The 57,671-nt window shown below is 35.8% G+C and carries 56 protein-coding genes, 1 pseudogene, 1 riboswitch and 2 other annotated features (2 of these 60 running past the window's edge); of the genes and pseudogenes, 5 read left to right on the forward strand and 52 right to left on the reverse strand.

Annotated features, from left to right (window positions below):
- From rpoC to ACWV26_RS19480, 26 genes are all read right to left on the reverse strand, one after another.
- Nucleotides 1–123, reverse strand: partial view of a DNA-directed RNA polymerase subunit beta' gene (rpoC, locus tag ACWV26_RS19355; RefSeq protein WP_455896283.1) — the start only. The gene continues 3,480 nt to the left of window position 1, outside the view; 123 of the gene's 3,603 nt are visible here — the first part of the coding sequence; it begins with the start codon at nt 121–123; its stop codon lies off the left edge, out of view.
- Nucleotides 124–256: 133 nt separating this feature from the next.
- Nucleotides 257–3,820, reverse strand: coding sequence for a DNA-directed RNA polymerase subunit beta (gene rpoB / locus ACWV26_RS19360; protein ID WP_455896284.1), 3,564 nt, complete (start codon nt 3,818–3,820; stop codon nt 257–259).
- A 236-nt stretch (nt 3,821–4,056) separates the two neighbouring features.
- A complete protein-coding gene (locus tag ACWV26_RS19365) occupies nt 4,057–4,656 on the reverse strand; it encodes a class I SAM-dependent methyltransferase (protein ID WP_455896285.1) in 600 nt (199 codons plus the stop codon).
- Nucleotides 4,657–4,736: 80 nt separating this feature from the next.
- A complete protein-coding gene (gene rplL / locus ACWV26_RS19370; protein WP_455896286.1) occupies nt 4,737–5,096 on the reverse strand; it encodes a 50S ribosomal protein L7/L12 in 360 nt (119 codons plus the stop codon).
- A gap of 75 nt (nt 5,097–5,171) precedes the next feature.
- A complete protein-coding gene (rplJ, locus tag ACWV26_RS19375) occupies nt 5,172–5,672 on the reverse strand; it encodes a 50S ribosomal protein L10 (protein WP_455896287.1) in 501 nt (166 codons plus the stop codon).
- A gap of 32 nt (nt 5,673–5,704) precedes the next feature.
- Nucleotides 5,705–5,849 (reverse strand) — a sequence feature (ribosomal protein L10 leader region).
- Between the two features lie 45 nt (nt 5,850–5,894).
- Nucleotides 5,895–6,590, reverse strand: coding sequence for a 50S ribosomal protein L1 (rplA, locus tag ACWV26_RS19380; RefSeq protein ID WP_455896288.1), 696 nt, complete (start codon nt 6,588–6,590; stop codon nt 5,895–5,897).
- Nucleotides 6,591–6,717: 127 nt separating this feature from the next.
- Nucleotides 6,718–7,143 (reverse strand): 50S ribosomal protein L11, encoded by a 426-nt coding sequence (gene rplK / locus ACWV26_RS19385; RefSeq protein ID WP_146013888.1) that lies wholly within the window; start codon nt 7,141–7,143, stop codon nt 6,718–6,720.
- Nucleotides 7,144–7,320: 177 nt separating this feature from the next.
- On the reverse strand, nt 7,321–7,854 hold the full coding sequence (gene nusG / locus ACWV26_RS19390) for a transcription termination/antitermination protein NusG (RefSeq protein WP_455896289.1): 534 nt from the start codon (nt 7,852–7,854) through the stop codon (nt 7,321–7,323).
- Nucleotides 7,855–7,952: 98 nt separating this feature from the next.
- Nucleotides 7,953–8,138: a preprotein translocase subunit SecE gene (secE, locus tag ACWV26_RS19395; RefSeq protein ID WP_455896290.1), complete on the reverse strand. Its 186-nt coding sequence runs from the start codon at nt 8,136–8,138 to the stop codon at nt 7,953–7,955.
- 45 nt (nt 8,139–8,183) lie between these two features.
- Nucleotides 8,184–8,330, reverse strand: a complete 147-nt coding sequence (gene rpmG / locus ACWV26_RS19400) for a 50S ribosomal protein L33 (protein ID WP_455896291.1) — start codon at nt 8,328–8,330, stop codon at nt 8,184–8,186.
- Between the two features lie 72 nt (nt 8,331–8,402).
- Nucleotides 8,403–9,044: an RNA polymerase sporulation sigma factor SigH gene (gene sigH / locus ACWV26_RS19405; RefSeq protein WP_455896292.1), complete on the reverse strand. Its 642-nt coding sequence runs from the start codon at nt 9,042–9,044 to the stop codon at nt 8,403–8,405.
- A gap of 62 nt (nt 9,045–9,106) precedes the next feature.
- Nucleotides 9,107–9,625 carry an NYN domain-containing protein gene (locus tag ACWV26_RS19410; RefSeq protein ID WP_455896293.1) on the reverse strand — a complete coding sequence of 173 codons (519 nt, stop codon included), beginning with the start codon at nt 9,623–9,625 and terminating at the stop codon, nt 9,107–9,109.
- Nucleotides 9,626–9,636: 11 nt separating this feature from the next.
- On the reverse strand, nt 9,637–10,383 hold the full coding sequence (gene rlmB / locus ACWV26_RS19415; protein WP_455896294.1) for a 23S rRNA (guanosine(2251)-2'-O)-methyltransferase RlmB: 747 nt from the start codon (nt 10,381–10,383) through the stop codon (nt 9,637–9,639).
- Nucleotides 10,380–10,802 carry a Mini-ribonuclease 3 gene (locus ACWV26_RS19420; RefSeq protein ID WP_455896295.1) on the reverse strand — a complete coding sequence of 141 codons (423 nt, stop codon included), beginning with the start codon at nt 10,800–10,802 and terminating at the stop codon, nt 10,380–10,382. Before ACWV26_RS19420 ends, rlmB begins: the two co-directional genes overlap by 4 nt.
- A 4-nt stretch (nt 10,803–10,806) precedes the next feature.
- Complete coding sequence (gene cysS, locus ACWV26_RS19425; protein WP_455896296.1) at nt 10,807–12,207, reverse strand: cysteine--tRNA ligase; 1,401 nt, start codon at nt 12,205–12,207, stop codon at nt 10,807–10,809.
- A 6-nt stretch (nt 12,208–12,213) separates the two neighbouring features.
- Entirely contained in the window at nt 12,214–12,864 is a 651-nt protein-coding gene (gene cysE, locus ACWV26_RS19430) for a serine O-acetyltransferase (RefSeq protein ID WP_455896297.1), read from the reverse strand.
- A 182-nt stretch (nt 12,865–13,046) separates the two neighbouring features.
- Nucleotides 13,047–13,301: a binding site (T-box leader), on the reverse strand.
- A 50-nt stretch (nt 13,302–13,351) separates the two neighbouring features.
- Nucleotides 13,352–14,812: a glutamate--tRNA ligase gene (gene gltX / locus ACWV26_RS19435; protein ID WP_455896298.1), complete on the reverse strand. Its 1,461-nt coding sequence runs from the start codon at nt 14,810–14,812 to the stop codon at nt 13,352–13,354.
- A gap of 79 nt (nt 14,813–14,891) precedes the next feature.
- Nucleotides 14,892–15,368, reverse strand: coding sequence for a 2-C-methyl-D-erythritol 2,4-cyclodiphosphate synthase (gene ispF / locus ACWV26_RS19440; protein WP_455896299.1), 477 nt, complete (start codon nt 15,366–15,368; stop codon nt 14,892–14,894).
- 2 nt (nt 15,369–15,370) lie between these two features.
- Complete coding sequence (gene ispD / locus ACWV26_RS19445; RefSeq protein ID WP_455896300.1) at nt 15,371–16,057, reverse strand: 2-C-methyl-D-erythritol 4-phosphate cytidylyltransferase; 687 nt, start codon at nt 16,055–16,057, stop codon at nt 15,371–15,373.
- 70 nt (nt 16,058–16,127) lie between these two features.
- Nucleotides 16,128–17,225 carry a PIN domain-containing protein gene (locus ACWV26_RS19450; RefSeq protein ID WP_455896301.1) on the reverse strand — a complete coding sequence of 366 codons (1,098 nt, stop codon included), beginning with the start codon at nt 17,223–17,225 and terminating at the stop codon, nt 16,128–16,130.
- A 132-nt stretch (nt 17,226–17,357) separates the two neighbouring features.
- Nucleotides 17,358–18,734 (reverse strand): DNA repair protein RadA, encoded by a 1,377-nt coding sequence (gene radA / locus ACWV26_RS19455; RefSeq protein WP_455896302.1) that lies wholly within the window; start codon nt 18,732–18,734, stop codon nt 17,358–17,360.
- A gap of 110 nt (nt 18,735–18,844) precedes the next feature.
- Nucleotides 18,845–21,283, reverse strand: a complete 2,439-nt coding sequence (locus ACWV26_RS19460) for an ATP-dependent Clp protease ATP-binding subunit (protein ID WP_455896303.1) — start codon at nt 21,281–21,283, stop codon at nt 18,845–18,847.
- 27 nt (nt 21,284–21,310) lie between these two features.
- Complete coding sequence (locus ACWV26_RS19465; RefSeq protein WP_455896304.1) at nt 21,311–22,390, reverse strand: protein arginine kinase; 1,080 nt, start codon at nt 22,388–22,390, stop codon at nt 21,311–21,313.
- 3 nt (nt 22,391–22,393) lie between these two features.
- The gene (locus tag ACWV26_RS19470; RefSeq protein ID WP_455896305.1) at nt 22,394–22,822 is read right to left on the reverse strand and encodes a UvrB/UvrC motif-containing protein; all 429 of its coding nucleotides are present in this window, start codon (nt 22,820–22,822) and stop codon (nt 22,394–22,396) included.
- A 132-nt stretch (nt 22,823–22,954) separates the two neighbouring features.
- Entirely contained in the window at nt 22,955–23,425 is a 471-nt protein-coding gene (locus ACWV26_RS19475) for a CtsR family transcriptional regulator (protein WP_455896306.1), read from the reverse strand.
- Nucleotides 23,426–23,634: 209 nt separating this feature from the next.
- Nucleotides 23,635–23,952, reverse strand: coding sequence for a DUF4870 domain-containing protein (locus ACWV26_RS19480; RefSeq protein ID WP_455896307.1), 318 nt, complete (start codon nt 23,950–23,952; stop codon nt 23,635–23,637).
- A 576-nt stretch (nt 23,953–24,528) separates the two neighbouring features.
- On the opposite strand from ACWV26_RS19480, the gene corA reads away from it, so the two are divergent.
- The 3 genes and pseudogenes from corA to ACWV26_RS19495 all read left to right on the forward strand — a co-directional run bounded on the left by corA (nt 24,529) and on the right by ACWV26_RS19495 (nt 27,123).
- Nucleotides 24,529–25,491: a magnesium/cobalt transporter CorA gene (corA, locus tag ACWV26_RS19485; RefSeq protein ID WP_455896308.1), complete on the forward strand. Its 963-nt coding sequence runs from the start codon at nt 24,529–24,531 to the stop codon at nt 25,489–25,491.
- Nucleotides 25,492–25,818: 327 nt separating this feature from the next.
- Nucleotides 25,819–26,358, forward strand: a pseudogene (locus tag ACWV26_RS19490) (protoglobin family protein); the annotation flags it as partial.
- Nucleotides 26,359–26,601: 243 nt separating this feature from the next.
- On the forward strand, nt 26,602–27,123 hold the full coding sequence (locus tag ACWV26_RS19495; RefSeq protein WP_455898306.1) for a methyl-accepting chemotaxis protein: 522 nt from the start codon (nt 26,602–26,604) through the stop codon (nt 27,121–27,123).
- A 115-nt stretch (nt 27,124–27,238) separates the two neighbouring features.
- Here ACWV26_RS19495 and ACWV26_RS19500 read toward each other — a convergent pair whose 3' ends face one another.
- The 12 genes from ACWV26_RS19500 to ACWV26_RS19555 all read right to left on the reverse strand — a co-directional run bounded on the left by ACWV26_RS19500 (nt 27,239) and on the right by ACWV26_RS19555 (nt 40,659).
- Nucleotides 27,239–27,730 carry an acyl-CoA thioesterase gene (locus ACWV26_RS19500; RefSeq protein WP_455896309.1) on the reverse strand — a complete coding sequence of 164 codons (492 nt, stop codon included), beginning with the start codon at nt 27,728–27,730 and terminating at the stop codon, nt 27,239–27,241.
- Nucleotides 27,731–27,848: 118 nt separating this feature from the next.
- A complete protein-coding gene (locus ACWV26_RS19505) occupies nt 27,849–29,276 on the reverse strand; it encodes an aldehyde dehydrogenase family protein (RefSeq protein ID WP_455896310.1) in 1,428 nt (475 codons plus the stop codon).
- 244 nt (nt 29,277–29,520) lie between these two features.
- Nucleotides 29,521–29,883, reverse strand: coding sequence for a DUF779 domain-containing protein (locus ACWV26_RS19510; protein WP_455896311.1), 363 nt, complete (start codon nt 29,881–29,883; stop codon nt 29,521–29,523).
- A gap of 21 nt (nt 29,884–29,904) precedes the next feature.
- The gene (exaC, locus tag ACWV26_RS19515; RefSeq protein WP_455896312.1) at nt 29,905–31,422 is read right to left on the reverse strand and encodes an acetaldehyde dehydrogenase ExaC; all 1,518 of its coding nucleotides are present in this window, start codon (nt 31,420–31,422) and stop codon (nt 29,905–29,907) included.
- Nucleotides 31,423–31,666: 244 nt separating this feature from the next.
- Nucleotides 31,667–32,392: a YveK family protein gene (locus tag ACWV26_RS19520; RefSeq protein ID WP_455896313.1), complete on the reverse strand. Its 726-nt coding sequence runs from the start codon at nt 32,390–32,392 to the stop codon at nt 31,667–31,669.
- Between the two features lie 232 nt (nt 32,393–32,624).
- Entirely contained in the window at nt 32,625–33,389 is a 765-nt protein-coding gene (locus tag ACWV26_RS19525) for a tyrosine-protein phosphatase (protein ID WP_455896314.1), read from the reverse strand.
- A 129-nt stretch (nt 33,390–33,518) separates the two neighbouring features.
- Nucleotides 33,519–34,226 (reverse strand): ABC transporter ATP-binding protein, encoded by a 708-nt coding sequence (locus tag ACWV26_RS19530; protein WP_455896315.1) that lies wholly within the window; start codon nt 34,224–34,226, stop codon nt 33,519–33,521.
- 1 nt (nt 34,227) lies between these two features.
- Nucleotides 34,228–35,004, reverse strand: coding sequence for an ABC transporter ATP-binding protein (locus ACWV26_RS19535; RefSeq protein WP_455896316.1), 777 nt, complete (start codon nt 35,002–35,004; stop codon nt 34,228–34,230).
- Entirely contained in the window at nt 35,005–35,943 is a 939-nt protein-coding gene (locus ACWV26_RS19540; protein WP_455896317.1) for a branched-chain amino acid ABC transporter permease, read from the reverse strand.
- Nucleotides 35,944–35,956: 13 nt separating this feature from the next.
- Nucleotides 35,957–36,832 (reverse strand): branched-chain amino acid ABC transporter permease, encoded by an 876-nt coding sequence (locus ACWV26_RS19545; protein ID WP_455896318.1) that lies wholly within the window; start codon nt 36,830–36,832, stop codon nt 35,957–35,959.
- Between the two features lie 84 nt (nt 36,833–36,916).
- Complete coding sequence (locus ACWV26_RS19550; RefSeq protein WP_455896319.1) at nt 36,917–38,119, reverse strand: ABC transporter substrate-binding protein; 1,203 nt, start codon at nt 38,117–38,119, stop codon at nt 36,917–36,919.
- A gap of 326 nt (nt 38,120–38,445) precedes the next feature.
- On the reverse strand, nt 38,446–40,659 hold the full coding sequence (locus ACWV26_RS19555; RefSeq protein ID WP_455896320.1) for an MMPL family transporter: 2,214 nt from the start codon (nt 40,657–40,659) through the stop codon (nt 38,446–38,448).
- A 121-nt stretch (nt 40,660–40,780) separates the two neighbouring features.
- On the opposite strand from ACWV26_RS19555, the gene ACWV26_RS19560 reads away from it, so the two are divergent.
- Nucleotides 40,781–41,398: a TetR/AcrR family transcriptional regulator gene (locus ACWV26_RS19560; protein ID WP_455896321.1), complete on the forward strand. Its 618-nt coding sequence runs from the start codon at nt 40,781–40,783 to the stop codon at nt 41,396–41,398.
- A gap of 150 nt (nt 41,399–41,548) precedes the next feature.
- Here the strand turns inward: ACWV26_RS19560 and ACWV26_RS19565 are convergent, their stop codons facing one another.
- The 9 genes from ACWV26_RS19565 to ACWV26_RS19605 form a co-directional block, all read right to left on the reverse strand.
- The gene (locus tag ACWV26_RS19565) at nt 41,549–41,971 is read right to left on the reverse strand and encodes a MarR family winged helix-turn-helix transcriptional regulator (protein WP_455896322.1); all 423 of its coding nucleotides are present in this window, start codon (nt 41,969–41,971) and stop codon (nt 41,549–41,551) included.
- A 177-nt stretch (nt 41,972–42,148) separates the two neighbouring features.
- Entirely contained in the window at nt 42,149–42,763 is a 615-nt protein-coding gene (locus ACWV26_RS19570) for an SAM-dependent methyltransferase (RefSeq protein ID WP_455896323.1), read from the reverse strand.
- A 290-nt stretch (nt 42,764–43,053) separates the two neighbouring features.
- Nucleotides 43,054–44,001, reverse strand: coding sequence for a peptidylprolyl isomerase (locus ACWV26_RS19575; RefSeq protein WP_455896324.1), 948 nt, complete (start codon nt 43,999–44,001; stop codon nt 43,054–43,056).
- Between the two features lie 198 nt (nt 44,002–44,199).
- Entirely contained in the window at nt 44,200–45,636 is a 1,437-nt protein-coding gene (locus tag ACWV26_RS19580; RefSeq protein WP_455896325.1) for a HAMP domain-containing sensor histidine kinase, read from the reverse strand.
- Nucleotides 45,626–46,300, reverse strand: a complete 675-nt coding sequence (locus tag ACWV26_RS19585; RefSeq protein ID WP_455896326.1) for a response regulator transcription factor — start codon at nt 46,298–46,300, stop codon at nt 45,626–45,628. Before ACWV26_RS19585 ends, ACWV26_RS19580 begins: the two co-directional genes overlap by 11 nt.
- A 130-nt stretch (nt 46,301–46,430) precedes the next feature.
- On the reverse strand, nt 46,431–47,702 hold the full coding sequence (locus tag ACWV26_RS19590) for a cation:dicarboxylate symporter family transporter (RefSeq protein WP_455896327.1): 1,272 nt from the start codon (nt 47,700–47,702) through the stop codon (nt 46,431–46,433).
- A gap of 209 nt (nt 47,703–47,911) precedes the next feature.
- Nucleotides 47,912–48,808: a response regulator gene (locus tag ACWV26_RS19595; RefSeq protein WP_455896328.1), complete on the reverse strand. Its 897-nt coding sequence runs from the start codon at nt 48,806–48,808 to the stop codon at nt 47,912–47,914.
- A gap of 2 nt (nt 48,809–48,810) precedes the next feature.
- Nucleotides 48,811–50,085, reverse strand: coding sequence for an ATP-binding protein (locus ACWV26_RS19600; protein ID WP_455896329.1), 1,275 nt, complete (start codon nt 50,083–50,085; stop codon nt 48,811–48,813).
- Between the two features lie 168 nt (nt 50,086–50,253).
- Nucleotides 50,254–51,303, reverse strand: coding sequence for an NAD(P)/FAD-dependent oxidoreductase (locus tag ACWV26_RS19605; RefSeq protein ID WP_455896330.1), 1,050 nt, complete (start codon nt 51,301–51,303; stop codon nt 50,254–50,256).
- A 278-nt stretch (nt 51,304–51,581) separates the two neighbouring features.
- On the opposite strand from ACWV26_RS19605, the gene ACWV26_RS19610 reads away from it, so the two are divergent.
- Nucleotides 51,582–52,283: a pirin family protein gene (locus tag ACWV26_RS19610; protein ID WP_455896331.1), complete on the forward strand. Its 702-nt coding sequence runs from the start codon at nt 51,582–51,584 to the stop codon at nt 52,281–52,283.
- 79 nt (nt 52,284–52,362) lie between these two features.
- Here the strand turns inward: ACWV26_RS19610 and ACWV26_RS19615 are convergent, their stop codons facing one another.
- From ACWV26_RS19615 to ldmS, 5 genes are all read right to left on the reverse strand, one after another.
- Nucleotides 52,363–53,097, reverse strand: coding sequence for an amino acid ABC transporter ATP-binding protein (locus ACWV26_RS19615; RefSeq protein WP_455896332.1), 735 nt, complete (start codon nt 53,095–53,097; stop codon nt 52,363–52,365).
- On the reverse strand, nt 53,097–53,864 hold the full coding sequence (locus tag ACWV26_RS19620; protein WP_455896333.1) for an amino acid ABC transporter permease: 768 nt from the start codon (nt 53,862–53,864) through the stop codon (nt 53,097–53,099). Before ACWV26_RS19620 ends, ACWV26_RS19615 begins: the two co-directional genes overlap by 1 nt.
- A gap of 74 nt (nt 53,865–53,938) precedes the next feature.
- Nucleotides 53,939–54,793, reverse strand: coding sequence for a transporter substrate-binding domain-containing protein (locus tag ACWV26_RS19625; RefSeq protein WP_455896334.1), 855 nt, complete (start codon nt 54,791–54,793; stop codon nt 53,939–53,941).
- Between the two features lie 133 nt (nt 54,794–54,926).
- A riboswitch (Lysine riboswitch) is annotated at nt 54,927–55,112 on the reverse strand.
- A gap of 124 nt (nt 55,113–55,236) precedes the next feature.
- The gene (locus ACWV26_RS19630; protein ID WP_455896335.1) at nt 55,237–56,706 is read right to left on the reverse strand and encodes a hypothetical protein; all 1,470 of its coding nucleotides are present in this window, start codon (nt 56,704–56,706) and stop codon (nt 55,237–55,239) included.
- A 297-nt stretch (nt 56,707–57,003) separates the two neighbouring features.
- On the reverse strand, nt 57,004–57,671 hold the 3' portion of the coding sequence (ldmS, locus tag ACWV26_RS19635) for an L-aspartate--L-methionine ligase LdmS (RefSeq protein ID WP_455896336.1). The gene runs 511 nt beyond the window's last position; the window shows 668 of its 1,179 coding nt (coding positions 512–1,179); the start codon falls outside the window, past its right edge; the stop codon is at nt 57,004–57,006.

Raw genomic sequence — 57,671 nt, forward strand, 5'->3', positions numbered from 1 at the left:
TGGTTTAAGTGTACGATAGTTAATAGTTTCTGGTTTTTTGACTTCTCCATAAGACCATGAGCGAATTTTATCAGGTGAAGCTAAACCAATTTTCATGTACTCAAAATTATTAACGTCTATCAAGGAGCCTACCTCCCTTTATTGTGAAGTCTTAAATGACTTTTCATTAGCTCGACGATTGATTTATTGATAAAAGGGATAAGGACAAGCCCAAAGCATTGGTCCTGCCCAACATCCCAAAATATTGTTTTAAAAATTATTCAGGAGATCCTACTGATGCTTCTTCTTCATTGTTTGAAGTGATATTGAAGGAATCGTTTGGTTGAAGATCATCTTCATCTTCACTGTCACGTAATTCAATTTCTTCATCATTGATTGTTAGCATCTTGACATCTAACCCTAAAGATTGAAGTTCTTTAATTAATACTTTGAAAGATTCAGGGACGCCTGGTTCAGGAACACTTTCACCTTTTACGATAGCTTCGTAAGTTTTCACACGACCTACAACGTCATCAGATTTAACAGTTAAGATTTCTTGAAGTGTATATGCAGAACCATATGCTTCAAGAGCCCAAACTTCCATTTCACCAAAACGTTGTCCACCAAATTGTGCTTTACCACCAAGAGGTTGTTGTGTAACTAATGAATAAGGTCCTGTTGAACGAGCGTGAAGTTTATCATCAACCATGTGTGCAAGTTTGATCATATACATAACACCAACTGATACACGGTTATCAAAAGGTTCACCTGTACGTCCATCATAAAGGATTGTTTTACCGTCACGATTCATGCCGGCTTCCTCCATTGTTTTCCATACATCTTCATCAGTAGCACCATCAAAAACAGGAGTTGCCATATGGACACCTAAGTAACGGGCAGCCATACCTAAGTGCAATTCAAGCACTTGTCCAATATTCATACGAGACGGTACACCTAATGGATTTAACATGATATCTACTGGAGTACCATCAGGAAGGAACGGCATATCTTCTTCAGGTAAGATACGAGAGATTACCCCTTTGTTACCATGACGGCCGGCCATTTTATCCCCAACGCGAATTTTACGTTTTTGAACAATGTAGACACGTACCATTTGGTTAACGCCTGGTGATAATTCATCGCCATCTTCACGGTTGAAGACTTTGACATCTAGAACGATACCGCCAGCACCGTGAGGAACACGTAATGAAGTATCACGAACTTCACGTGCTTTTTCTCCGAAGATAGCATGCAATAAACGTTCTTCTGCTGTTAGTTCTGTTACACCTTTAGGCGTTACTTTACCAACTAAGATATCGCCATCATTTACTTCTGCACCGATTCGGATAATACCACGTTCATCAAGATTACGTAATGCTTCTTCACCGACATTTGGAATATCACGAGTGATTTCTTCAGGTCCGAGTTTCGTATCACGTGCTTCTGATTCGTATTCTTCAATATGAACAGAAGTATAAACATCATTTTTCACAAGACGTTCATTCATGATTACAGCATCTTCATAGTTATAACCATTCCAAGTCATGAATGCCACGACTACGTTACGACCTAGCGCTAATTCTCCGCATTCCATTGAAGGACCATCAGCAAGAATATCACGAGGTTTAACACGTTCGCCAACTTTCACTAATGGACGTTGGTTGTAACTTGTACCTTGGTTAGAACGTACAAATTTTTGTAGTTTATATTTTGTTAAATCACCTTTAACTTCTTTACCATCGATTTCTTCGATACGACGTACGTGGATTGAACGTGCTTCAACATGTTCAACAATACCTGCATATTTTGCAACTACTGCTGCACCAGAGTCACGAGCATCAACGTGTTCCATACCAGTACCAACGAAAGGAGCCTCTGGGTTTAGCAAAGGAACAGCTTGACGTTGCATGTTAGCACCCATTAGAGCACGGTTTGAGTCATCGTTTTCTAAGAATGGAATACATGCTGTCGCTGCTGATACTACTTGTTTTGGAGATACGTCCATGTAGTCAACAGTGTCACGTTTGAATGTTGAGTTATCACCACGGAAACGGCCATAAACTTCGTCTTCCGTAAATGTACCATCTGGATTCAATATTGAGTTTGCTTGAGCTACAACGTAATTATCCTCTTCATCAGCAGTTAAATAATCAATTCGCTCAGTAACGCTACCTGTTTCAGGATCCACACGACGATAAGGTGTTTCAATGAATCCGAATTTGTTTACTTTAGCATAACTTGAAAGTGAGTTAATCAAACCAATGTTTGGACCTTCAGGTGTTTCGATTGGACACATGCGGCCATAGTGAGAATAGTGAACGTCACGTACTTCGAAACCAGCACGTTCACGTGTTAAACCACCAGGTCCTAGAGCTGATAGACGACGTTTGTGAGTCAATTCAGCTAATGGGTTCGTTTGGTCCATGAATTGTGATAATTGAGAGCTACCAAAGAATTCTTTAATAGCCGCAATTACTGGACGGATGTTAATCAATTGTTGTGGCACGATGGACGCTGTGTCGTTAATAGACATACGTTCACGTACGACACGTTCCATACGAGATAAACCAATGCGGAATTGGTTTTGTAGAAGTTCACCTACAGAACGTAGACGACGGTTACCTAAGTGGTCGATATCGTCTGTATCGCCTACACCGTATAGCAAGTTAAAGAAATAAGATACTGAAGCTATAACATCAGCAGGAGTGATATGTTTCACTTCTTCTTCAATATAAGCATTACTTATTACTTTAATTTCTTTTTGTGATTCATCATTTGGAGCATAGATTTTAATCTCTTGAATTTGGATGTCGCCTTCTAATACGCCACCGACTTTAGAAACAGTTTTGAAGCCAACACCGTTTTCTAAATAAGGGATTAAACGATCTAATACGCGGCGGTCAATCAATGTACCAGCTTCAACTAAAATTTCGCCTGTTTCAGGATCTGCTAAAGTTTCGGCAATAGTTTGATTGAATAGACGGTTTTTAATGTGAAGCTTTTTGTTCATTTTGTATCGACCAACGCTTGCTAAATCATAACGTTTTGGATCAAAGAAACGTGAATATAACAGGTTTTTTGCACTTTCTACTGTTGGCGGTTCACCAGGACGTAGACGTTCATAAATTTCTAATAGTGCTTTTTCTGTACTATCAGTATTATCCTTTTCCAATGTGTTACGTAAATACTCATTATCACCGACTAGTTCGATGATTTCTTGGTCTGATGCGAAGCCAAGTGCACGTAAAAGTACAGTTATTGGTAGTTTACGTGTACGGTCAATACGAACATAGACAACATCTTTTGCGTCTGTTTCGTATTCTAGCCAAGCACCACGGTTAGGAATGACTGTAGCGCCAAAACCTTTTTTACCGTTTTTATCTGTTTTATCGTGATAGTATACACTTGGTGATCTTACTAATTGTGAAACAATAACACGTTCCGCGCCGTTGATAATGAAAGTACCAGTTTCAGTCATAAGTGGGAAGTCACCCATGAATACTTCTTGTTCTTTCACTTCTTCTGTTTCTTTGTTAAGCAGACGTACTTTCACACGTAATGGTGCTGCATAAGTTACGTCACGTTGTTTACATTCATCGACATCATATTTCGGTTCTCCGAGACTGTAGTCGACAAATTCAAGTGATAGATTTCCTGTGAAGTCTTCAATTGGCGAAATGTCACGGAACATTTCACGCAAGCCTTCTTCTAGAAACCATTCGTTAGATGCAGTTTGAATCTCAATTAGATTTGGAAGTTCAAGCACCTCTTTAATACGCGCAAAACTTCTACGCTGGCGGTGTTGTCCGTATTGAACTAGTTGACCTGTCAACTTATTCACCCCTCAATAAAGCGATAATAGGTCTTTCAGAAACCATACAAATGTTGTATGATAACGAAAGACAAAAAGAAAACGAGTTCGTTTTTGAGCTCATTTTCGGTTAACCAAAGTTAAACCCAAAAGCCCCTGCTATTTACATTTTCAGTCAATAGGCAAACGCCTTCAGATTAATATTTTTGCATTTTATTATATTATCACAGCGTTTTTGTCAAGTCAATCTATAAGTTTTGACAAACTTATTTTTTTGCTTTGATAATCCAATACCCTTTTTTCTTTTCTACAACTTTCACTTCAGAAAATGCCTCTTCTAAATGCGCTACTGTTGATGGTGCACCTTGTTTTTTTTGAATTACAACCCACAATTCACCTGAAACCACTAGTTTTTTGTAAGCTTCGTCATAGAATCTGAAAATAGTATCCTTTCCTGCACGAATGGGTGGATTTGTCAAAACAACAGCGACTTGTTCTTCTTGAACGGCTGAAAGTGCATCACTCTCATAAATCTGCACATTTTGGACCCCGTTCAATTGAGCGTTTTTCTTAGCTAAATTAATTGCTCTCTCATTGACATCCATCATATGAATTATACGATCTGGATAACTTTTTGCAATTGACAATCCAATCGGTCCATATCCACAACCTACATCTAGAATACAACCTTCAATAGCTGGCATCTCAAAACTATCAATTAGTACACGGGAACCAAAATCTACTTCGCTTTTACTAAAGACTCCTGCATCTGTTTCAAAAACAAATGAAAATCCTCGAAGATTAAAATTCCATCTACGTGGGCTACTTTCTACTTGAGGCTTGTTTGAATAATAGTGTTCTGACAAGAGTAAAGCCCTCCATCATCTATAGATAAAGAAAAAGCCCGTCAAGAATTGACGAGCTTTTTAGAATCAATCAGTAGAAATTATTTAACTTCTACAGATGCGCCAACTTCTTCAAGTTTAGCTTTGATTTCTTCAGCTTCTTCTTTAGAAGCACCTTCTTTAAGAGCTTTAGGAGCGTTATCTACAACTTCTTTAGCTTCTTTAAGACCTAAACCAGTGATTTCACGAACCACTTTGATTACTTTAATTTTTTGATCGCCAGCAGAATTTAAAACAACATCAAATTCTGTTTTTTCTTCTGCAGCTGCAGCAGCGCCACCAGCAACTGCTACAGGAGCAGCAGCAGTAACACCGAATTCTTCTTCGATTGCTTTTACTAAATCATTTAATTCAAGAACTGTCATAGCTTTTACAGCTTCTAAGATTTGCTCATTGTTCATTATATTTTCCTCCTATACGGAATGTAAGTTTTTTAGTTTGGCATTTTAGCCAGGAAGTTTAGGCTACCCTAAATTTTAGGCACCTTGTTCTTCTTTTTGTTCTGCAACAGCTTTTGTTACAAGAGCTAAATTGCGCATTGGAGCTTGAAGTACAGATAATAGCATAGATAGTAAACCTTCGCGAGAAGGAAGTTCTGCCAATGCTTTAACTTCTTCAACGCTAGCATAAGCGCCTTCGATAAGACCAGCTTTAATTTCAAGTTGTTCATTTGCTTTTGCGAAGTCATTGATAATTCTTGCAGGAGCAACTACATCTTCGTTTGAAAATGCGATTGCGTTTGGACCAGTAAGAATTTCGTTAAGTTCTTCATGACCAGCTTCTACAGTAGCGCGGCGAACTAAAGTATTTTTGAATACTTTGAATTCTACACCAGCTTCACGTAATTGTTTACGTAGTTCAGTAACTTGAGCTACTGTTAGGCCACGGTAGTCAACTACAACTACAGATGCTGCACTTTTAAACTTGTCAGCAATTTCTTGAACAACAGCTTGTTTAGCTTCAACTGCTTTGTTCATCTTGACACCTCCTATAAGAATGGGTCATTTATACCGACAAAAGAAAAGCCTCTTGCCACAGTAGACAAGAGGCGGAATTTCATCATCTTAAGTAAGAGTCTGAGTTCCTTTGCCCTAGGTAGGATGATTAAGCGAATATGTCGCCCCTACGGTCTACGGTACAAATGGATGATTCACAACGGTATTAATAATATCAAATTATTATCACAGTGTCAATCAAAATTATTTTGCTGCAGAAAGTGGATCAACTTTGATAGATGGTCCCATTGTAGTAGTTACATGTAATGATTTAATGTAAGTACCTTTTGCTGCTGCAGGTTTTGCTTTAACGATTACATCAACAATTGTTGCAAAGTTTTCAGCTAATTTGTCAGCTTCGAATGAAACTTTACCAATTGGAGCGTGAACGATACCAGCTTTGTCAGCGCGGTATTCAACTTTACCTGCTTTGATTTCGTTTACTGCTTTAGTTACATCGAAAGTAACTGTACCAGTTTTAGGGTTTGGCATTAAACCTTTAGGTCCTAATACACGACCAAGTTTACCAACTTCACCCATCATATCTGGAGTTGCAACGATTACATCAAAGTCAAACCAACCTTGTTGGATTTTTTGGATATATTCTGCATCGCCTACGTAATCAGCGCCAGCTGCTTCAGCTTCTTTAATTTTTTCGCCTTTAGCGAAAACTAAAACGCGTTGAGTTTTACCAGTACCGTTTGGAAGTACAACTGCTCCACGGATTTGTTGGTCATTTTTACGAGTATCGATGTTTAAGTTAAATGCTATTTCAACTGTTGCGTCAAAGTTAACAGTGCTTGTTTTTTTAGCAAGTTCAGTTGCTTCAGCGATTGTGTATTGATGGTCACGATCAACTAATTTAGCAGCTTCTTGCAATTTTTTACCTTTTTTAGCCATTATATATTTCCTCCTTGATTGTGGTTGTAACGGATTAAACCTCCCACGAATAAAGGCTGCGAGTTTCAAATATCGCTATAAGAAACAAACGCAACCTCCAAAAACAATACTTTATCAAGTAATGGGATTAGTCTTCGATCACAATACCCATGCTACGCGCAGTACCTTCTACCATTGACATAGCAGCTTCTACTGATGCTGCATTTAAGTCTGGCATTTTAGTTTCAGCGATTTCACGTACTTTATCACGTTTCACTGTAGCTACTTTTTTACGGTTTGGTTCACCAGAACCTGATTTAATACCAGCTGCTACTTTAAGTAACACTGCTGCCGGTGGAGTTTTTGTAATGAAAGTGAATGAACGATCTTCAAATACAGAAATCTCAACTGGAATAATTAAACCTGCTTGGTCCGCAGTACGAGCGTTGAATTCTTTACAGAATCCCATGATGTTAACACCTGCTTGACCCAATGCAGGACCTACTGGTGGCGCTGGATTTGCTTTACCAGCTGGGATTTGAAGTTTTACAACTTTAACAACTTTTTTAGCCACGAGACACACCTCCTTAAGTCCGTGATGTGGTAAATGGGTTTCCCCTCCCACTCAATATCTGTCTGTCGGCTTAATCCGATAACATTAAAAATTACTATGTCATAATAAGGGTAAATCACCACAGTATGACCTATGAAATGATAACACTTTTTAAATTACAAGGCAAGTATCTTATGATTAAACTTTTAAAACTTGATCAAAATCTAGTTCCATTTTTGTTTCACGACCAAACATATCAACTGTTACATTGATTTTGCCTTTATCAGAGATAATTTCGTTAACAATCCCTTGGAAATGAGCAAAAGGTCCTTCAAGCACTTCAACTAAGTCACCTTCACTAAAGTCTAAGTCAACATTTTCTTCATTTCCACCCATTTGTTGTAGAATTGCTTCTACTTCTTCTGGTAATAATGGCGTTGGTTTAACCCCACCACCTGAAGAACCGATGAATCCAGTAACACCTGGTGTGTTACGAACAACATACCAAGCATCATCTGTCATTATTAGTTCTACTAGAACATAGCCAGGGAATGTTTTACGCATATATGTCTTTTTCTTACCATCTTTAATTTCAGTTTCTTGTTCTTCCGGAATGATGACACGGAAGATTTTATCTTGCATGCCCATTGTTTCAACACGTTTTTCTAGGTTTGCTTTTACTTTGTTTTCATAACCTGAATAAGTATGAACAACATACCAATTTTTCTCCATATTAGATAGGACTGTTTGTCCTTCCCTCCCTTTCTAAAGGCAAAATGAAAAAACCCGTTACATTACACGGGCAATTTCAACATATTAACATTATTAAATCATAACTCTAAGTACCAGCGCAATAATTTAGAAACGCCTAAATCGACTACCATGAAAAACGCTGCCATAATTACTAGCGTTGAAATAACAATTACTGTGTATTTTGTTAATTCTTTTCGCTTCGGCCAACTAGTTTTTCTCATTTCTGATAGAACGCCGCGGAAAAATTCGCCTAACTTACCCATCCAACCAAACCTCCGAAAATAATTATATATACATAACGAATTGTATTATTTAGTTTGTTTATGTAATGTATGTTCATTACAATGCGAACAATATTTTCTAAATTCCATTCTCTTTGAACTGTTCTTAGTTGCGGGTACATGATAATTTCTAGCTCCGCATTTCTCACAGCTTAGTGCGACTTTTTGTGTCATTATATCACCTATTCTAAAGCCTAACACCTATTAATAGCACTGTCAACTAACCATTCTAGTACTATCAAACTGTTATTCTACTTCTAGATGACGTTCTAATTTCCGTTTTATTCGTTGTAATGCGTTATCAATTGATTTCACATGCCGATCTAACCTTGCAGAAATTTCTTGATAAGAACATCCTTCTAAATAAAGTGCCAATACTTGACGCTCTAAATCACTTAATACTTCACCGATTTTTTCTTCTAGATGATTAAATTCTTCACGATGTATCATTAGTTTTTCGGGATCATCGATTGTTTCACCTGTTAGCATATCCATTAAAGTTTTTGCAGATTCTTCTTCAAATACAGGTTTATCTAATGAAATATATGAGTTGAGCGGAATATGTTTTTGCCTAGTTGCTGTTTTGATAGCCGTAATAATTTGACGTTTAATGCAAAGTTCTGCAAATGCTTTGAAAGAAGCTAATTTATCACCTTTAAAATCTCGAATAGCTTTATATAATCCAATCATACCTTCTTGCACAATATCTTCTTTATCCGCACCAATTAAAAAATACGATTTTACTTTTAAGCGAACAAATGGCTTGTATTTGCTAATTAGAAAATCCAATGCATCTGTATCAGCATTTCGGGCCATTTCAACTAATTGTTCATCTGTAAAATCTTCAAATTGATGCTGTTTTACTTGTAAATGATCACTTGTTAACAAAGTAGTCACCCCGATTGCGCTAGCCTATTTAGAAACAGTATAACTGAATTGGAAAATACCAGTCAATCCGTCATTTTATTTCCTCTGCGCATTTGTTCGAATTTTTCCAATATTTCATCTGGTAATTGAATCTTAGAACTGGGTTTTTGAACTTGGATATTCTTCACATTTTGAGAAATCTGATTGCGCACATTTTGCATTTCAATTTCAAATTCACGCGCTGATTTTCGCAAAGCCCCATTTCCAAATATGACACTTTGCTCTGCCATATCTGAAGTAGCTACGTATATTTTGTTTCGCTTTGTTGTCAGTTCGGCTGTTAGCTTTTCTATTCGATCATCAGCAGTTTCTTTTGCCCTTGTATAGATGATTTCAACATCATGTTGTTTCACCTTATGTTCAATGCCTGGAACGAGATACGCATCAAAAACAACGATGACGCGCATTCCCGAATAGGCTTGATAGTCCGCCAATAACTCTATCAGTCGATCTCTCGCATCTATTAGCTTATGTTCTTTTAAAACTTGTAGTTCTTTCCATGCACCAATAATGTTGTAACCATCAACCAAGAGTATATTCATAAGCGGTCACCTTAGACTTCTTGGCGTTTACGGAACACTTCATACATCAATAACGATGCGGCCACTGAAGCATTTAACGAGGTAACATGACCAACCATTGGCAGATTGTAAAGGAAGTCGCATTTTTCTTTAAGAATACGGCTCATTCCTCGACCCTCACTACCAATAATAACCGCTATTGGTAAAGTTGCATCCATTTTGCGATAATCGACTGAACCCAAAGCATCTGTACCTGCAATCCAAACGCCATGTTCTTTTAACTCATCAACTGTTTGTGATAAATTATTTACTCTTACTGTTGGAATGTATTCAATAGCTCCTGTGGAGGCTTTTGCCACCACGGCCGTTAAACTAACTGAACGACGTTTAGGAATAATAATCCCGTGAGCTCCAACCGCATCCGCTGTTCGCATAATGGAACCTAAATTATGGGGATCCTCTAACTCATCTAAAATGATAAAGAATGGATCTTCCCCGCGTTCCTTTGCTACTGTAAAAAGGTCCTCAAGTTCTGCATAATTATAGGCAGCTACCGAAGCAACAATTCCTTGATGATTCTCAGAAGATAACTGGTCTACCTTTTTCTTTGGTACGAATTGTACGATGATACCACGTTCTTTAGCTAAACTAATCAATTCATTGATTCCACTTTTTTTAACGCCTTCAGCTATCCAAATTTTATTGATATCCCTTGTAGAACGAAGTGCCTCTAAAATTGGATTTTTCCCAGCAATTATCTCTTTCTGTTGTTCTGTCATTTTTTAGACACCTCTTCCTTATTCTCAACTACATCAATTGCATATTGGATGATCGCATCTACACGTTCACTCTGCCCAGTTAAATATAAAAATCCTAAAACAGCTTCAAAAGCAGAACTATAATTGTACGTTTGAACATCCGTATTCTTTGGAACAGAACCAGACTTTGCATTACGGCCCCGTTTCAAAATAGCCATTTCTTCTTCTGTAAAATAATCTTCATCTATCATTTGGTGAATGACATTTGATTGTGCTTTCGCAGAAACATAATGCGTTGCTTCGCGGTGAAGGATATTTGGTTTCACACGCCCTGCTCTTAGTAAATGCTCACGAATAGCAATTTCTAAAACAGCATCTCCCATATAAGCTAAAGCCAGTGCATTTAATTGTTTTACATCTGCGTTGCGAAGTTCTCCCACTTCTTTAACCTCGTTTCCATCTAACGCCTTGACGTGTATCTTCTAAAATAATATTCATATCTTTTAGTTGATCACGAATTTCATCGGCGCGTTTAAAATCTCGATCTTTTCTTGCTTGTTGACGTTCTTCAATTAACGCATCGATTTCTTCGTCTAATAATTCCTCTTTCACTTCAAGTACAATACCCAGTGCATTTGAGAGTTCTCTTAATGTATCGATAAATGCAGTTAAAATTTCTTCGTTCGTATTTGATTCATTCAAATATTTATTTGCTTCTGCTGATAGACTGAATAGCGCAGCAATAGCATTTGCACTATTAAAATCATCATCCATTGCAGTTTCAAAGTTATGACGTTCTTGATTAATTGCATCTAACCATGATTGTTCTTTTTCAGCTAAATTAGCTGTCGCAGTTAGACGATGCTTTAAGTTTCCATAAGACGTTCTGATACGTTCTAAACCTGCAGCTGCAGCTTCTACTAAATCTTGTGCAAAGTTAATCGGATGACGATAATGAACAGATAACATGAAGAAACGTAAAACTTGCGGATCAATTTGCTGAATTATATCATGCACTAAAATAAAATTCCCTAATGATTTAGACATTTTCTCATTATTGATATTAATATAACCATTATGCATCCAATAACGTGCAAAGGTTTTACCTGTATATGCTTCAGATTGAGCGATTTCATTTTCATGGTGAGGGAATGTTAAATCTTGACCTCCTGCATGAATATCAATAGTATCGCCAAAATGATTATGCACCATTACAGAACATTCAATATGCCACCCCGGACGTCCATCTCCCCATGGGCTGTGCCAGAAAATTTCACCTGGTTTTGCTGCTTTCCAGAGTGCAAAATCTAAGGCATCCTCTTTCTTTTCCCCAGCTTCAATACGAGCTCCAATTTTCAAATCATCTACTGATTGATGTGACAATTTGCCGTATTCTTTAAATTTTCGAGTTCTATAATACACATCTCCTTGAGATTCGTAAGCATATCCCTTCTCGATTAGAACACTTATGAACTCAATAATTTCATCCATATGTTCTGTTACACGTGGATGTGCGTCAGCCTTTTGGCAACCAAGTGCTGTTATATCTTCAAAATAGGCATTGATAAAACGCTCTGTTAGTTCTGAAACTTCTTCCCCTAACTCATTAGCCGCTTTAATAATTTTATCATCTACATCTGTAAAGTTTGATACATAGGTAACATCATAACCACGGTATGTTAGATATCGACGCACAGTATCATATACAATAACAGGACGTGAATTCCCTATATGAATGTAGTTATAAACAGTCGGACCGCAAACATACATTTTGACCTTACCTTCTTCAAGGGGTACGAACGGCTCCTTTTCACGTGTTAATGAGTTAAATATTTGAATACTCATTGGGAATTATCTCTCCTTTTTGCTTTCTTCCTCAACTTCTCTACATAATTCATTAATTCTAACTTCTAGTTGGTGGATATGATCTTCTACAGGGTCAGGAATATTTTGGTGGTCTAGTTTTTGTTCATGATTCACACGAATACCATCTTGTATAACGACTTTCCCTGGAATACCTACAACTGTCGCATTCGGCGGAACTGGTTTTAATACAACTGAGCCAGCACCTATTTTGCTATTCTCACCAACTGTAATAGAACCAAGTACTTTTGCGCCGGTAGCAACTAAAACATTGTCTTCTAATGTTGGATGTCGCTTGCCTTTTTCTTTCCCTGTACCACCCAATGTTACACCTTGATATAGTGTAACATCGTTTCCAATTTCACAAGTTTCCCCAACTACAACTCCCATTCCATGGTCAATAAAAAAACGACGGCCGATTTTTGCACCTGGGTGAATTTCTATACCTGTAAAAAACCGACTAATTTGTGATATAGCTCTCGCAAGAAAATAAAATTTACGTTTATAAAAAGCATGTGCAATTCTGTGTGACCATATAGCATGTAATCCTGAATAAGTTAATACAACTTCTAATGTACTACGAGCAGCTGGATCATTTTCAAAAATAGTAGCAATATCTTCTTTCAATCTCTTAAACATTGAAATTCCCCCTTTTTAAAATCTTCATTTCTTATTCTTTATTTCTTAACACAATACTTTAGAAACAAAAAGACCAAGTCAAATCTTCTTTCACTCTTGCAGATTTGAACACCGCACTAGTTTTAATCATTCCTTAGAAAGGTTTTGATTTAAATAAAAAGGCGCCCCTGTCTTATTTAAAAGACAGAGACGCCGTATATGCGCGGTTCCACTCTGGTTGGAAGCATTTATAACACTTCCCGCTTGAATGTCTTTAACGGTGACGAACCGGCTAAGTTTACTTGTTAAAGCGTCTATTTTGCAATCCGCTTTTAGAACTTTTAACTTAGCACTCTGAGGTGCATTTCTGCTTTACATTGGCCCAGGACCACTTTCAGCCGGTGATGGTCCTCTCTTTGGAGCGTGTGCCGCATACTTCTCCTCTTCAACGCTTTTTCATCATTTGTAAGCTTTATTGTACACTGAAGTAGAAAAAAAGCAAACAATATTATTTTATAAATTTTGTAATGCGATTAAGAACTGTTTCTTTACCAAGTATTGCAAGTGAGTCGTTAAGTTCTGGGCCATGCATTTCGCCAGTTGTAGCAATACGAATTGGCATGAATAAGTTTTTCCCTTTGTGGCCAGTTTCTTTTTGAACAGCTTTAATCGCCTTTTTAATTTCTGCTGGTTCAAATTCTTCTAAGCTTTCGACTTGTGCTTTAAACGCAGCCATTACTTCTGGTACTTGTTCTCCTGCTAATACTTCTTTTTCTTCATCATTATATGCAATTTCATCTGTAAAGAACATATGAGATAATTCAACAATTTCAGCACCATAGCTCATTTGTTCATGATAAAGACCAATTAATTTTGAAGCCCAATCATGTTGTTCTTCGGTTAATTCTTGAGGAAGTAATCCTTCTTTTTGTAAGAAAGGAAGAGAAAGCTCCACTACTTCTTCATGAGATAATTTTTTCATGTATTGGTTGTTCATCCATTTTAATTTGTTTGTGTCATACATTGACGGAGATTTAGAAAGACGTTTTTCATCAAACTGAGCAATTAACTCATCCATTGTGAAAATTTCTTCTTCACCTTCTGGAGACCAACCAAGTAATGCTAAGAAGTTTAGCATTGCTTCGGGTAAATAGCCAAGATCTTTGTATTGAGAAATGAATTGAATAATAGATTCATCACGTTTTGAAAGTTTTTTATGATTTTCGTTTACAATTAATGTCATGTGACCGAAACGAGGTGCTTCCCATCCATATGCACGGTAAACCATTAATTGTTTTGGTGTGTTTGATAAATGTTCTTCACCACGGAATACATGTGTCATTTCCATCAAGTGATCATCAAGTACAACCGCAAAGTTGTATGTTGGAATTCCATTTGCTTTCACGATTACCCAGTCACCAACGTCTTTAGACTCAAACGTTACTTCACCACGGATTAAATCGTCGAATGTGTATGTTTCATTTTCTGGCACTTTGAAACGGATTGTGTAAGGCATGCCAGCTGCTTCTTTTTCAGCTACTTCCTCAGCTGATAAATGGCGGCAAGCTCCATTATACATTGGTGCTGCAACGCCGTTTGCGCGTTGAGCTTCGCGTTCAGCTTCTAATTCTTCTGACGTACAGAAACATTTGTAAGCCATACCCATATCGATTAATTTGTTTGCATATTCTTTATAAATATCTAAACGTTCCATTTGACGGTAAGGAGCGTAAGGACCGCCAATAACTGGAGATTCTACTGGATGGATTCCTAACCAAGCTAGATTTTCGATTTGTGATGCTTCGCCATCCTCAATGTTACGAGCTACATCTGTATCTTCAATACGAAGAATGAAATCTCCGTCATTATGTTTTGCATATAAGAAATTGAATAGTGCTGTACGTGCGCCACCAATGTGTAAATGTCCTGTTGGGCTTGGTGCATAACGAACACGAACTTTGTTAGTCATGGTTTATATCCTCCTATTTATTGTTCAAAAAATTCAACTTTGTCCATTTTACCACTGCTAGTATAAAATTTAAAGAAAGTCAATTTTTAATAAGCAAAATTGTTGCCATTGAGGCAATTCCCTCTTCACGACCAGTAAAGCCTAACTTTTCTGTAGTTGTTGCTTTTACGTTCACTTGATCGGGTTCTGCATGTAAAAGTTCTGCAATACGATTGCGCATTTGTTCAATATATGGAGCTAATTTTGGTCGTTGCGCCATAATTGTACAATCAACATTTCCTAAAGAGTAGCCTTTATTCTCGACTAACTCCCAAATATACGCTAATAGTTTTGCTGAATCTGCGTCTTTAAACTCTGGATCTGTGTCGGGAAAATGACGACCAATATCGCCTTCTCCGATTGCACCAAGCGCTGCGTCTGTTACGGCATGTAATAATACATCTGCATCTGAATGACCAACTAGCCCCTTCTCATGGGGAATTTCAATACCTCCAATGATTAATGGGCGTCCTGTTGCAAATGCATGTACATCAAACCCTTGTCCTACTCGAAACATAGTTATCCTCCTATACGTTTACTTAAGATAGCTTCACCAAATACTAAGTCCTCTTTAGTAGTTATTTTAACGTTTTCATAGCTACTTTCAACTACATATACAGATTGTCCTAATCGTTCTACTAACATAGCTTCATCGGTACCTAAAAATTCATCTTCTTCAGCTAGTTGCTCTGCACTTTTTAACACTTGGAACTCAAATGCTTGTGGAGTTTGAATCATCCATAAACTTGAGCGATCTACTGTTTCCTCAATTATTCCATCTTTTACACGTTTCATTGTATCTTTTGCCCTTACTCCCGCAATAGCTGCGCCCTTGTATTGCGCTACTTCAACCAATTTATGAATAATAGGTATGGTTATAAAAGGACGAGCTGCATCATGTACTAATACAATCTTGCCATCTTCTATTTTTTTCACACAAGCATTTACACTATATTGGCGTTCTGCACCACCTTCTGGTAATGCTTTTACTTTTGTAATATTGTATTTTGCTAAAAGTTCTTCAATATATGGGCGTTCATCAGGTTTTACAGCAAGCCATATTCCTTTACAAGCTTCATCCTGCTGGAAAACTTCAAGAGTATGTATAAGTATGGGTTTTCTTTGCAACTCTAAAAACAATTTATTGACTCCTGCAGCCATTCGCTTTCCACTACCCGCCGCTGGTAATATAACATCATATTGCATAGGCTTCACTTCCCAATCAATGAAAAGGACAAGGCTTATAAACTCACCCTGCCACTTTTCGTATTTTATATTATGCTGTTCTTCCATTTTGTTTTGGTTTTGCGAAAATCATACGACCAGCAGATGTTTGTAATACACTTGTTACTGTCACAACTATAGCTTGACCAATATATGACTTCCCTTCTTCTACAACAATCATGGTCCCATCATCTAGATAAGCTACACCTTGGTTATGTTCTTTACCATCTTTAATCACAACAACATTCATTTCTTCGCCTGGTATAACAACCGGTTTTACCGCATTTGCCAAATCGTTAATATTAAGCACCATGACATTATGCAAATCACATACTTTATTTAGATTAAAGTCATTTGTTAAAATTTGTCCACCCATTTTTTTCGCTAGGCGCACTAATTTCAAATCTACTTCTTGTACATCTTCAAAGTCAACTTCAGTAATTAACACCTGTGACGCTCTTTCATCTTGCAGTTTTCTTAAAATATCTAAACCACGTCTACCCCTTGTACGTTTTAAGGTATCTGATGAGTCCGCAATATGTTGTAATTCCGTTAAAACAAATTGAGGTACTACTAAAACCCCTTCTATAAATCCAGTCTCAGAAATATCTGCAATACGTCCGTCGATAATTACACTTGTATCTAAAAGCTTATACATCGACCCTGGAACTTCAGGCTCTTCAACTGATTTTTTCTTTGAGCCATTTGAAAGTGATTTACCTGATGTAAAGACATTGATTAATTCATCACGCTTTTTAAAACCTACTTGGAACCCAAGATATCCTAATACAATTGACAATAGTATTGGCAAAATAGTTGTAATAACAGGTATTCGTATATTATCAATTGCAAATCCAATGAAATATGCAAGAATTAATCCAATAATCAAACCTAAAGTACCAAACAATAAATCGCCCACAGGAGCCTTTAATAATTTTTCTTCCATCCACCGGATAAATTTAACAAAATAATCTGATAGTAAAAATGAAAAACCGAATAAAATTAAAGCTCCAATTCCGACAGAAGTATACGGATTATTTAACCATGGGTTTGAAGATAAATGTATCAATTCGTATAATGGCGGTAATATAAATAAACCCAAAGTTCCACCGATAAAAAGAAATGCAATCTGAATCAAACGTTTTAACATTTTTACACCTCCTCATTAGTTGATAATATAATACTTAGTTTAGCTTAAAATAACTTTGTTAGACCCACTTAGTACAATCTATGTCAAAAAAACAATTAATTAGACATCAACTGACTAAATGTAGGTCAAATTTTAAAAATCTTTAAAGCTTAATTTCAACGCTTGATTAACCGTATCCACTCCAACTACTTCAATGTCACTTGGATATTCCCAACCACCTAAATTAGAAGAGGGTATAATCGCACGTTTAAATCCTAATTTAGCTGCTTCTTGTACACGTTGTTCAATTCGTGAAACACGGCGCACTTCACCGGTTAAGCCAACTTCCCCGATATAACAATCCATTGGCCTTGCTGCGACATCTTTATAGCTAGAGACAATACTTACTAAAATAGCAAGATCAATTGCAGGTTCATCTAACTTTACACCACCAGCAACTTTAATATAAGCATCTTGCGCTTGTAATAACATGCCCATTCTTTTCTCTAATACAGCCATCAACAAAGAAATGCGATTTTGGTCAACTCCAGTCGCCATTCTCTTTGGATAATTAAAGCTCGAAGGTGTGACAAGTGCTTGAATCTCTACCAAGATTGGTCTTGTTCCTTCCATAGAGGCAACGACAGTAGACCCCGGGGCGCCTTGCGAGCGTTCTTGTAGAAAGAGTTCAGAAGGATTTAAAACTTCTTTTAACCCGCCTTGGAGCATTTCAAATATAGCAATTTCGTTGGTTGAACCAAAGCGATTTTTCTGACTCCTCAGTATTCTGTAGGTATGGTGACGTTCACCTTCAAAATACAAAACAGTATCCACCATATGTTCTAGAATGCGTGGACCTGCAATTTGCCCTTCCTTTGTTACATGTCCTACTAAGAAAATGGCAATATTCTTTGTCTTTGCGATTCTCATAAATTCTGCAGTACACTCTCGAACTTGAGATACGCTGCCTGGTGCGCTTGTAACATTGGGATGATAGACAGTTTGAATTGAATCGACGATAACAAATTTCGGTTTAACCTCATCAATTGTTTGATTCAACAATTCTAAATTTGTTTCGGAGTAAATATAAAGCTCCTGCGATTTAACCCCAAGTCGCTCAGCTCTCAACTTCGTCTGACGTATAGATTCTTCTCCTGAAATGTAGAGAACACGATGACCTTTATTAGATAGCAGAGCAGAAACTTGTAGTAATAACGTAGACTTTCCAATACCTGGGTCTCCGCCGATTAATACAAGTGAGCCTGGTACTACTCCACCTCCTAAGACGCGATTCAACTCTTTTAGTTCCGTTTCGATTCTCGGAGCCTCTTGTGTTTCAATAGAAATAATAGGAGTTGCCTTTTGAGAAACACTTGAAGAATGTAAAAATGCGCCTTTAGGTCCTTTTGATACTACTTCCACTTCTTCAACCATCGTGTTCCAATCACCACATCCTGGACATCTACCTAGCCATTTGGGTGATTCGTACCCGCATGAATTGCAAAAGAATTTTGTCTTTTTTTTAGCCATATTTCCTCCTATAAGAAAGTATTTCTTTTTTTCTTATATTATAAAACAAGGCATTCCAAATTCCTCATTTGGAATGCCTTTCAAATGTGGCTTTTATCGCCACATCATTATTATTTCGTTACTAATTCTTTTACTTGAACAACAAATTGATCATCTTCTACATCAAATACAACACGTTGTCCAGTTAATACTGTACCTTTTAAAATTTCTTCAGAAAGGCGATCTTCCACATGTTTTTGGATAGCTCGGCGTAATGGGCGAGCACCATATTGTGGGTCATAACCTTCCTTCGCAATTTTCTCAATTGCATTTGGTGTTAACTCCAATGTTATGTTTTGTTCTTTTAGACGTTTTGTTAATTGTTTTGCCATTAAGTTAACAATTTGATTTAATTCTTCTTTTTCTAGTGAGTGGAATACAATCATTTCATCGATTCGGTTTAAGAACTCAGGACGGAATGCTTTTTTCAATTCTTCCATCATGACATTCTTCGCATTTTCTTGACTTTGCGATGTACTTTGAGCACCGAATCCAAGTGATTTGCGATATTTTAATGCTTCTGCACCAATATTAGATGTCATGATCACTACCGTATTACGAAAATCAATAACACGACCTTTTGAGTCAGTTAAGCGACCGTCATCAAGCACTTGTAAGAGAATGTTAAATACATCTGGATGCGCCTTTTCAATTTCATCTAATAAAATAACAGAATATGGTTTACGACGCACCTTCTCTGTTAATTGGCCACCTTCATCAAAACCTACATATCCTGGTGGTGAACCTACAAGGCGGGAAGTCGAATGTTTTTCCATGTATTCGGACATATCAACCCGAATCATTGCATCCTCGTCACCGAACATTACCTCTGCTAGCGCACGAGCAAGCTCTGTTTTACCTACACCTGTTGGTCCTAGGAATATAAATGAACCAATTGGACGTTTTGGATCTTTTAATCCAGCACGTGCACGGCGAATTGCTCTAGAGATTGCTTCGACTGCTTCCCCTTGACCTACAACGCGTTTATGCAATTCTTCTTCAAGGTGAAGTAGTTTTTCGGACTCTTCTTGCGCTAATTGAGAAACCGGTACCCCTGTCCACATCGATACGACTTCTGCAATATCATTCACTGTCACTTTTGATTCAGCTTTACCCTGAGCTTCTTTCCATTCTTTTTTAGTCGTGTTAAGTTTATCTTTTAACTTTTGTTCACTATCGCGTAATGATGCTGCTTTTTCAAATTCTTGTGATTGTACTGCAGCCATTTTTTCATTATGCAAAGAATCCAGTTGTTGTTCTAATTCTTTTAAATCCGGTGGAGTTGTGAATGAACGTAATCGAACTTTTGAACCCGCTTCGTCTATCAAATCAATTGCTTTATCTGGTAAGAAGCGGTCTGAAATATAGCGATCTGACATTTTAGCAGCTGCTTCAATCGCTTCATCTGTGATTTTCACACGGTGATGTGCTTCATAACGATCACGTAAGCCTTTAATAATTTGGATTGCTTCATCCACAGTTGGCTCATCTACTTGAATTGGTTGGAAACGTCTTTCAAGTGCTGCATCTTTTTCAATATACTTACGGTATTCATCCAAAGTTGTTGCACCGATACATTGCAATTCACCACGTGCAAGAGACGGTTTTAAAATATTAGATGCATCAATTGCTCCCTCTGCACCACCTGCACCAATTAAAGTGTGTAATTCATCAATAAACAAGATTACATTGCCTGCTTGGCGAATTTCATCCATTACTTTTTTCAAACGGTCTTCAAATTCACCACGATATTTGGTACCTGCTACAACAGTCCCCATATCTAAAGTCATGACACGTTTATCACGTAATGTCTCTGGTACTTCGTTATTAATGATTTGCTGAGCTAATCCTTCAGCAATAGCAGTTTTACCTACACCAGGTTCCCCAATTAATACAGGGTTGTTTTTTGTACGACGAGAAAGAACCTCAATGACACGTGTAATTTCTTTGCTTCGACCAATTACAGGGTCTAAACTTCCCTCTCTCGCAATTTGCGTAAGGTCACGTGCTAAGCTATCTAAAGTTGGTGTATTTGCAGCCGGAACAGTATTCGTATTTGCTTGTGGGTGGTCATTACTCCCTAAAAGTTGTAATACTTGTTGACGTGCTTTATTTAAGCTTACGCCAGCGTTATTCAATACACGAGCTGCAACACCCTCACCTTCACGAATTAATGCTAGTAGTAAATGTTCAGTACCTATATATGAATGACCTAGTTTACGGGATTCATCTACTGAAAGTTCAATTACCTTTTTAGCACGTGGTGTGTAATGTACAATCGGTCCAACATTTTTTGTACCTACACCTACTAATTCTTCAATTCCTTCTTCAATCATTTCAGTACTTACATCTATTGCTTCTAGTGCTTTTGCGGCAATTCCGCCACCTTCGCGTATTAGCCCTAATAAAATGTGTTCAGTACCAATGGCTTCATGTTTCATACGAATAGCTTCTTCTTGAGCCAGTTGTAAAACTTTTTGAGCGCGTTGTGTAAAACGATTATACATCATAGATATCCTCCCCTTCTTATCCTTAAGCTATTGATTAGTTTCTGTATTATCTAATTGCAAATGTTCTCTTATAATAGATGCACGGTACACATCTCTTTCATTTGCTTTGAGCGTTGTGCCTGCATGCTGCTGTAAAAAGCCCGGTTGCATAATTAACATACATTCGTTTAAAACTCGATCAGGAATAGTTGGTATTAGTCCTAAATCTATACCCAATCTGACATTTGATAAACAGTTTGCTGCTTCTTCGCTCGATAGGATTCTAGCGTATTTTAAGACTCCTAATGAGCGGTTTAAACGGTCAGATACAGCAATGGATGCGTGTTCCAATAACGCTCTCCGTGCACTTACTTCCTTTTGGATAATTTGTTCAGCCACACTTTGCAAATCTAAAATGATATCTTCTTCAGGTTTGCCAAGTGTAATTTGATTCGAAATCTGATAGTAATTTCCAACTGCCTCAGTACCTTCTCCGTAAATACCTCTTACAACCATTCCAAGACGTGCCATTGTATTAATTAGTGGGCCCATTTGGTTAGTCACCGTTAGAGCTGGTAAATGCATCATGACCGATGCCCTAAGGCCAGTTCCTGTATTCGTTGGACAACTAGTTAAATAGCCAAATGAATCATCAAAAGCATAAGGTAACTTTTTTTCTAGCAAACGATCTACTTCATCCGCAAAACGATAAGCTTTATCTAGTTGAAGTCCAGGTTGCAATGATTGAATTCGGATATGATCCTCTTCATTTATCATAATACTAATCGTTTCGTCTTCTGATACTAGGATTGAACCAGATTTTGTTTTATTTGCAAGTTGGGGACTTATTAAATGTTTTTCCACTAACACCTGCCTTTGCAAGGAAGGCATATCATGAAGAGAAAAATAGGAAAATGGAATATCAAACTTGTTATCCCCATCGATTAAAGCGCTTGAAACCATTTTATCTATTTGTAATGATTCTTCATCGGAAAAGGCCCTTGGAAAGCGATAACCTGTTAAATTTCTTGCAAGTCTTATGCGTGTACTCATAACGATATCGCCATAATCAATATCACCTCGCATCCAAAGAGGTGGTTTACTTTGTAGGAAGTGTTCAATGTTCAACTATTACTCACCTCCCAAAAGCTTTTGTTCAAGTGCTCGAACATGATCTCTTAAACTTGCTGCATCTTCAAAACGTTCCTCTTCTATTGCTACTTTCATATCTTGGCGCAAAGCCTCAATTTGACGCTTAACTTGATAGCTTTCATTAATCGATCCTGGTACTTTTCCTATGTGTTCGGTAGCACCATTATGCAAACGTTTAAGCACTTGCGGAAGTTGTTCTTTAAAAGTTTCATAACACGTAGGACAGTTGAATTTTCCTTCCTCTAGAAATTGCCGGTATGTCATACCACATTGTGGACAGCTTTCATTTTGCACTTTGGTTTGTGGCTTACTTATTGGTACTGCTTGAACAGACCAACTTGACGTTCCAAACAAATTTGAAAATAGCTTCTGCATTGCATTTGAGTTTTCATCTGAATCGAGGTTCAAGTGAAAGTGATCCAGATGTTTGTTGCATACATCACAAAAGTTTCTAGTGACCTTTTTGCCGTTTTTCATCTGTGTTACTGTGATTGTTGCGGGTCTCTGTTTACAATTTTCACAAATCATCCTTGCACCTCTTTAACTTTGCTTGTTATATTTCAATGTAAGTAACATTGCGTGCAATATTCGTGCACGTAATTCATCTCTTTCAGGTAAATTAATGCACAGCACTGAACGATCTAGGGCCGCAACCATCAACTTTGCTTCCCGGCGAGTAATTACATTTTCATCAATCAAGCGGAATATAAAATCTTGTGACGCTGTTTGAGGAATTGTATCACCAACTTGTTGCAAAATTTCATCAATTAACTCTGCTTCTGAATTAGCCTTCACACGTAATATTCGAATATAACCGCCTCCACCACGTTTGCTTTCAACTAAATAACCACGTTCAGCAGTAAATCTGGTATTAATAACATAATTTATTTGCGATGGTACACATTGAAATTTATCTGCAATTTCGCTTCGCTTAATTTCAATATGTCCTTTACCACCTAATTCAATAACTTCCTTCAAATACCCTTCTATAATGTCAGAGATATTTCGCAACTTAGTCCACCTCACTCAGAAATCACTGACTTTGACTATCTTTGACTATATTATATATGGCATTAAATAATGACGCAAATATTCTGCATTTCCCTGCTGAATAACTTATTTAATGATATCTGGCTTAAGCGGCTAGAACCTGTCGAGCGCCTTCAGCACTTATACAAAAAAGCACACCGCTAGTTGCAGTATGCTCACTTATTAACTGATTAAATCCATTTTCCAACAATCGGATACTCCCAATTCTCATCTTTTAACGCATTTACAATCCCTATAATCGGAACAATTATACCCATAAGACCGAATATAATAAGCATGGGAATTCCAATTATCGCCAAAACTATAGTTAAAGTTAGAAAACCACCAATGCCAACTAATAACCACATGACAAATTGGAATAATAACGCTTGAATTGATAAACGTTTAACTTCCTCGTTGTTAATAAATACAAAGAAAAGAATTGGTACCAAACATGGAGCAAAAAAAGCACTCGCATGCAGTATTACCTTCACTCCTTTTTCCTCCACAACTAATCACTCTCTTTCATTTCATTCAACCTTATGTTATAGCTAATTTACGTTTACCAATCCGAATAGTTTCATCCTTTGGAAAGAAAATTCTAAACTTACATATTGGAACATCCCACTCAAGTTTTGCGTCTTGTTTAATAACATATTTGCAAGGGGGATTTTCTCTTATGAAAAAAATGCTATTGTTGATAGGAACAATATTGCTATGCTTAGTTGTTTTTGTCGGTATGCCATACTGCATGTTAAAAAGCTCCCTACTGCAAAATTGTAATGAACAAAAAGCTACGTGTACTAAAACAATCCAACATAAACTAACTCGCATTTCACAAGAACACTATAGTTCGCGGGATTCTAATATATTTACTAAAGTTTCAACTAAACATTTCATTGGAGACTGGATTCCTAATCACTAATTTAAATGGCTATCTTAAGAAGTGTAAATTACTTATTTCTTACTTTAGGGTAGCCATTTTACTTACACTAAATCGAAGACGCATGAATAGAGAAAAATCATGACACCTCTATCATTTTGTGAGAATATAGACATAACAACAGTTGAAATGAGGAGTAGCTATGATTCGAACACTTGGGGTGACAAATGACCAACAACTTATCATGGATTTTCCATTGGAGGAAATTAAACAAGGAAAGTTTGATTGGTATTGGGTGGACTTTGAAAAGCCAAGTGCTACAGAAGATGTTCTATTAGATCAATTCTTTCATTTCCATCCACTTGCTATCGAAGATTGTTTAATGCGTTTACAACGTCCAAAATTAGATTATTACGATGATTATCATTTTCTCGTTGCTCATAAGATTAACGAAGAAACTTTCGAAGCAGAAGAAGTAAACTTATTTGTATCTCCTAATTTCGTCGTAACTTACCATAAATCATTTGTTCCAGAATTTGACGTCGTTCGCAAACGTTTAATGAGTCGTCCACAGACATGGGAACGAGGAACACTTTTTGTAATGTACCAGGCAATCGATAAAATAGTGGATAGTTATTTTCCGATGGTATACAACATTGAAGATCATTTAAATGAAATTGAAGACCAACTAAATTATCAAAACAGTACAAAATCTATGAGATATGTTTTTGATTTAAGAAGTGATTTACTTCATATAAGAAGAACAATTTTACCTATGCGTGATTTACTTTATAGAATTTTAAACTCCTATCGATTTCATCTAGACGATCAAGAGCGTGTTTATTTTGGGGATATTCATGACCATTTAGTTAAGTTAACTGAAATGGTAGAATCCAATCGTGAACTAACCGCAGATATGCGTGATAGCCATATGTCTGTTAACGCTAGCCGCATGAATGGTATTATGATGATTTTAACTATTATTTCATCGATTTTCATTCCTTTAACTTTTATCGCCGGAGTATATGGTATGAACTTTAAAAACATGCCCGAGCTTGAGTGGCATTATGGCTATTTTGTCATCCTATTTATTATGATAACTATCGCTGTTTCAATGGTTTCTTGGTTCAAACATAAAGGCTGGTTTGACTTATTCAAACCATAAGACCTGTTAAAAAGTAACCAACCATTATTAATAATATATTAGAAAGCGCACGTTTTAATGCTAGTTTATTTAACATTAAAACGTGCGCTTTTAATGTATTACACAAGACAGCTACAATGGGCATTGCACCCTGAATTCATTCACAATCCTTGAAGGTAAAGTTAACCTTTATTTTCAATTTTAACTTTAGTTATTTTTACCCAATAATACATAAATTATTTTATAATCAATTTGTTCTAAAAATATAAATTATTTAATGACAATTTACACATTTATAATGATAAAATAAATTATAAAATTTTCTAACAATAGAATGGAGCAATTATTATGGCACTTTGGTCTATTAAAAGTAAAAAAAGTGAAGAGTATTTCAAAATTGATCAATATATTGATCAAGTAAAATTAGACTTATCTAAGCACCCTGAATTGCAAAAACAAATTGAGTTATTACAATTAACTAAGAAAGACTTAGCCATTATTAAACAATTTGAACCACAAGCTAAGGATTTAACAATAGAAATGGTTGATAGTTTTTACGAAGCCCTTTATCAAGTACCAAATTTAATTCAAATTATTAACGATTATTCTACACTCGATCGACTAAAGGTAACATTAACACGTCATATCAATGAAATGTTCAACTGTCAAATTGATGATGCTTATGTGAAACAAAGAATTAAAATCGCCCATGTCCATGTACATATTGGCCTTCCGTCAAAATGGTATATCAACTCATTTCAATCATTAACTTCTACTTTCGCTCAGTTTATTAAAGGACTTGAACTTTCAGGTTGTGATACTGCCTTAGCCATTAATTCTTTTTCTAAAATTATTAGTTTAGAGCAACAACTCGTGATTGAAGCATATGAAAGTAGGCAAGAAGATCTTCGTACACAAGCAGACAAGTCCAAACATAAAATAGTCTTTTCTGTCCAAAGCACGGCACAAGAACTAAGCGCAATTAGCGAAGAAACCACTGCATCAATTCAAGCATTAGCAAGCCAAGCAGATGAAATTGCTCAATCAACTCAACAAGGACTTTCATTCGTTACCGCGACCCAAGAAAAGTCCGAAAATGGCAAACAGCTTTTAGATACGCAGACTACATTAATGAATCAAATGTCTAAAAGTGTCTCACTACTAGATAAAACAATGAGTAAATTACGAGTTTCGTCGCATAAAATCACTGAAATAGTACATCTCGTAACAGATATTGCTGATCAAACTAATTTACTTGCCTTAAACGCATCCATCGAGGCAGCTAGAGCTGGCGAACACGGTAAAGGCTTTGCAGTTGTAGCAGATGAAGTTCGAAAACTTGCTGAGGAAACCAAAAAAGCTGTACAAAATGTATCGCAATTAATTCAAGATACGGAAGAAAATATCGAAAATATGTCTTCCTCAGTTAAAAGTGTCGATTCGCAAATAACTCAAGGCGTTAATATGCAAAATGATTTATCGCAATCAATTCATAAGATTGCAGAAGCAGTTTCAAGTATTAAAGGAATTAGTGAAGATACGATGGAAGACATTACATCTATTTCACAATTATTAAACGAATTAAGTGAAGGGGCAACTCAAGTTTCAGTATCTGCTGATCAGCTAACCAATATTGCTAACGATTTAGATTAACCGTTAACAAAAGAGCGACTATTCATGGCTTGGTTTACCACCATAAATAGTCGCTCTTTTTATATCTTATTTTTCAATGAAGTTAGACTTTAAGTTAATGATAAGTTACTAACTATTATAAACTAAAGAACTTATTTGGCATTTCACGCTTTTCTTTACGAAGTTTTCGACGTAATGGACCAGATTCAAATAGTCTCTTTTCTTCTTCAGTCTCCGGGAAAACCGAAGCTACTTCTTGAGGTGCACCATTTTCATCTACAGCTACCATCGTAACAAAGGATTCAGTCGTTAACTTGGTTACACCTGTATATATATCTCGAGAATGTACAACAATGTAAAGTTCCATTGATGTCCGCCCTGTAGAGCTTACAATTGCTTCAAATCTTAGTATTTCTCCTTTTCTGACAGGAGAATAAAAGTCAACAGAATCGAATGATGCAGTAACAGTTTGCATTTTAGCATGCTTCATCGATGTAATCGCAGCAATTTCATCAATATACGCTAAAATTTTACCCCCAAATATTGTATCCATATGATTTGTATCTGGTGGCAATACTAATCTTGTTTGAATAGTCCTAGATTGGCTCATTGGGATTGGGTCTAACATAAACATCACTCCTCAAAAGGTATCTGTATCTATGTTACCCTTAATACTGTATCATTGCAACATTTTATAATAAACAGCAATTAGACAGATTGTTATACATTTGTACTAAGTTATTATATTACAGTTTTGTCTTAATAGTGATAAACTTCATTTCTGTCATTTCATGTACTGCATATTTAATTCCTTCACGCCCATAGCCACTCATTTTAATACCACCGTAAGGCATATTATCAATTCTGAATGTTGGAATGTCATTAATGATGACTGCCCCAGCCTCTAATTCATCAGCAGCTCTCATAGCATCTTCTAAATTATTTGTAAAAATACCTGCATTTAATCCCAGTTCAGAATCGTTCAATAACTCAATCGCTTTGTCGAATGTTTCATATGGAACAATCGACACGATCGGTGCAAATGTTTCTTGACATACTATTTTCATATTAGATTTGACATTTGTCATGACGGTTGGTGTCAAAGTGCTTTGTGTGAATGTACCTCCTGTCGCAACGATTGCCCCTTGTGCTTTTGCTTCTTCAATCCATTCGGTGATTCTTTTTACTTCACTTGGATTAATCATAGCACTTACATCTGTCTTTTCATCCATTGGATTACCAACAACAAGTTTTTCTGTTGCTGCAACAAATGCCTTTGTAAAATCATCATAAACTGACTGATGTACGAAGATACGTTGTAAAGAGATACATACTTGCCCTGCAAATCCAAATGCACCGCCTACACATCGTTCAACAATTTTATCGATTGGTGCACTAGGTTCAATAATTAGCCCTGCATTAGAACCCAACTCTAACGTTATTTTACGTAATCCAATCTTTTCTTTTATTTTTAAACCAACTGCACCACTACCTGTAAATGTGACCTTTTTTACGAGTGGATGTGTAGTTAACGTTTCACTCAATTCACTCCCACTCCCTGTCACTATTTGCAGCATGCCATCTGGTAAACCGGCTTCTTTAAAAACTTCAGCCATCACGATACTACTTAACGGTGTTTGAGTAGCAGGCTTTAATACGACTGCATTGCCAACTGCAAAAGCTGGTCCTAATTTATGTGCTACTAAATTAAACGGGAAGTTAAAAGGGGTAATTGCAGATACTACACCTAAAGGCACTCGTTTTGTAAAGCCAATGCGATCCTTACCACCAGGAGCTGCATCCATCGGAATGGTTTCTCCACTCACTTGTTTCGCTGCTTCTGCAGCAAATTGATACGTAGTAATTGTTCGATCAATTTCTGTTAAACCAGCTGTGATTGGTTTTCCAGCTTCTTGTGCAAGAATTTCGGCAAATTCCTGACGTCTTCCTCGTAGAATTTCTACAACTCGATATAATATTTCAGCTCTTTCAAACGCTGTAGAAGATTTGAATTTTTTAAAAGCCTCATGTGCGCCCTCAATGGCCTGTTCAACATCATTGGTCGTTGATTTCGCAACTTTAGCAATAACTTCGCCACTATAAGGCGCTTTTAATTCATAACTTTCTTTGGTATCTACCCATTCTCCATTGATCCATAGTTTTGTTTCTTTCAACTAAAACACCTCCAAAATTATTTACCCTTATTAATCCATACTATCATTGTTTCCTACAATTTTTTAACATTCAGAATTACACAGATTGTATTATCCCTATGCGACTTCTGGTTGACTTTGGTGTAGAGTGGTTAAACACTCACCCCGTTAGCTAAGATTTATCACTAATCACATAGAGTTATATTCATGTCTTTAATAGATAATAGAAAAATCTCCAGTCATATTCGACTGGAGATTTCTATTTTTAAATAAGCTTTTTAATCTCTTCGTATTCTTCAGCTGTGAACACTCTCGAATGTGTGATGAAATGTTTTTCTTCTACACTATCTAATGAGAATGTTGCTCCTCTACCTTCAATTGCATCAATAATTAATTGGGTATGTTTCCAATAGTCATATTGACTTCTATGCATATAAAAGGGTACATCTCCTATAGTCCCCAGATACAAGTCTGCAGTCCCTAGTTTAAAGTCGCCCTCACTATAACACATCGGTGCTGAGCCATCACAACATCCACCAGATTGATAAAACATGATAGGTCCATGAATGCCTTTAATATGTTCGATTAACGCAAGTGCCTCATCTGTCGCTACTACGCGTTCTACCATGTTCATGCCTCCCTATTCGGCCTAGAAGAATCCTTGTGGTTTACGATTATAGCTTACTAGTAAGTTTTTAGTTTGTTGATAGTGATCAAGCATCATAGCATGGTTTTCACGACCAATACCAGATTGTTTGTAACCGCCAAATGCAGCACCAGCAGGATATTGATGATAAGTATTTGTCCAAACACGACCTGCTTGAATTGCACGACCTGCACGATAAGCAATATCTCCAGAACGTGACCAAACACCAGCACCTAAGCCATATAATGTATCATTTGCAATTTCGATAGCTTCATCGAAGTCTTTAAAAGTCGTAACTCCTAGAACTGGTCCAAAGATTTCCTCTTGGAAGATACGCATTTTGTTATTTCCTTTGAAAACAGTTGGTTTGATGTAGTAACCATTATCAAGACCATCGACTTGATTTTGTTCACCACCGATTAAGCATTCAGCTCCTTCTTCCTTACCTAATTTAAGGTATGAAAGAATTTTTTGTTGTTGTTCGTTAGAAGCTTGAGCCCCCATCATTACTTCAGTATCTAGTGGGTTACCGATTTTAATAGCTTCTACACGTTGTAATGCACGTTCAATAAATTTGTCATAGATTGATTCTTGGACTAATGCACGTGAAGGACATGTACAAATTTCGCCAGAGTTTAATGCGAACATAACAAAGCCTTCAATTGCTTTATCTAAGAATTCATCGTCTTTGTCCAATACATCTTCAAAGAAGACATTTGGTGACTTACCACCAAGTTCAAGTGTTACAGGAATGATATTTTCAGTTGCATATTGCATGATTTGGCGACCAACAGCTGTTGAACCTGTAAATGCAATTTTTGCAATACGTGGGTTTGTAGCAAGTGGTTTGCCTACTTCAATACCAAAACCATTTACGATATTCACAACACCTGCAGGAAGTAAATCTTCGATTAACTCCATAAGCACCATGATAGATACTGGTGTTTGTTCTGCTGGTTTTAATACAACGCAGTTACCTGCTGCTAATGCAGGAGCAAGTTTCCAAACTGCCATTAAGATTGGGAAGTTCCAAGGAATAATTTGTCCAACTACACCTAGTGGCTCTTGGAAGTGATAGGCAACTGTATCATCATCTAATTGAGTCATACGACCTTCTTGAGCACGAATTGCACCAGCGAAATAACGGAAGTGGTCAATTGCTAAAGGAATATCTGCATTTAATGTTTCGCGTACCGCTTTACCATTATCCCAAGATTCAGCTACTGCAAGTTTTTCTAGGTTTTCTTCAATACGATCTGCAATTTTATTTAAAATGATAGCACGTTCTGCTGCAGAAGTTTTACCCCAAGAATCTTTTGCTGCATGTGCTGCATCTAATGCTAATTCAATATCTTCAACAGATGAACGAGCTGCTTTTGTGAAAACTTCACCAGTTATAGGTGATTTATTTTCAAAATATTGACCTTTTACTGGTGCTACCCATTCGCCACCGATAAAATTATCATATTTTTCTTTAAAGTTTACGACAGCGCCTTCAGTATTAGGATTTGCATAAATCATACTTGAATCTCTCCCTTAAAATGAATTGAAAACCCACTCCCACATTACCTCATTTATCTCTATTAATCTCTTATTTTCTCTTTGAGAGTGCTTTCATCTATTATAATGTTCCAAATCTCTATAAAATTCAACTATTATGGATTAAAATTTTGAAGATTTTGTGTATTTTCTTTTAACTGCTTTTGTTAAGTCTACTAACTAGATATAATTCATTCATGAGTTTACTATAACTTTGGTATTTATATTAAACCACTGTACCCCTCGATTCCTTTATAGAATGAATTGTTTTCCTTTCTATAATAGGGCTGATGAAGCCAATTACCGGTATATCTAAGGCCTCCACAATATCTTGCTCAGTTTTAATTCTTGTATCTAAAGTTTCTCTCAAAAAGGCAATGGCAACTCCTATCATTAAACCAATAATCGCTGCAATTCCTATATTTAAGAGTTTATTAGGTTTTACCGGAGCAGGGTTCTTGGCTAATTTGGCTGCTGATAATATATTAATGTTGTCAACCTTCATTAATACGGGTATTTCCTTTTTAAATACATTTGCTATTGTATTTGAAATTTCTACTGCTCTTGATGCCTTTTTGTCTTCTACTCGTATATTCAATACTTGTGAGTTATCCGTACTTGAAACGTTAATCTGATTTGTTAAGCTTTCAGGGGTACTGGTCAAATTCAGTGTTTCAATCACTTTAGATAATATGACAGGGCTTTTAATAATGACATTATACGTATTGATTAGTTGCAAATCAGTATCAATCTGTTGAGCCGCAATATTCTGATCACTTTTATCATTCTTTTGATTTACTAAAATTTGCGTTTCTGCTGCGTAAATTGGTGTTAATACATAATAGTTGATCACAACTGTTATACCAATCGAGACACCCGTAATGACAATTATCAGGAGTAAATATCTTTTAATGATTTTTAAGAAGTCCGTTAATTTAATGGTAGCTTCCAAATGTAATCCTCCTATCTAAACTACGAATCTATACCTAAGTATTATAGTGTCCACTTTCATAAGATATTCGCGCTATTCTCAAACTTTTCTATTGTCTACTATTAAATTGTGTATAGACCTTAACAAATGGAAAAGCTAAAAAACCACATTACTAAAATAAGTGAGAGAACCCCATTTTTGTAATGTAGTTTCGTTTTCTATGAAATAAAATTATATTAATATTACTATCCTTTTAAAATATGCTCCACCATTTCCTTTTTTCTATAATTCCAGGTTCTAAAAGGATTACCTCATGGTTGAATAGTATCTTATCATTGTTTTCTAATAAGTAGTCTACCCACTCTGATCGCTTATGCTTCTCTAAATAATTTAGCCCTTTAAGGAATAGGTATGGTCTAGTATCCAAATTGTGGACATCTGATCCATAAGAATGGACAAGCTGGGCATCGATTAAGTTTAGAGCAGTACGTTGCACAGATTTACCAAAATGTCCTGCAATGCTCCCAGCAGTTACCTGAGATAGAGCACCTTGCCGAATAAGCCGTGAAAGAAGTTCCGGCTTTTCTGCTATACCTTTGTTGCGTTCAGGATGGGCAATAATCGGCGTAATATCCTTTTCTACTAATTTATTGACCATATCAAATGTATATTGGGGTACCCCACTTGATGGAAGTTCTAGTAATAAATAGTTGGAATTAGCTAATGTTAATGCAGCCCCTTCACCTAGATGCTGGCAAATATGTTCGTGTATTCTAACCTCTTGCCCGATATGCAACGTTAACGGAATCTCCTGTTCGAATAGCGCTTGTTGTAATGTGGCGATTCTTTCTTTAATTATTCCAACTTTGGCGTCATATTGAGGGTGATAAGCATGTGAGGTAGAAATTATTTCTGTAATTCCTTCAGTACTAGCTGCTTTAAGCATTTTAATTGATTCTTCATAGCTTTTTGGTCCATCATCAACATCAAAAATGATATGACTATGTATATCGACCATATAAAATCTATCCCTTCTAAAAAATGGTTATTATTTACTTACTTCTCTATTTCTAAGTGTTATTCCTTGTAGATGAAACAAAAGCTGCATTTTCTAATGTATTGACACCGAAAATGCAGCTTTTCATTATTATAAACCACCTAAATATGCAGCTTTTACTTCTTCAGACTCTTGCAATTCTTTTGCAGTTCCTGACAATACGACACGCCCTGTTTCAATTACATATGCACGATCTGCTACAGAAAGTGCCATATGTGCATTTTGCTCAACCAAAAGTATCGTTGTTCCTTCTTTACTAATAGCCTCTATTGTATTGAAGATGGTTTTCACCATGATTGGAGCTAACCCCATTGATGGTTCATCTAACAAAAGTAGTTTTGGTTTTGCCATAATCGCACGTCCCATTGCTAACATTTGTTGTTCACCGCCGGATAAGGTACCAGATAATTGTTTACGACGTTCTAATAGTATTGGAAATATCTTAAATATACGCTCTTTATCCTTTGCAATCTCAGCACGGTCATTCCGCAAGTATGCGCCTAATTCTAGATTTTCCTCTACCGTCATATTCGCAAATACACGACGGCCCTCTGGAACTTGGGAAATACCAGCTTTTACAATAGCTTGCGCAGGCTTTCCTGAAATTGAATTGCCTAGATATTCTATTGTTCCTTGCTTAGGTTTCAATAGTCCGGATAAAGTTTTTAGTAATGTACTTTTACCGGCACCGTTTGCACCAATTAATGTTACAATTTCGCCTTCATTCACTTCTAAGGAGACACCTTTTAATGCTTGAATATTACCGTAAAATACATTGATGTCATTTACTTTAAGCATCTTAATCCGTTACCTCCTCACCTAAATAAGCTTCAATTACTTTCTTATTGTTACGGATTTCTTCTGGTGTCCCATGTGCTATTAGCTGGCCATGATCCAAAACATAAATACGTTCACAGATTCCCATTACAAGTCCCATATCGTGTTCAATTAGAAGAATAGTTAAATTGAACTTTTCGCGAATGAGCGCTATTAGCTCCATTAAATCATGTGTTTCTTGAGGATTCATCCCTGCTGCCGGCTCATCTAGCAGTAAAAGTTTTGGCTTAGCTGCTAATGCACGTGCAATTTCTAGGCGACGTTGCATCCCATACGGAAGATTCTTTGCCAATTCATGCATATACTTATCTAATCCAAAAATTTTCAAAAACTCAATTGACTCTTGTTCCATCTTTGCTTCACCTTTGAAATAACTTGGCAAACGTAAAATAGAACTGAATACAGAGTGGTGAGCAAGTGAATGGTTTGCTACTTTAACATTATCCAAGACTGATAATTCCTTAAACAAGCGAATATTTTGGAATGTTCGACTAACGCCACTTTTGGTTACTTGGTGAGGAGACATATTGTTTGTCTTTTTCCCATCAAATGTAATAACACCTTCTGTTGGTTTATAGACGCCAGTTAACATATTAAAACTTGTCGTTTTGCCAGCACCATTTGGACCAATCAAGCCAATTAGCTCGCCTTGAAACATTTCCATATTCAGATTAGATACCGCTTTTAAGCCACCAAACTGAATTCCTACATTTTCCACCTTTAAAAGAAGGTCACTCATTTACTCTACCTCCTTTTGCTTTTTTCCAAATTTAAATAGATCCGTAACTTCTTTTGTACCCATTAATCCCGATGGGCGGTACAGCATGACAATAATTAACACTAAACTATAGATAATCATACGAGTTTCAGGGAAGTCTTGAAGAAATAGTGAAATGACAGTCAGCAATATAGCTGCAATAACAGCTCCAGATAAACTTCCTAAACCCCCTAGCACAACATAAATCAAAATATCAAATGACTTTAAAAAGCCAAATTGTGAAGGTTGGATAATAAAGAAATTGTGAGAAAATAACCCGCCTGCAAGCCCCGCAAAAAATGACCCAATTGCAAAGGCTAATACTTTATAGTACGTGGTGTTAATCCCCATCGCATCTGCAGCGATTTCATCTTCTCGGACAGCAATACATGCTCGACCATGTCTGGAATTCGTAAAGTTTGAAATCACAATAATTGTGATTATTACGCAAAAGAAAGCGTAGGTCCAAGTTGTTAAATAGTCTACCTGCATTCCTGCAGCTCCGCCTACATAGTCAAGGTTCAAGAATATAATACGGATAATTTCTGCAAACCCTAATGTAGCGATAGCCAAATAGTCCCCTTTTAATCGAAGCGTAGGGATACCGACGATTAAACCAGCAAGCGCTGCAACAATTGCACCGATTAACAATCCTATCGGGAACGGCCAACCTAAATTGGTTGTACAAATAGCAGAAATATATGCTCCTACAGCCAAAAATCCAGCATGGCCAATTGAAAACTGACCCGTAATACCAATAACCAAATGCAAACTAACCGCTAATATAATATTGATGGCAATCGTAATAAATAGATTTGAATAATACATATCCAGCTGTCCATTCGAAATTAAGAATTGAATGACCGCGTAGACTACTAACGCTATTACAAGATAGACCCAAAATACTTTAGACTTTTTCATAAGCACTACTCACCTACACTTTCTCACGGGTGTTTTTACCAAAGATCCCCGCAGGTCTAAAGATTAGTATTAAAATTAGAATGACGAATGCTGCTGCATCCCGCCATAGTGAGAAACCTAATGCACTTACGATTGTCTCAACAACCCCCAGTACCATCCCACCTGTCATTGCACCTGGAATAATACCAATACCACCGAGTACTGCCGCTACGAATGCTTTGACTCCCGGAATTATCCCCATTAACGGATCGATTTTCGTATAATAGACACCAAAGATAACACCAGCTGCACCTGCTAACGCAGAACCAATCGCAAATGTAATGGAAATGGTATTATCCACATTGATTCCCATTAAACGTGCTGCCTCAACATCATATGATACTGCACGCATTGCTTTACCTATTTTAGTTTTATGTACAATGAATTGTAGTATAATCATTAGAATAATCGATACCGATAAAATCATGATTGATTGCATACTAATTTGTGCACCTAAAAAATTAATTGATTTATTTGAAACGACATCAGGATATGCTTCTGGTTGTGCGCCACGGAAGAAAATCGTTGTATATTCGATTAACAACGATACACCTATAGCTGTTATTAATGCTGCTATACGCGTTGCATTACGTAAACGTTTATAAGCAATTCGCTCAATTAATACACCTAAAATAGCACATACAATCATTGCTAAAAGTAAAGCAGGGATAAATCCAATATCCCATCGTGCAATACCATAAAACCCAATGAATGCCCCAATCATAAATACATCGCCATGTGCAAAGTTAATCAGCTTGATAATGCCATATACCATCGTGTAGCCCAGAGCTATTAATGCATAAATACTACCGAGTGAAATACCATTAACTAATTGTTGCAACCATTCCATTAAAATTTCACTCCTTCTATTAAGTTTTGGCTTAGTTTAAAACAAGAAAAGGGAGGACAGTTTCCCCCCTTTTCACCTAACACATTAAGGATTAACTTTAGAGTTGAACACTTGTTTACCGTCTTTAAATTCAAGAACTGTTGCCGTTTTCACCGGGTTATGTTTTTCGTCCACTGAGAAGTTACCTGTTACTAAAGATAAGTCCTTAGTTTCTTCTAAAGCTTTTTTAACTTTTTCGCCATCCGTTGATCCAGCACGTTCAACTGCATCTTTTAACCAATATACTGTGTCATATCCTAAAGCATTAAATGCATCAGGTGCTTGGTCTTTATTTGCTGCCTTAAATGCTGCTACGAATTTTTGGATTTTTTCATCAGGGTCTTCTGCAGAATAGTGGTTTGTAAAGTACGTATTATTTAATGCATCTTTACCAGCTAATTCAAGCATTTTTGGAGAATCCCAACCATCTCCGCCCATCAAAGGCACGTCAATTCCTGCTGCGCGGGCTTGTTTAATAATTAAACCTACTTCCTCGTAATAACCAGGAATATAGATAAAATCAGGTTTTTTAGATTTTAAACGAGTTAAAGTTGATTTGAAATCTGTATCCTTTGCCACATAAGATTCCTCTGCAACAACCTTACCTCCGTTTTTCTCAACTGTTTCTTTAAATGATTTTGCTAATCCTTTTGCATAATCACTCGCACTATCAGCGAAAATTGCTACATTCTTTGTTTTCAATGTATTTAGAGCAAAGTTTGCAGCAATTTGACCTTGGAATGGATCGATAAAGCATGTACGGAATGCGTATTCGTTTAGCTCGCCTTTTTCATTAATCGTTACTGTTTCAGATGTTGCTGATGGGCCAATAACTGGCATCTTATTCTTATTTGCAATTTGTACTGCGGCTACTGTATCACCTGAAGTTGCGGAACCTATTTGTGCTACAACTTTTTCTTGAGTTGCTAATTTAATGGCAGCAGTTGTAGCTTCTGCTGCATCTGATTTATTGTCAATTTCGACTGGTACGATTTTTTTGCCATCGATACCACCTGCCTTGTTAATTTCATCAATTGCAAGTTTTGCCCCTTTAGAAATACCAGAACCGTAAGATGCTACAGGCCCAGATAGTTCTAAATTCAAGCCCACTTTGATTTCATCACTTTTACCGCCATTGCTACCTGATGAAGTATTTTCTTTGCTACCACATCCTGCTAGTATCCCAACAACTAGAGATGAAGCTAAAAATACCGAAGCATAGCGTTTTAACTTGTTTTTTTGTATCATGTAATATCCCCCTTGTTTATCTGTATATTTTGATATTTCAGATAATTTAAGTTAGTCTGAAACAGTTAAAAATATAAGATTTTCTAATCCCTACAAACTATTTTCACAATCATATTGTAATTGATTCATATCATTTAGTCTATAATAATTTTTAGTGAATTTTAAATATTTAAAAAACATAATAAAAGTAGTATTTTTGTATTATATAAAGTACAAATTGGTATCTTTGCACTTTATATAAGGGGCTTTATTGATTTAAAAGAATTAGTCCATTAAATATAGTAAAGAGCGGAGATCGATATTGTTCTCCGCTCTTTACTCCAACTTTATTGATTTATGTCTTTAAATAATTTACTTGGCCAAAATGCATATTTACCAGTAACAGTTGTTAAAGCTGGTACAAGTAATGGACGAACGATAAATGTATCTAATAAAACACCAATCGCTGTTACGACCCCAAATTGTACAAGCGCTTGAATTGGCAATGTCGCTAGTACAGCAAAAGTACCTGCTAAAATTAGGCCAGCTGAAGTGATCACATTACTAGTATGGACAACCCCACCCGCAACTGCTTTAAGATGCCCCTGTGTTTTTCTCTTTTTCCAAATTTCCGATACCATAAAAATATTATAATCTTCTCCAAGTGCTACTAAAAACACAAATGAATAGAGTGGTATAGAACCTTGAATAGCTTCTGCTCCGAAAAGATAATGTAACACAAGCCATCCTGCTCCAAGAGCTCCAAAGTAAGATAAAACAACAGTAAAAATTAAATAAGCAGTTGCTATTATAGAACGCAAATAAATTAACAACAACAGTGCAATGATTGCAATCATCGTTGGTATAATCACTGATTCATCTCGTTCAATAGTACGCTTTGTATCATATTGAGTAGCCGTCTCTCCTCCAATCCATACATGTTCACTTGCTTTAGTTATACCTTCATCATGTAGAATTTGAGTTACCTTTTTCTTTAACTTAGGTATTTGTTCCAATGCTTCAGATGAATAGGGATTGCCACTCAAGTTTAATTCGTATAATTGCAATTGTTCGCTACTTTTCCCTGTTACAGGATTACTCACCTCATCTACGTAAGAAAGATCCTCTAAATTCTTTTGTAAGTCCATATTTTCCCCATCTATATCTACAATAACTTTAACTGGTGCTAATTCTCCGGGAGAAAAATTATCAGAAATTAGTTGGAATCCTTCTCTTGATTGCATATCTTTTGGGAAAGACGATAGCAAATCAAACGTAAAATGTATTTTAGGAACAACTGCTGCTAATCCCCCTAACAAGATAATAGTAGTAATAATTACCGTCCAGGGTTTTCGTGTAACGATATGGCCAATTTTTTGACTAAAGCGATGTTGTGCTTTTCGTTCTTTATATGCTTTTCCTTTTTTAATTGCTCTTTCCTTTTCCATTTCTTCTGTACGAGGAATGAATGGATAGAATGCAGCGCGGCCTATTAAAACTAACAATGCAGGTAAAATAGTTAAGGATGCAATCCCCATTAATAGAACCGCAAAGCTAAACGGAACAGAAAATCTTTGGAAAGCACCATAGTGTGCTAAGCTCAGTGTCAAAAGTCCAATAACTACAGTTAACGCACTCATCGCAATAGCACTACCCGATTCTTTGACAGCTAATTTCATAGCTTTATACCGGTCTTCTATTTCAAAAAGAACCTCTCGATATTTGGAAATTAAGAATAAGCAATAATCTGTGCCCGCTCCAAATAATAAGACTGTCATTATGGATACAGCCTGAGCATCTTTTGTTATCCATCCTTGTTCAGCAAAAAAGCCAAGAGCTGGGCTGATTAAACCGTATGCAAATCCCACTATCAATAACGGAATAATAGCTAAAAGTGGTGAACGATACAATAAGATAAGTAGTACTAACACAAGTAAAACAGTTGCAATCATTAATTTCACATCAGCCTGTGAAAATAAACTGACTGCATCAATTTGAATTCCTACAGGACCGGATAAACGTAACTGTAAGTCATTATTTGTTAACTTCTCATCAAATGGATTACTACCAACTTCTTTTGCTACCAACTTTTGAAGAGAATCTATATTTTTCTTTAATTCATCAGTTGGAGCATTTGAATCAAAAAATACTGGTGTAACGAGCGTTGTTCCATTTTCAGAAACCTCAGTCCGCAATGTTTGTAATGGTATTGATCCTAAAGGTGGAACTGAAACTTGCGCTGTCAGTGGCTGATCAGCTAGTTTTTTATAGATATTTTGAATGTTTGTAAAGTCTTCTTCTTTTAATTTCCCATTTCGATGCCAGACGATTAATAGCGGATTCCCGGAATCATCTGAAAACTCCTTATTGAGTATTTCATTGGCCTGCTGAGACATCATTTTCTTTGGTAGATCATCTGTTGAGGCATTTTCAATGCTGTTTACTTGTGGCCATATAAAAGATAAAACCGTAACGAGTAATACCCACACCGCTAAAGTAATCCACCTTGTTCTTTTTCCGCCAACAAAAGATCCCCAAAGTTCAAACGGATCCTTTTTCATTCAAAAGTCACCAACCTTTCCTCAATAAAATAATTATATATACCGGTCAGTTAATTATTCAAGCATTTTTTTCTATATGTTATACTGTAAATAAAAAATAGCGTATTTAGGAGCGAGTCGCGTGCAACAAAAACATCGGAATCTAGGAAGACCTCGTCATGATCAACTATCAAAACCTACAAAGACCATTATTCTAGAAACTGCTACTGCGTTATTTTTACAGAATGGTTTTAAAATTGTCTCTATGGATGATGTGGCAAAAGCTTGTGATATAACAAAAGCCACCATTTATTATTACTACGCTACAAAAGCAGATTTATATACAGACTGTATGATTGAAATGATGTTACGTATTAGAGAAAGAATCAATAATATCCTAGCCACTGGCGAACCTTTGAAAATACGTTTATATCAACTCATTAAAATTCATCTGTCAGCTACAGTTGATATTGATTTAAATAATTTTATGAAGGACGCTAAAGTCAACTTATCTGAAGAACAACAAAAACAAATGGAACAATTGGAAGTAAAGATGTATGAGGAAATTGAAAAAGTATTTATAGAAGCTATGGAAAAAGGTGAGATTCCTCCATATGATTCAAAATTTATTACACAAATTTTCATCACTATGTTAAATGTGGGTAATTATAGAGACTCCCGTGGTAAAACCATTTTTAGTTCTATAGATGAAATGGCCGATCAAATTGTAGAGTTTTTCTGGAAAGGGTTAGGAATGTGATAGTGTACTAAAGACATAGCTCTTAAAATGTATACTGAGTTCGTTATATAAAAAAGCTTAGTTCACATAACATGAACTAAGCTTTTTCATTTTTTCTAATAACTAAAATCTTTTGATCACAGTTCCTATGTGCGAATAATTTCGAAACCACTATTTATTCAATAGGTTTCCTCTAATTTTTTCTAATGTTTGAGTAATTGCAAGCTGTTCCTCTTCAGGTACACCAGCTAAAATTCTCTGCTCAAACGCGTCAACAGTTACCCGAATTTCGTTGTATATTTTAGTTCCTTTGTCAGTGACTGTCATATGCTTTTCTCGTTTATCTTGACCTTGTTTCGATTCTACGTAACCAAGTTCCACTAAGCTCTTCATTGTTCTTGTAATATTCGGCTTTTCAACACTTAAAAGTTTTGCCATCTCTACTAATGTCATCGACTCAGAGGTAATTAAATAGTATAAAACACTCCACTCTGTCCGGTGTAAATTGTGTTTTGCTAATTGTTCATTTAGCTGCGTTTCAAACGGTCTGTATGTCAAAATTAGCTGATGAAATAAATTTCTAAAATTATTCATTATTACCTCCTAAAGTATCGAAAAAACACCCCTAAAGTTATTTTAGAGATGTTAGCCTGCATATGATTTCTAATTTTTTACTATAATCTGTTGTACAAGTGTGGGCAAGTCCAGTATATCCTTTTACTTCATGTCTTATTTGTTCTAAAGCTAAGAATAAAAGTATTTTGTAATCTTCTAAAATTCCTCACAGTATTCAAATATCATAATCCTCTCATGCCTATTGTAAAGGGAAACATTAGGTATTAGAACATCTCTTACTACCATGAATTGCGTCTCATTTCGCAAAAATCGAATGTAATCAAAAGATGGATAGTACAACATCACATAAATTTTTCGAGAATGTGCTTGATAAGATTTCACGATATTTATAATGACTTTTTGGAAAATCTCTATCGAAAACGGATGAAAGAAAAAGAAAATATTGTCTTGTGGTTGGATTATATATTCTTCCGCTTTCATGCATAAAAAACTTATGGGTGCATTCAATAGGCGATGCTCTTTTGAATAGTGTACTTTATTTTCTAAAGCATCTTGGATATAATTTTCGTTTAATTCAATTCCTAAAGTTTCGACATGAAAGCGGTGATTAACATAAAAGGCAACTCGACCTTTACCACAACCAAAATCAATTAAACGATCATCAGTTTCAAATTCAATTTTATCAAAGCAAAAATCTAAAACAGCATAAGGTGTGGGCTCGTATGGGTAATAATTCGTAAACATTGGTAAGCTCTGTTGATCCCTTGTTGTGTGAATATGTAGTAACTGATCATATTGTTGATCATACATTGAAATCCCCCACTTATTTAGAGATAAATTTCCTCACTAATGATGCAGTTGACACTCTTATAAAGAAAGTATAAGTCAATTCGCAACATATTTAAAAAGAAAAGGTATGTGAAAGTATTAAGGATATCTGTAGTAGTATTATTATAGAGCTCTAGAAAACTATTTTAATACTAAATTAGTCTAGTACAATGTGGAGAAATGTGTGGGATAACACTATTTACTGCTTCTATTACAGACTCGATACTTATATTATGCAGTCTTTTGTAACTAACAATGATTTATTTTTACTATTAACTCTTACTTGAACTTGAGTTAGAAGCTGAACTACTATCATCTGTTAATTTATTTTCAATTTTGTAATCTTCATAAAGTGAAGACAACCATGTACTATAGTTATCATTAATTTTTTGTTCAACTACTGCTTCTTTAACTTGATCTTTGACATCAGCATAGTTAGCCTCTTTTGCATCCTTTTTCCCAGTTACTTTAATAATGTGATACCCGTAAGATGATTTGACGGCGCCACTTGTTTCTCCAACTTTTAGTGAAAACGCTGTATTCGCAAAATCTTCATCCATATCACTTTTCGAGAAGTATCCCAATTTTCCCCCGTCAGATGCATTACTTGAATCCTGTGAATATTTTTTGGCCAATGTATCCCAATCTTCCCCATTTTTTAATTTGTCTAATACAGTATTGGCTGTTTTCTTATCGTTTAATAAAATATGGCTTGCTTCTACTTGCGCCGCTTGGTCGTATGTCTCTTTATTTTCCTTAAAGTATGATTTTAATTCTGTATCTGTAATTTTTAGAGTCGGCTCCATTAACTTTTTTGCTAGTAGATACGTTTCGATGCTTTTCTTAGCATCGCTTATTGTCATATTACTGGAAGCAAGTGCAGATTCTAACGCCTCCTCACTACCATACTGGGTTGCTAATGTATCAAGTTGTGATTGAACCGCCTTTTTAGAAACAGTTACATCTTGCTTTTTGGCTTCAAGTTCAATTACTTTATCTGAAATCAAAGTATCAAGAATTGTTGTCCCATATTGCTTGTTTAATGCTGTATTCAACTCTTCTTGTGAGATTTTCACATTACCTACTTTCGCTACATAACTATTTTTAAGCGCAATATAATAAGTGATAACTGCCACTACACATATAAGTGGAATGCCAATCGCTAAAATTAACTTTTTACTATTCCTTTTCAGTTTGTTGTTAGAATTCAATTCATTCATCTACTTCTTCCTTTCTTTTTGGTTGTCCGTTATTTCTTCTTTACAATACATACTATATAACCCCAATGTGTCAGTTAAATGTCGAGGGCAAATCTAAGAAAAAATAAAGAGCCACTCAAAATATATATTTGAGTGACTTCTTCTATTACTTCTTTTATTTAAAAGGAGATACTGTTCTTATCTGAATACTGTGTCTTTCTATGTTAGTGGAATAGCAACTTCAAAAATTGTACCCTTTTCAGAACTTTCCAGAAGACGGAGGTCTCCCCCAATTGATTGGGCCATCATCTTACTAAGAGTTAACCCAAGGCCAAGCCCTCTTACTTCATATTTTTTATTTTCTCCTCTATAGAAACGTTCAAAAACAAGCATTCGTTCTTCAGCTGGAATTCCTCCTCCTGTGTCCGCAACAGATATTAGTACATCACCCTCTGTTTCACTAAGTGACACGGTAATTTTCCCCTGGCCTTTCATTGCTTGCTTTGCATTTGTAAATAGATTAGTAAATATTTGTTGGAATCTGACAAGATCAATTTCTACTAGTCTAGGCCCTTTTAATAATACTAAGTTCAATTCAATATCTTCAGTATCCTGTGTAAGTTCCCACTGTGTTGCTGTTTCTTGCATTATTTGATTGATTTCAAATTTTTCAAGCTTTACAGGAATCGCATTAACAGAAAATGAGTTAAATGCTAGTAAATCTCCAACCATTGTTTTTAATTTGGCTGTTTCAGTAACAGCCATTCGGATGAAATCCTTTTGTTCTTCCCCCTCCACAACACCATCTTGAATCGCTTGTAATAAGCCACTAATAGATGTGACTGGGGTCTTTAATTCATGTGTTACACCAGCCAATAATTCAGTCCTCATCGCCTCTAATTGTTCTAGCCTTGACGCCATTTCTTTGAAGGAATGAACAAGTTCAAATACTTCTTCCTCTTTAATATTATCTGGTAATTGAATATTATAATTGCCATCTTGCACAAGCTTTGCTGCAAAAGCAACATCCTTTATAGGCTTTGCTAAACGACGTGACAAAAAGTAAATTGCCCCCAATCCAAGTAAAGCTAAACAACCAATCATAATGGCCAATTGACTATATTCTTGATTTAGACGAGTAAGATGTTCTTTTGTCTCCGTTATAATGACGTAGCCAACTGTTTTATTGTCGATTTCAATTTTCTTTTTGACTGCATAGTTAAATTGCATAGAAACTTCAGATTTAAATTTGGTAATAACATTCTTTGATGACATAACTGATTTTGGCAATGTCTGTTGTTCCATTGGGCCCTTCGGGTGATTGGTTAATAGGATATTTCCTTCTGTATCTACAATATAAATATTAGGCTTGATGCCCATATCCATAAATCGTTCCCGTTCTCTAAATACGTCCGGATCTAAATTATTATGTCTTGAATTCTCTAACGCATTGTTCGTAGAATTATCCTCTAAATGATTAGTAATTTCTTCTCCCATAAACTCAAGCATACCTAACCGGTTTTGCAATGTTGTATGACGTATCCATATTGCAGACAGGAATGCCACAATTGTTAGCCCTACACATAATGTGAGTAAATATCGGCTGGTCCAATATCTGGTTAAAGTGACCCTCTTTTTATTAATCTTATTTGACACTTAATTGATACCCCAATCCCCGTAATGTTTTAATCTCACCTTCAGTTACTGGCCAATTCTGTAAAGCTTTACGTAATCGTTTAATAGCTAAGTCTACTGCTCGGTCGCTACCATCATATCCAAAGCCCCAGACTTGTTCTATCAGTTGTTCACGTGTAAATGTATGATTAGGGTGTTCTGCAAGAAACATTAAAACCGACAAATCACGTGGTGTTAAATCAATTTCATGGTCACCTATCATTACTTGATGAGATTGCAGATTAATCTCTAAACTGCCAAATTGTCGTTTGGGCCCTGTGTCTTCTTGTGTTCTTCTTAAAACAGCTTTAACCCGAGCAACAACTTCCTCTGCGACAAAGGGTTTTGAGATATAATCATCGGCACCATCATTTAACCCTTCCAATCTGTATTTGACATCACCTAATGCCGTTAGCATGATAATTGGACAGTTACTTTCTTGGCGGATTTCCTTTAATATTTGCCAACCATTTTTTCCAGGCAACATCACGTCCAACAAAACTATATTTGGCGTCCAAGTATGAAATTTTTCAATTGCTTCAGAACCTGTATAAGCCTGTTCTGTTTGAAAGTGCACCTTCTGTAAATACGCCTTTAGCACTTGGCTGATTGCAAATTCATCTTCTACGATTAATACCTTAACCATAACAGATCCCCACTTATTTTATCTTTTTACTTATATGCTATCATCTCAATAAGTCAGTAAGATGTCTAACTTTTGAGATAAAAAAAACCCTACAATCAAGAGATTTGATTGTAGGGCAATAGTAAATTTTTTAAACTGTTTTTTCGTTTTCAAAGTAATTATCATATTTGTCTTTATCAAGACGGCCTTCCCATTTAGCCATTACTAGTGAAGCTAATGAGTTACCTGTAACGTTTACAGCTGTACGTGCCATATCAAGTATACGGTCAATACCTAAGATAAATGCAAGACCTTCTAGAGGTATACCTACAGCTCCTAGTGTTGATAATAGTACTACAAATGATACACCTGGAACGCCAGCGATACCTTTAGATGTTACCATCAATGTAAGAACTAACGTAATTTGTTGTCCTAGTGATAAATCGATACCATACATTTGAGCAATAAATAATGCTGCTATTGATTGATATAAAGTCGATCCATCTAGATTGAATGAATAACCTGTTGGAATAACGAATGAAACGATATCTTTCGGAACACCCGCTTTTTCCATTTTCATCATTATTCGTGGTAGTACTGTTTCAGAACTTGAAGTTGAATATGCTAGTAAGAGCTCATCCTTCAACATACGAATAATACGGAATACACTTAATCCACAAATCTTCGCTACGATTCCTAATACCACAACAACAAATAATATCATCGCTACATATACTAGAATTGCTAGCTTACCTAGTGGAATTAATGATTTAACACCAAAAGTTGAAACCGTTACAGCAATTAATGCGAATACCCCAATTGGAGCAAATTTCATAATTGTATTTGTTACCCAGAACATAGCATCTGCTACTCCTGAGAAGAAGTTTAGAACTGGTTTACCCTTTTCCCCAATGGCTGCAACGCCTAAACCAAATAGTACAGAGAAGAAGATAATGGCAAGCATATTACCTTCTGCCATAGATTGTATAATATTTGTTGGAACAATATGAATTATTGTCTCTGCAAAACCGCCGCCTTCTTTTACAGTATGGCTCGTTTCAACATAAGAGGAAATATCCCCTTTTGTTAAATGTTCCATGTTTACGCCAACACCAGGTTGAACGGAATCAGCTAAGACAAGTCCGATAATAATTGCAAATGTTGTTATAACTTCAAAGTAGACAATTGTTTTAATACCAAGCTTACCAAGCTTTTTGAAGTCCCCTTGACCTGCAACACCAAGGATTAAAGTAGAAACGATAATTGGTACAACAATCATCTTAATCATATTCATAAAGATTGTACCAAATGGTTGTAGATATTTTGAAACGTTTTCATTTCCGTAGAAAACAGCTCCAACTATAATACCAAGAATTAGCCCGATCAAGATTTGCCAAGCTAATCCTAATTTTTTCTTTTTCATTAACAAATCACCCCTTAAATATGTGGTTGTTACTTTATTTTTTATGAATTGTTAAAACTTTAATTTAATTATATAAGGGACTTATGAAATCCGACAATATCCGACATTTTTTAGAATAAAAAATTCTTAAAAAGTATATTTTAATATGCTTTTTCTATTAAATAGATGGGTACCATATCAAACTGAGATTAATTTTTACACATTTTTACTCATTTTGGTTTTTTCTTGAACTTTTCATTTGCATCTACGAAAAGGACCTGCATAAACTTCTTTACATTTATTTTCATTTTCTTTGGCGCCGATCCATTCTCTTGAATTGTTCTCATTAATGTCCTTATTTCAGTAAACTCAAAATATCGAGGTGCGTAATATTCAAATTCTGGATTTGTATAATCTACTACCCCAAGTGTTGCTAAGTTATTCATTGCTGAAGATATTGTCCTGCGAATTCGCTGTTCAATCGCTTTACTTTCTTTGATAATTTCAACACCACTAAATTTTGTTTGGCTTGCCAATTCTTCATATATATCTTTTAATGGGGGAATTTGTATTGTCTTTTTTTCCCTTGAAGACAAAAAGTCAATAATGGAGATAATATCATCACTTCCTGCCTCCCCCACAATACCCATATCATTTAGTATTGAAGAAACAACGTCTTTCATCGTACGTCGAGACTCTTCTATCGCCTCTTCTTCAAAGTTTAGAATAGACTTTCTAATGTTTAAAAGAGACTTCTTTAACACAAAGCGTTCAGATGTTTTCCTTAATACACTTTGTACTTCAATTCTATTAATTGGTTTGTGTATAAAAAACTCGATATCCTTTTCATACGCCTCTCCAATCATTTCCTTATTTTCAACTTGGGAAATCATGACGAAATGACCCCTAAACCCTTGTTTACGAAGTTGTTCAATCGTTTCAATTCCATCTAATCGTGGCATTAGTAAATCAATTAACACAAAGTCTGGGTCTGTTGATAATATTGGCTCCAAAGCATTCTCTCCACTATCAGCTTCCCCAATTATGACACCCATATCCCCTTCAAGGATAATTTGTTTTAGCATACGACGGCTTGCTGTATCATCATCTACAATAAAGTATCGCAAGGTTATTCAACTCCCTTTTGTATATTCTTTCGAGGAATTTTAATATGAAAAACCGTTCCTTTCGCTGGTCGTTCGATATGGATATTACCCTCCAGCATCTGGACAATTTCTTGTACATGTGATAAACCGATGCCAGTTGCCGCCACGCCTTGTTGGTTATATTTTGTTGTATATCCAGGTTCAAAAATAATATCTATATCTTCCTCAGAAACTCCTTTGCCTGTATCCATTAGTATAAAGTGGACCATTTCCTGCTCTTCAACAATGCGGAGTTCTATATTTCCCTCATCTTCTATCGCCTCAATTGCATTGGCTGTTAGGTTATTGAGAATGGCAAGTAAAGGGATTTGTTGAGTTAGTGCAAAATCTATTTTATTGTCGACAGTAAAACTAATCCTCTTATTTAACATTTCACTATATTTCATATTTGCATTAATAACGAATTCAACAATATTCGATAAATGATAGACTTCATCAGTTTTTGATTTCGACATTTTTATCTTTGATAATCCCGAGAAAATCCTTTGGGCATCTTTCTTCACTTCATGAATTTCCTGGGAAATGTGCAATGCATTCACACTTAATTCCTTTGCTTGTTCTTTCTTGAGTATTCGATATAAATCGAAACTATCTGCCATGATTTGTTCGATATGATTCATCATTTTTTGCAAATAAAGTGTTTCAACATACAAATCTGAACCAAGTGTAAGTTGTTCATTTAACTGCTTGCGTTGTTCAGTAATAATGATAGAACTATAAATACCTACGACAAAGAAGCTTCTTAGAATGGCAACAATTATAATTAAAAGCCAATCATAACTATCTAATATTGCATTAGGTAAGATTAAATAACGTTCAATATGTTCTGTACTGTTCGATATAATTTCAATTAAAGCAGCGATAATGCCCAATTTTAATGGTTGATCGATTACCTTTTCTACCTTTAACAGTTTAAACAAACAAACATATACCAAATAGTAGGAAAACGCTGGTAGATTTTCTACAAAACTAACTGAAAATAAAACATTGTAAATTATATTATCTGTAAGAAGACGAAACATGACCACTATTATTCCTGTTGTAACACCCGCACTAATTACAGATTTAGGAACGCGAATCAACAATAAGAGTAGGAATGTAATACTTCCTACACCAAAACGGAAATTTTCGCCATTAAAAGGAATTATCTTTATCTCACTACTAACTGCAGTAAATACTGCAATCAATAATATCCATATTGTTTCAGATTTTAACCATTTTGATAAAGTAAATTTCATGGTAAATCACCATCACCTAATTGCAAGTTTAAAAATTTTACATATAGCCTATTTTAACATTTTAACTAATATAAAGAAAAATATTTATTAATTAAGCAAGATAGCCCTTACAAAGATAAATAACCTCCACATTTACGAATGTAGAGGTTAGGTCTCTTTATGCTGTAATTAGTTAATCATACGTTTGACTAATTCACGATTACGCTCTTTAAAAATTTCGTTATGAGAAGATACCAGTCCATAAGCCGTTGCATTTGGTTGAATATATGTTTTTGCTTTGTTGACTGCATTGGCCGCATCTTGAAATGCTCCTGTAATTAGATTGACCTTTCCATCATAACTTACAATATCTCCAGCAGCGAACATTCCTGGCACAGATGATTCTCCAAATGCATTTCCTTTAATATAAAAGTGATCTACTAATTGTACACTTACGTCGCTATTATTCAATAATGTGGAATCTTGCTCAAATCCATGATTGATAATAACAGCATCCACTTCTATATGAATCGATTTTTCCGTCTTATTATTTGCTAGTACTACTGATTTAATCAGATTATTTTCATCATTAGCTATTAGTCGTGTAATAGATGTATTGCAATATACCTCTGCGTCGCTTGCAAGTAGTTGTTCAACCTGCGATTCATGTGCTGGTAAGTTTTCCTTTCGATAGCTCACATACACTTTTTTAGCTACTTGCTGTAACTCGTTTGCCCAATCTACAGCCGAATTACCACCGCCTGAAATAAGTACAGTCTGATTCTTAAAACGTTGCAAAGATTTAATTGTGTAGTTGAGATTCGACACTTCAAATCTTTCGGTACCTTCAATATTTAACTTTTGAGGATTTAAGATACCACTTCCAATAGCAACAATTACTGTTTTAGAATAATGGTCTATGCCATTTGTAGTCATTAGATGGAAGAGCCCATCAGAATTCTTTCTAATTGCCTCTACTTTCTCTCCTAATATGACAGTTGGTTGAAATGTAAGGCCTTGTGCGACTAATTGTTCAATAAGATTTGCACTAGTTAGGGGTTTGTGTCCCCCTACATCCCAAATCATTTTTTCTGGGTAGACATGAAGTTTGCCCCCTAAATGTGGCTGATATTCGATTATCTTTGTTCTCATCCCTCTTAATCCACTATAAAACGCTGAGTATAATCCAGCTGGTCCACCACCGATAATCGTGACATCAAAAATTTCTTCTCTTTTCATTCTCTGCACTCCTACCATTTATAATTTTTATTTATAATTTTCCGGAATTTATTAACATTTAGAATTGATTTTACTATAAAATGCAAATGATTTTCATTCTCAATTGTAATCAACAATATCCATTTTGTAAATGGCACTTACTATTGATTGGCTTATAAGTCCTTAAAACTCATAAGCGCTCTTTTATTCGACAAAAAATTTGACTAAACAAAGAGTAGGATTTACAATTATCTCGAATTAAAGATATTTTCGAAAGAATTTTTGAAAGGAAGATAACAATGCTTAGAAAAGTTGATTATAACAAAATGGGTACTAGCCATCTAGGTTGGTTAAACAGTACATTCCATTTTTCATTTGCAGAATATTATAACCCTAACAACATTCAATTCGGAGCTCTACGTGTTATTAATGATGATTTAATCGCTCCACATACTGGATTTGATTTGCACCCTCACCGAGACATGGAGATTATTTCTTATGTTGTAAACGGGGCTCTTACTCATCAAGATAGTATGGGAAACAAACATACAATTACGCGTGGCCAAGTACAATATATGAGTGCGGGTACTGGCGTTTTCCATAGTGAACATAATAATGATGACGATGAACTTCGTATGTTACAAATTTGGATTTTGCCTGACAGATATGGCCATACACCACATTATGGTGAGTTTCTATTCGAAATGAATGAACGTAAAAACAAATGGCTCCATATGGTATCAAACAAAAACGGTACTGCCCCTATTCAAATTAACCAAGATGCAAACCTTTACTCAGTAGAACTTGAAGCTGGTAAAGAAATTGACTTTGAAGTTGCAAAAGGTCGTCAAGCATATCTTGTTGAAATTGAAGGACATGCGAAGATTAATGATGTAAATCTTGAAACACGTGATGGATTGGAAATTGTTGAAGAAAACATTCATATTACAGCTGAAGATACAGCACATATTTTGGTCATTGAAATGGCAAAAATAGACTAACAGAAAAGGAATTGCTACCTGAATACAACGTCAGGTGGGCAATTCCTCTTTTATTTAGGCTTATTTATATTACATTCACTTATTTTAGCGCGTGTTGCAAGAAGGCTTTTGTACGCTCATGCTTAGGATGATTAAATACATCATCTGGGGTTCCGTCTTCTACAATTACACCTTTATCCATGAAAACAATACGGTCAGATACTTCGCGGGCAAATTCCATTTCATGTGTCACGATAATCATCGTCAATCCCGTTTGTGCTAATTCTTTCATTACCTTTAACACTTCACCAACCATTTCTGGGTCAAGTGCTGAAGTAGGCTCATCAAATAAAAGCGCATCAGGCTGCATAGATAATGCCCTAGCAATTGCTACACGTTGTTTTTGACCACCTGATAATTGGTTTGGTCTCGCATTTAAATACCGTTCCATACCAACAGTATTTAAATACTTCATCGCTATTTCAGTCGCTTCTTCTTTTGAACGTCTTAATACCTTTGTTTGACCAACAATACAATTATTTAAAACATCCCAGTTATTAAATAAATTGAACTGCTGAAAAACCATGCCAAGATGTGTACGGTAATCATTAATATCATGTTTTTGATCAAGAATATTAGAACCTTTATAAATAATTTCACCGCCTGAAGGCGTCTCAAGTAAATTAATACAGCGTAGTAGGGTTGATTTACCAGATCCAGATGATCCTATGACACTTACTACCTCACCTTTATGTACTGCAAAATTAATATCTTTCAGTACTTCATGTGAACCAAAGGATTTACTCAAATGTTTGATATCAATAATTTTTTCCATCATACGTTCTCCTTTGCTTGCGATTTACGTGATGTAGGACGAGCAATTCCTGCTTCGTCAATCATTTGATAGTTAGCTTCACCTGCTAGCCTACGCTCGAAGAAACGTAAGATTTGAGTTGCAATAATTGTCATTACTAAGTAGATTAAACTTGCAATAATGAATGATTCAAAGTAACGGAAGTTGTTTCCTGCAATCGATTTTGTTTGAAAGAACAATTCAGTTACACCAATTACATTTAATACCGATGTATCTTTGATGTTCATAACATATTGGTTTCCTGTTGCTGGTAAGATATTTCGCATAACTTGTGGCAATACTACGTGAATCATTGTTTTCCAATGATTCATCCCAATTGCACGAGCTGCTTCAAATTGACCTTTGTCAACACCAATAATTCCGCCACGAACGATTTCAGCCATATATGCGCCTGTGTTTAATGAAACGATAAAGACTGCCGCAAATGTTCGATCCATATCAAGTCCAAACAATAGGTCTGAACCGTAATAAATAACCATCGCTTGAACAATCATAGGCGTACCACGGAAAAATTCAACATAAATTGATAAGATTGTGTTGATGAATTTAATCAACCACTTTTTAGTGCCTCCTGTCCCTTTTGGAATCGTATTGATGACGCCAATAATCAAGCCGATTAATGCGCCTAAAATAGTCCCGATTGTAGAAATAACCAGTGTCATCCAAGCGCCTCGTAAGAACATCGGCCAGTTATTCGTAATGATATTTATAAACCATTCTAATGTCATCTTTATTTTCCTCCTTAAAGACAAACACTACCGACTGCTTCATTCACAATCGGTAGTGTTTTTAAATCTGAAAGCTATTTAGCAGCTGGTTGATTTTTGATCGCATCATCCATAATTTTGATACGTTCTTCTTCTGAAATACCTTTTAGAATTTCATTGATTTTCGCTGTTAATTTGCTATCTTTTTGTACACCTACAGCAATTGCAGTGTCTTCTTCTGATGTTTTAAATCCATTACCGTCTGCAAATTCGACCATTGCAAATTTATCATTAGCCGCTGTAGCTGACACTGCTTCAGGCTTTTCAGATACATATGCATCTATTTTGCCTGCTTCAAGTGCTACACGCATAGCTGGAAAGTTATCCATTGCTGTTTCTTTTTTAACCCCTTTAATTTGGTCAATCACACTGTAGTGGAAAGTATTTAATTGAGCAGTAACTTTTGCTCCATTAAAGTCAGCAATTGAAGTTGCAGTTTCGTATTTGCTGCCTTTCTTCACAACCATTACTAAGTTTGATTTGTAATATATATCAGAGAAATCTATTGTTTGCTTACGCTCTGCAGTTGGTGACATGCCAGCGATAATAGCATCAATTTTGCCAGATGTTAATGATGGTACTAGACCATCCCATTCTGTTTTAACGATTACTAATTTTTTGCCTAATCCATCGGCAATTTCCTTTGCAATTTGAACATCGTATCCACCTGCATACTCCGCATTTCCTTCAATAGCAACTGCACCATTAGAATCATCCGCTTGTGTCCAGTTAAAGGGTGGATATCCTGCTTCCATTCCTACAGTAAAGGTATCCTTACTTTCACTACTTCCTGATGATTTAGAATCTTTTGAATCTGATGAGCCGCATCCTGCTAATACAAGAATGGCCATCAATAAAACACTAGATAATAATGCCCATGTTTTTTTCATATTTCCCTCTCCCTTTAAAAAGAATACCCCTTATAATCCGTGCTAAGAGTAAAAATGGCTATAAAAAAAGGACTCTGAGTTGAACTCAGGTCCCAGAATATTCTCTAGTCCTAAATCCTCTACTTTTATCCCATAATGAGATAGCACAACTCAATAAACCAGGGAAGTTTATTGAGACAGTCCTGCAATTATTCACTGCAGACCCAGCATGTAACCTTGAGATCAATTACAAACTTCGGCAACATTTCCTTCTTCTTAAGTTTCATCGTTTTCTCTAACTCCGCTAAGAACTAATAAATATCGCGCCTCTACCTCACTAAAATAAGTGAGGTTGTATATTATTGTTGTGAACAGTCTACAATACTAGCATTCTCATGTCAACTAGTCTTACATTTTTCTTAGACTTTCATTCAATTCTACTTGTAGATTCCCATAGGCTATAATTATTCGCCCTCTTTTAATATATCTGCATCCACAAATTGAACTTCTCCAGTCATTGCATCAATTTTTTGGATTCTCCCTTTATTTTGGAAAGAAACAATGTAATCTAATCCATATACTGTAACTTCTTCATCTTCCTCATCATAACTAAAAGTCCGTGCAAGCTTCATTTGTAGTTGTTCTTTAAATAGAGCATCTGCTTGTTCTAATGTTATGTTTGGATTCATATCTAAAGAAGTCAATTCTAATTCGTTTGGTAATGTAATGGTGCAATCACGGATAAGCCCTGTATATATACCGACGTTTACATGGATTGAATAATCTTCAATACGAATGCCTTTGTGATAACGTATAAAGGTAAATGTTGTGAATGGTTCAAAATCGATGTCTTCTTCATCAAAGTCATCCTCAACATCCTCTTCCATCATTTCAAGCTCTTCAAAGAATTGGCGCTCTTCTTCAGATAAATCTTCTTCACTTAAAATATCGAAGTCATCTTCCTCTTCTAACTGTTCTTCTAGTAAATATTTTTCATGTATATCCCCAATTACAGTTTCTAAGAAAATTTTCGCATTGTTTTCTAAAAGATCTACGGGTAATTCTGCATCTAATTCTGCCCATTTCACCAATGACTCATAGTCCAGTTGCATTTCATCAGTTTGCTCAATTTTAATAATTGGTTCAGAAAGGCTTATATTATTGGCGTCCTCTGCTCTGTACCAGTAGCGTCCACTCTCATTTACTACTTGATACATATCATTTGTAACACCTAGTAAACTTTCAATAGATTTAGTAACTGTTACAGCTTCAAACGCATGTGCATCCATAAAATCACCAGTGAAAGCTGCATCACCAGAAACGATGTGACCATCTACATGAACACCCATAAATTCTTTTTTAGGATAATATACAAGCTCCATCTCGCCATTCTCTTCATAAATACCAAGCTCTACTAAGGTATGCTGACAAATAATATTTTTTGCATCTTCTGCTGAGATTTGAATATCTGGGTATGCCAATTGATAGTAGGATTGGAATAATGTCGCTGAAAGTACAAAGCCTTGCTTGTTTATTTCAATAGTTGCACCGGAATTAGGTAAAAATAGATTTAGTGCAACATCTTTTGCTTCAAAGACAATCAAATAAGATATGCCGTTCCATTCAGTCATCATATTAAAATGTAAGGAATCACGGCAAAACTCTTTTACAAAATCTTCTGCACATCCTATTAACTCATCAGGTGTCAATTCTTCATATTCATCTAAAGAAATATCATTATTTTCCATAATTTCATCCATATCAATCATAAATGACGTTAGCTTTTCATCGTCAGATAATTCGATATAACCGTACGTCAAACCTCTATGTGCATCTACAATTTGGCCAATGGACGAATCATCTTCATCAAGGTCAAGTTTAACAACTGGTCTTCCAATGATATAATCTCGTAATACATATTCCCAATTTTTCATTAGTTGCTTCCTCTCATCAATCTCTCTATTCTTCTTTCATTCTATTATAGATGTATAATTTAAAACTATCATAATTTCTATATTTTCTTAAAAATTGATTTTAACATAAATATGTATAACCTTCTTATGGAAATTAGAGTAGTAACACTAAAAGAGGCTATCCATTTTATTGGCAGCCCCTTTTTCTTATATTTATAAGTTGGTAACAAAATAAATCAATTTCAACTACAGATCAAATTTTTCAGTTGGCGTAACTTTTTAGTCTCATCGGAAGAAAATTTTCAACTATATCGTTAACTAGCATGTCACCCCTGAATCATTAAGCTGTTTTTCATATTGCTCGATTTCTTCAAGCGTATCAGCGTACCAAATACCTGTAAATCTTGAATTCACTGGTACGTCAAAATAATCGCCATCATAATAACACAACGGGAATAGTACTCCCTTTTCAATAAAATATTGAATAGCTTTATAGAAGGACTCATTATCTCCTCTCGAACAGTATGATAAAAACTTATTAGCTGATTTACCAAGTTGTTCATGTAAAATTAACATGGATGTGGATCCATTTTGTCTGAAATTTAAATCGATTGCTTTTATTTTTCCATCGTTTGTAACAATTAAATCAAAGCCCGCAATCCCTTTAAATCCTTTCTTGACTCCAAACTCCATAATCTTTCTTCCAGCATCAATTACCTCTTGTGGGACAGAATTCACTAATATATTGCCATTATAATATCCATCTGCATCTGTAAGTTGTTCAGAAGCCCCAAGATAACGAATACCTAAATCTTCTGAGTACAAGTATTGACAACTATAATTGTCCTTTGCATCAAGCATTTCCTCTATAATAATTGTCTCTGTTTGTTCTTCCTGGAAACGTTCTATTGCGACTTGTAATTGTTCATCAGTATAACAAATCATAACACCATAACCACCAGATGTAGGTGTATCATCACCAGGTT

It is taken from the genome of Rummeliibacillus sp. JY-2-4R (genome assembly GCF_053847205.1).

Coding starts and splice junctions, on each gene's coding strand:
- rplL (WP_455896286.1), bottom strand. CDS start 5,096: ATGAACAATGAGCAAATCTTAGAAGCTGTAAAAGCTATGACAGTTCTT.
- rplJ (WP_455896287.1), bottom strand. CDS start 5,672: ATGAACAAAGCAGTTGAAGCTAAACAAGCTGTTGTTCAAGAAATTGCT.
- rplA (WP_455896288.1), bottom strand. CDS start 6,590: ATGGCTAAAAAAGGTAAAAAATTGCAAGAAGCTGCTAAATTAGTTGAT.
- nusG (WP_455896289.1), bottom strand. CDS start 7,854: ATGGAGAAAAATTGGTATGTTGTTCATACTTATTCAGGTTATGAAAAC.
- secE (WP_455896290.1), bottom strand. CDS start 8,138: ATGGGTAAGTTAGGCGAATTTTTCCGCGGCGTTCTATCAGAAATGAGA.
- rpmG (WP_455896291.1), bottom strand. CDS start 8,330: ATGACACAAAAAGTCGCACTAAGCTGTGAGAAATGCGGAGCTAGAAAT.
- ACWV26_RS19410 (WP_455896293.1), bottom strand. CDS start 9,625: ATGAATATACTCTTGGTTGATGGTTACAACATTATTGGTGCATGGAAA.
- rlmB (WP_455896294.1), bottom strand. CDS start 10,383: ATGACAGAACAACAGAAAGAGATAATTGCTGGGAAAAATCCAATTTTA.
- cysS (WP_455896296.1), bottom strand. CDS start 12,207: ATGAGTATTCAAATATTTAACTCATTAACACGTGAAAAGGAGCCGTTC.
- cysE (WP_455896297.1), bottom strand. CDS start 12,864: ATGTTTAAGAGATTGAAAGAAGATATTGCTACTATTTTTGAAAATGAT.
- gltX (WP_455896298.1), bottom strand. CDS start 14,812: ATGACTAACAAAGTTCGTGTTCGTTATGCACCAAGCCCAACAGGACAT.
- ispF (WP_455896299.1), bottom strand. CDS start 15,368: ATGTTTCGAGTAGGACAAGGGTTTGATGTACATGCATTTGCAACAGGA.
- ispD (WP_455896300.1), bottom strand. CDS start 16,057: ATGCAATATGATGTTATATTACCAGCGGCGGGTAGTGGAAAGCGAATG.
- ACWV26_RS19450 (WP_455896301.1), bottom strand. CDS start 17,225: ATGTTAAAACGTTTGATTCAGATTGCATTTCTTTTTATCGGTGGAACT.
- radA (WP_455896302.1), bottom strand. CDS start 18,734: ATGGCTAAAAAAAAGACAAAATTCTTTTGCAATTCATGCGGGTACGAA.
- ACWV26_RS19460 (WP_455896303.1), bottom strand. CDS start 21,283: ATGATGTATAATCGTTTTACACAACGCGCTCAAAAAGTTTTACAACTG.
- corA (WP_455896308.1), top strand. CDS start 24,529: ATGATTCGAACACTTGGGGTGACAAATGACCAACAACTTATCATGGAT.
- ACWV26_RS19495 (WP_455898306.1), top strand. CDS start 26,602: ATGAATCAAATGTCTAAAAGTGTCTCACTACTAGATAAAACAATGAGT.
- ACWV26_RS19500 (WP_455896309.1), bottom strand. CDS start 27,730: ATGTTAGACCCAATCCCAATGAGCCAATCTAGGACTATTCAAACAAGA.
- ACWV26_RS19510 (WP_455896311.1), bottom strand. CDS start 29,883: ATGGTAGAACGCGTAGTAGCGACAGATGAGGCACTTGCGTTAATCGAA.
- exaC (WP_455896312.1), bottom strand. CDS start 31,422: ATGATTTATGCAAATCCTAATACTGAAGGCGCTGTCGTAAACTTTAAA.
- ACWV26_RS19525 (WP_455896314.1), bottom strand. CDS start 33,389: ATGGTCGATATACATAGTCATATCATTTTTGATGTTGATGATGGACCA.
- ACWV26_RS19530 (WP_455896315.1), bottom strand. CDS start 34,226: ATGCTTAAAGTAAATGACATCAATGTATTTTACGGTAATATTCAAGCA.
- ACWV26_RS19535 (WP_455896316.1), bottom strand. CDS start 35,004: ATGAGTGACCTTCTTTTAAAGGTGGAAAATGTAGGAATTCAGTTTGGT.
- ACWV26_RS19540 (WP_455896317.1), bottom strand. CDS start 35,943: ATGAAAAAGTCTAAAGTATTTTGGGTCTATCTTGTAATAGCGTTAGTA.
- ACWV26_RS19545 (WP_455896318.1), bottom strand. CDS start 36,832: ATGGAATGGTTGCAACAATTAGTTAATGGTATTTCACTCGGTAGTATT.
- ACWV26_RS19550 (WP_455896319.1), bottom strand. CDS start 38,119: ATGATACAAAAAAACAAGTTAAAACGCTATGCTTCGGTATTTTTAGCT.
- ACWV26_RS19555 (WP_455896320.1), bottom strand. CDS start 40,659: ATGAAAAAGGATCCGTTTGAACTTTGGGGATCTTTTGTTGGCGGAAAA.
- ACWV26_RS19565 (WP_455896322.1), bottom strand. CDS start 41,971: ATGAATAATTTTAGAAATTTATTTCATCAGCTAATTTTGACATACAGA.
- ACWV26_RS19570 (WP_455896323.1), bottom strand. CDS start 42,763: ATGTATGATCAACAATATGATCAGTTACTACATATTCACACAACAAGG.
- ACWV26_RS19575 (WP_455896324.1), bottom strand. CDS start 44,001: ATGAATGAATTGAATTCTAACAACAAACTGAAAAGGAATAGTAAAAAG.
- ACWV26_RS19585 (WP_455896326.1), bottom strand. CDS start 46,300: ATGGTTAAGGTATTAATCGTAGAAGATGAATTTGCAATCAGCCAAGTG.
- ACWV26_RS19590 (WP_455896327.1), bottom strand. CDS start 47,702: ATGAAAAAGAAAAAATTAGGATTAGCTTGGCAAATCTTGATCGGGCTA.
- ACWV26_RS19600 (WP_455896329.1), bottom strand. CDS start 50,085: ATGAAATTTACTTTATCAAAATGGTTAAAATCTGAAACAATATGGATA.
- ACWV26_RS19605 (WP_455896330.1), bottom strand. CDS start 51,303: ATGAAAAGAGAAGAAATTTTTGATGTCACGATTATCGGTGGTGGACCA.
- ACWV26_RS19610 (WP_455896331.1), top strand. CDS start 51,582: ATGCTTAGAAAAGTTGATTATAACAAAATGGGTACTAGCCATCTAGGT.
- ACWV26_RS19615 (WP_455896332.1), bottom strand. CDS start 53,097: ATGGAAAAAATTATTGATATCAAACATTTGAGTAAATCCTTTGGTTCA.
- ACWV26_RS19620 (WP_455896333.1), bottom strand. CDS start 53,864: ATGACATTAGAATGGTTTATAAATATCATTACGAATAACTGGCCGATG.
- ACWV26_RS19625 (WP_455896334.1), bottom strand. CDS start 54,793: ATGAAAAAAACATGGGCATTATTATCTAGTGTTTTATTGATGGCCATT.
- ACWV26_RS19630 (WP_455896335.1), bottom strand. CDS start 56,706: ATGAAAAATTGGGAATATGTATTACGAGATTATATCATTGGAAGACCA.